Below are 47,359 nucleotides of genomic sequence, written 5' to 3'. Positions count from 1 at the left end.
AGCTGTTTTGCGTGCCGAGAGACGGTGAACGCAGGCTTCTGAGCAGATATCGATCCGGGGGGCGCTACCGGTACCAGAACGGCGCAACAGGTAATTACCCATCACGGCATCGGCCGCAGGCGTGTGGACGCAATCCTCACGAATGCTGGCCGGCATCAGCAGATGCACCGGATAGGGTAGCCGCGCAAGCGGCGCGCACGGCGAGAGCCCTGCGTGTTCGCGTAAGCGGACAGTCAAGACGCATTGCTTCCATGCTCAGGGCTGATCGGTTTGGCATCGCTAAAGGACCGGGAGAGTAGTGGCAGGACGGCTGGGTGGGCCGGCAAGCTGGGGGTGGTACCCGGGCGCACCGAATGGGACAGGCCCGAATCGGGGTCGGTGCTGTCCTGAAATGGGCTGTGTGCGAGATACACGGCTCCGCGGCTGCGTGCGCGCAGCGCTATGCGAGACGAACATGAGCAAGACAATCAACCTGCGCCCGATCCTGGAGCAGTACAACCTCCCCGAGAGATTCAAGGCGGAATTCGCCGTCCTGGCTGCCGAGCATCTTCACCTTCCCCACAGCGGAACCCGCGTGAGCGGACGTTCGCTATCGCAGATGTCTCAGCGGCAGCGGGTGCAGGCGCTGCTGGCGATGATGGTGGAGCTGCGGCGCGTCGGCGGCATGGCCGTGACTTCGCCCTATGCCATTCGGCAGAAGCACATCCGTTGGCTCGTCTGCCACTGGGTGGAGGAGCGGAAGCTGAATGTGGGGACGGTGGAACTGCGGCTCACGCACCTACGTGCCTTCATGTCCTGGATGGGCAAGGCAAACATGGTGGGTCGAATCGACGACTATGTGGTGCGGCCGGCGGGCTACGTCCGCAGCTACGTTGCGAAGGAAGACCGCTCTTGGGATGGGAATGGCATCGATGCCGCGGAACTGATCGCGGAGATCGCGAAGACGGATCTACATGTTGCGCTGCAGTTGAAGCTCGAAGCCGGATTCGGACTGCGCGCCAAGGAGAGTTGGCGCCTGCGAGCGGCGCTGGATGTTCTGCCGTCCGGCATGCTGCATGTGCATGACGGGACGAAAGGAGGCCGACCGCGCCGAGTGCCCATCGAGTTTGACTGGCAGTACGAACTGCTGGGCCAGGCGGCCAGCCTGTCCGAGGCAACCAATCCGGGCAAGGGCACGCTCATTCCCGCGACATACACTCAGAACCAATGGCGCCGCAGGTTCTATACCGTACTGGAGAAGCACGGGGTCACGAAAGACGGCGTTGGGGTGACGGCTCATGGTTTGCGCCATCAGTTCCTGCAGCAGATGTACCAGCGCCATAGTGGCCAGGCGGCTGCTGTGAAGGGTGCTGGGAAGGTAAAGGACGTCGAGGCGCACCGGGAGGCAATGCGGAAGGTGGTCGAAGCTGCAGGTCATAGTCGAGCCACCAAGGCGAATGCCTATCTGTCTACCTATTCGGTGCAGCAGTCGCTTGGCAAGCCAGAGCCGTCATTGGCTGATGTCCAGGCCGCATTGGCGGCGGCCGGTGGGAACAAGGTCGTCGCAGCAAGGGATCTGGGAATCTCGCGGGCAAAGCTCTATCGAATCCTCGCGAAGGTGGGGTCGTAGATCACGAGATTTGGGCCACGGAACCGAAAGTCTGAGCATGCTCAGCCTATTTCCCCGGTAACACGCCATATTTCTAGCGTGTTTTTACGGTCGGGAGATTCGAAATGACGGCAGGAACGACGGCGGATCTGGTCCGCCTTTCGTTGGAGATCCGAGTGGCTTGGGCGATAGCGGTGTTCTGAGTCGACGACAATTCCCCAGAGCAGTGTCCGCACCAATGCCATCCGCCGTTCCATTACTGTCGGGGCGTTTTCTGAGCGTGCTCATCACAAAAACCCGGAAAGCTCGCGGTTTTGTACCGTCATTCCGGGAGATTTGCCGATGTGGGCATGGTTGAATCGGAATTTCCAATACCAGTACGGAGAAATTTGCATGACCAAATCGGAACTAATCGACGCGATCGCCGCCGGTGTCGACGGCCTGTCCAAGACAAAGGCCGAGCAGGCCTTGAATGCCACGCTCAGTGCGATCATGGATGCCGTGGCCAAGGGCGAGACGCTCACCTTGGTTGGCTTTGGCTCTTTCAGCAAAGGCGAGCGAGCTGAGCGCACTGCGCGCAACCCGCGCACCGGCGAAGAAATCACTGTTCAGGCCGCCAAAACGGTGAAGTTCAAGGCCGGTCAGCGATTCAAGGATGCCGTAAACGGTGACGCCGGTGCACAGTGACCAGACGGGCGCGGCCTCGCCGCATTATGTGCCAGTCGCACAGCTGCTCGCCGGCACCACGGAGCTCCCCCAACGCATCGACGCAACGGTCGTGCGATATCGGGGCGTCACGTGTCATGTTTATGGCGTTCTCCATGGTCTGACCGGCGGTACCAACCGGCAATACAAGGCTCTGGTGGAGCAGGCCATCGAAGATGCCCCGGGCGAGCTAGTCTTTGGCGAGACGAAGTTCGGGAAGCTTTATCGAGGCATCCAGGTGGAGATGGACGACTGGACCGAGATTCCGCTGCGCGACGCCTTCCGGATGCAATTCAAGGCGGCGCTGACGCCGATGCGAATGTTCATGGTGGCCGCCGGCATGCGTCGTGAGCGCCGAACTGAGGTTGACCGCTTTGGAACGGGCGGTGTTCGTCGCCTGCAGGACATCGGCGGCTCCGCGGCCTTCCATGCCTTGTCGCCCGATGAACGTCGCAGGCTTGCCGGATTTCCCGATCCTTACTCGTACCTGGTGGAGAACTGCCGTCGCCGCGCGGGCGGTGGTGACCGCAACGGACCTGTGTTTCCCGACCCGGATTGGCGTTGGCTCGCGATGATCGAGCCGGAGCTCAACATTCCGTTGCGCAGCGTCTTTATGCTGGAGTTCGCCGTGGAGCGTGCTCGAGTACTCGGGGGCAGCGAGATCTCGATTTTTGTGGGCGAGATTCACAATTCGGACATGGCCTGGCTGGCGGGCTTCGACGAGACCCTGTTGGACCAGTCGGTCCTACGCACGGTGAACGACGTTCGGTCGCGCGCCATAGAACTCGCCCGTGCGCGAGGCCGGCCATCACGCCTCAGGTTCGCCCTCGCCGCCCTGGCGGGAGCCAGCATTCCAATGTCGATCTATTTTGGCTTTGGTATCTGGCTCTGGGCCAACCGGTAGACCAGAAAACCGGTATCAAGAACGCGAAAGGCACGTCTACGGGCGTGCCTTTCGTCCTTTTTGAAGGGAACATGTTCCTTCGACTACTTGTCCGGTGGGCTATCGTGCGTAGGCCAGAAGCAAGGTAGCCAGGGCGCCGGCGTCGCCTACGAGTCGATGGATCGAGCCTGCGGGAGATTTGTCTGCCAGTGATTCGCCCGACACCAGCCAAGAGAACTTCACGCGGCGCGAGGATTTTTCGCCGGGATGGGGTGTCGGCGCGGGTAGATCAATGGGCTGCGATCGCTGCGCACGAGTGAGCCCCGGGAAAGGATCGACGCCCGTGAAGTGCGCCAGTTCATCAATGCTGATCGCGCTGTAAGCTGGCGTCGCATCGTTGCGGACAACGTAGGCGGCGGCGCCGACACCGGGCACATAGATAGCCTTCCAGAGGAAGTCGGGAATCCGAACACGGCCATTGAGGGTCGCGCTGGTCTTCGAAAATGCCGGACCGGTGACAACCTGGATTGCGCCGTATTGCCGAGCCAGCCGGCGTGCCGACGTCTCGATATGGCTCCACGTGCGGCGGTTGGAGATGCTGTTCTGCGGAACGACGTTGGCCAGGGTGAAGCTCTCAGCTTGTGATGCCTTGTCTGCGAAGTCCCCACTTGGCGCAAGGTGCCCGCGGTCCATTCCGGATCGGCTGAAGTCCTGCAGGCGTGCGCGGTCGGCAGCCGGAAGGCGCTCCTCCTCGTAGAAATCGCTGTCGCGCGGCAGCGAGCGTGCGGCTTCTACGGCTTGCTTCGTGAGCCGCTCGGCCGACCAAAGCGCGGTGCGAGTCTGGGCGGAGTAGAGGACGGCGTAGGCACGGTAGCAGAGCAGTTGGGTCCTGCCTGCCGGTTGGCTAAGGGCTGGCTGGCCGGCGCCCAGTACGTGGGCGCATTCTGCGGGTTCTTTCGCACTGGCAGTGGCTGCGACGAGCGCGAGGGTGAGTGCAACTACGAGATGGCGAGTCATGGCTGAAGGTCCGAGATATTGACCATTTCAGCTTGCCATCCCAAACGCGAAGTCAAGGTTGCCAGTGATCCGGCACGCCATCGATGGCCTTGCCGATGAACTCGTGTAGATCCAGCAGAGGCCATTCCTTGTCGGCCAACGCCTCTTCGGCAATCTCAGCGCATAGCGCCGGCACTGGCTCGAAGCGGACCATTGGTGCTCCATCTATATAGATGATCTTCGCCCGCTTCAGCAGCTTCTGATAGCGCGCGGACTGAGACACCACTGTTTCAGGCGGGTCCACGTGCTTGAACTCGTACCCAGGCTGGGCGAGGGCAGCGGCCATAGCCGCGAATTTGGGGCCGTTCGCCTCCCAGTCGGTTGTTGTGGAGGCGACCAGGTTTAGGAAATACGGGATGTCCGAGACGGTCAGCGCGCGGCGGGCGGTCATGGATATGGCCTGCTCATCGGCGGGCCGGTGTTCGACGCGATTGTTCCAGATGGCGCTGAGCTGGGGGAAGGCCACGTCCTTGCCGGCGCCATCGAGCTGGATCGGAGGCGTCGACATGCCGCATTCCTCACAAACAATGACTGCCTGGAGCCGGCCGGCGATGTAGAGGGGGGCGCCGTCGCAATGGGCGCATTGGAGGAGGCCGCTGGGCATGGCGAGGATCCGGTGCTGAAAATCCCGGGATTATGCCTGTCCGCGGCCTGCGCCCGTCAGAATTGGCAGACGGGCTGTTCGATGATCGGCTCTTCCACGGCCAGATAGCCGCTCGTTGTGCTCAGAATCTCACGCGTCACGGTTCCCTGGAAGCCTTGCAGCATTTCCGCGTGGTCTCGCAGGGCTGCGCCGATCTGCCAGAACTCGTTGAGCCAATGGCCCGGAGGGCCCATCGGGCCGCCCATCTGGCCATTGAAGATTGCGCCGCGAATGGCGAGAACCGTCTCGGGTTCGGGATACTCTCGTTCTTCGTTGTCGTAGTGCTGCATTGGTACTGGAGGTTGAGTGTTAGGTCGGCGTCGGGGCAGCCTAGGCTAGGCGAGTGTCGGCCACCAGGGGCAATGCCTCGGGAAATGCGTGATACAGGACACCCTCAAGCAGCCGTCCAGCGGCTTTCTTGCCCGCACGATGAACCATTGCCCACCCATCTCGCGCGGTTGCGCCGGCGGGATACTCTGGGGCATTGAATCCACCCAGCACGACACGGCCGTCCATCGCAACCGCTGCCGTTTTGAAGCGCCCGGCGCCAAAGTCGCCAGAGCCTGGTGCCCACTGGCCGTGCTGCTTGTATAGGAACGGGACGCCGGCAGTCGCACATTGGTCGCGCAGGCTAAGTGACCATGCCGGATGCGTGATCCGAGCATCTGGGCCAGATTCGCCGCCGGCAATGATCCAGTCGATGGCGCCTGGGTCGTAGTCGTTGCCGGACGTGTGGAGCAGCTCGCCAGTCATCGTGGAGAACACGTCGACGTGCCCGAGCAGGGGCTCCATCGAGAGAAAGCGGATCTTCGTCGGCACGCGCAGCAGCTTCGGAATGTCGCGGTCGGCCTCGGTCTGGTTCACGATAGTTGCGCCCAGCCAGATATCGGCGGGCGCATTGCCAGCGATCCAGGTGGCCAGCCAAGGGACGAGCGGGTTATCGGCGCAGTCGTCGCGCTGCATGAGGGTGTTGAAGGCCGCGCCTAACCTCTTTGTGGCGTTACCGATGCGTTTGGTCAGCACGAGCTTGTCGAGGTTCGGCGTCTGCCGCCAGACTTCGAGCATTTCGATGAACCATTCGATCGGCACCTCGTTGTCGAAGACGTCGGCCAGGCTTGAGCAGAAGACGCGCTGCCGGCGGCCGTGAATCGCCGCGAAAGCGGCATGAGCGGCGTTCCAACGGAGCATCTTTCGCCAATTGGCAGGGGAGGTGCGGCGACGAGGCGCGCCAGGTCCCCAGTTTGAGGCATGTCCGCCGCCGAATCGCGCGTTGCGTGCCTCCGCGTAGCAGTGGTCGCAACCCGGACTTACTTTCTGACAGCCCTCCCAGAAATTGGCCGTGTGGTCGGCCCATTCGATATTTGTGTTCTCGCTCATTTCCTTCCTTGTTACATGTACTGAGCAACGATGGACGACGCCGTTGCGCTGCCAGATCGACGGATCTAGGTGGTCTCGGCAAATCGATTGGCGGCACGTCGCCCACGATTGGTCAATCCACGCCACTCTCGATCCTGCACGGCGAGTGGGTAGCTGTTTTCCTTGCTGCGCCCCGCTCTGAACCATTGCTTGCCATCCCAAGAAGCAACAAGAGTTTCGTCGGCGTTGACAACATTGCGGACGTCGTAGTTTCCAGGTCTGACTGGTTTCGCAGTGTTGGAGAACCACGGAGTGAGTGTGTTATGCATGACAGTTGTCATTAATATTTAGCTTGTGAAGGGTGTTCTTCGAAGAGATCCCGCGTGCGGGTGTCCCTGTCGGCACTGCTGGGCGAGGTAACATTGCTTGACGAGGCTTGCGGCGAATCCACCGGTCGGCTTGTACTGGAAGAAGTCCGCGCGCAGTGCGGACAACGCTTGAATCCGCGGGGGACTCGGTTGATCGGAATCCACCTGGCACGAGGCCGCACCCGTCTGGCCTTGTCTTTAGGCTTGTGGCCACACAACGAGGCGCCGGTCACTGGATGGCTGAGCGCCTTGAATTGGTTCGTGAGTGCTTTGCTGCAGACCCAATGGGCGCCTGTGGCGTCGTGATAGCCCTGCCCGCGATCCACTGGCTGACCGCACAGCCAGCAGGTGCCCGCGTCGACGTGTTCGGCAATGGTCTTGCCGAAGTAGCGATCGTTTTTTGCCATGCTCAGTTCGCAGTGCGCTGACCTGCCGCCGCGTGGTAAATGCCGGTGCCGCAGTACGCGCAACCGAGATGCTCACGTTCCTGGGCCTCCGCATCGTCGACCGGCGGTGGGCAACTCCGATGCGCGTTGGCACGCACAAGCAGCTCCACCAGGCGAAGGGCAACCAACTGCCGATCCTCGTCTTTGGGCTGGCCAAGTAGGTCCGCAGCTATTAGCGACGCTGTCTGTCTGACCAAGTGCAAAGGGGGATGGGACACTTCGGGCAACGAAGCGCCGTGCTGGGGCGCCGTAGGATGCCGCTTGGTCTTTTGATCGCTCACCGATGTGCCTCCGTTGATGCGTCGGCAATGCTGCGTTCTTGGACCTGCTCCAGAGTCCTTCCGCAGAACTCGCAACGCCCTTTGCCCCACGCACCGCCATCCCAGCGGTGGCGGGATCCGACACGCAGGCCTGTGCGTTTGCTTCGGCCACCGAAGAGAGCGCACGAGATCACGGTGGGGCGGCTTTGCGCCGTTTTCCTAGTCATTGCTGATCTCGCTGCCGTCCCGCACTACCCGATGCCCGTTCTCGTGGGGTACCTGCGGCGCCTCTCTGCGCTTCTGGCGGGCTGCGCAGGCCTGTACCGCCGATTCCAACGCGTCAATCGCCCTCCGTGCCTCGTCATCGGTCTCGAACTGCATGATGATGCCCACGCCATCGAAGTCGGCGGTTTGGTACGCCGGCATGCCAGGGATGGAATCCAACTCGTCCATGAGCAAGTCGAGGCGGGTATCGTCCTCATCATCTGGAAAGCAGGCGAACACACCATTCGGCTCGTCGTCGTCGGCTCCTACGGTCATACCGCTAAGGTCGAGTTTCGGTGCTCGATTGCTCAACATCTCGCGCTCATCTCGCTGCGACGAGGTTCGCTGCACCAGCGATGGTGAAAGTTTGGAGTCGGAATTCATAATGGTCTTTATGGCAAGTGGAGTGAAATTGGGTCCCTTCAGCCTATCGATCCTGGCTCGAAGTCAAGTCGGGCCGGCCTGCACGGTCGAGTTTCTTGCGGCAAGCCCAAATTCGATCGCGGCGGCGCGCAGTTGGTCGGCATCGAGTTTGTCCTGGGAGAGCGCATTGAGTACGGCTTGAGCGAACCCGTGCAGGGCGGCCAATTCCTCGCCTATCGGACCATGCGTATAGAGGTACAGGCCATTCTGCATGCGGCGAACGGCGGTCGTTTCGCTGGCCATACGATGGAGCAGAGCTTCCGCTGCGTCGTGACTGACACCCAGGTGCCGCTGCAGGAGGGCCACAGAGGCGGCGCGGTGCTGGTGGACGAGCTCCAGCGCCGTGCGAAACAGCGCATCCCGATCAGCGTGCATCGGCCTTCCGTGTGCTGGGCGGAAGCCGCAGGTGCTCAATAGACGTACTGACGGCGTCCCATTCGATGCAAGGTATGCCGTTCTCCCGGTAGTACTGCCGCTTGGATGCCATTCGGGCGTCGTACTCCGGGTTACCCGTCATGCCGAGGACCTCGATGACCACTTCGGGATCAACGTCGGTTAGAACAAAGTCCGGGTGCACGGCGGCGCGACCGACGTGGCGCAATGGCTTGCGAAAGGCGCGGCCGTGGCCGACCAGGTGATCCGCCATTGCCACCTCGTGCGACGAATCGCAGGGCAGGAACTGCCGGTTGGCCAGCATCGCGGCGATATCGACCACGGTCAGGTAGTTGGAGCGGGATTTTTCAACGAGCAGTACGACGATGCAGCGTTGATCGGCCTTGCCAATGCCGGCAAGGGCGCCGCCAAACGACGCCTGCAGGCGTGCGTAGATCTCGGCGGACATGAAAAATCGCTGCGTGCTCTGGCGCAGCACCACCTTGCCGCCGTATTGGGTCTGCCCATGGGATTCGAGCTCGCCGATCACAATGCCGCGATGGCTCCCAGCGGAAGTGTGGGTGAGTCGCGCCTGCCAGGTTTCGAACTCGGCCAGGATTTCCGTTTTGCGAGCCGGATCCCATCGTTGCATCACGTGCAGCAGATCGGCTGCAGGCTTGCCGTTGATGCGGCAAGCAGCCAGTTCCGTGGTCAGGTGCGACCAGCAGGCGTTCCAGCCTCGGGAGCCGGTCCCCGACCAGACGTTGAGCCCCGCTTGTTCCCACGCATACTCCAGGAACGCCAGCAGGCCTGCCGAGCGCCGTTGGGGCTTGCTGCTTTCCCCCTTGGGCGTCCGTTGCACGGTTTTGGTCGGGGTGCGCGAGCTGGCTGACAGCGTGGCGTCGAGCCGGATGTCGTGGTGGCCATCGCGCACGCGGAAGGCGTCGAGACTGTCTGCAGCGCCCCCTTTGGCAAGTGCCAGGCGGTGGAACGGACACGCGCCCGCATGGTGGTGTGCCTGGTCCGGCCAGCGAGCGAGGAGGAAGATGTCGCGGTGGCGGCGGATCACGAGCTTGGGCCGCGGCCGGCTGGCCGTGCAGCCACACTCGGCGAAGCCTTGCACGGTTCTCGCACGCTCCAGGTGGCGGGCATAGCGGCCCGGATCTTCCAGCACATCGTCGAGGGGGAACTCATTCCCGCCTATCCGCACGGTAATCATGGTGATGTTCTCCTAGACTCCGGCGTCCCGGAACATGGAATAGAGGTCGCGCCGGATCTCACTGACGTTGAGCACATGCTTGGCGCGGGTCATGGCAACGTAGAGGAGGCGCTTCTCTTCTGCGGTCATCGTCGTCTCGCCTTCCTCGCCGGTCTTGAACTTGAAGTCGCCTGCGAGATAGACCGAGTCGAACTCCAGCCCCTTTGCTCGGTGCGCGGTAGAGATGACGTAGTCCGCCTCGCTTTCTGGGCTCACGCGCGTCAGGATCAGCCGGAGGTAGTCCACCCCTTCACTGTCAATTAGCTTGACCAGCGGCTGCAGGTCGCGGCCGGCTAGGGACTCGGCGTATTCCTGGACTTCTTCCCAGGTCTCGAATAGTGCGAGGGAGGCGGGGTAGGCGATCCGCTCTCCGCGCATCAGGCGCTCGGCGCCGTCGGCGAAAGCGCGCAGTTCATCCAGCTTGGCGCGGACCGCAACGCGGTCGCCTCTTGCGATGCCTTGCGCGAGGTGTGTCAGGACCGTGGCGTTCTTGCGGCAGAGGATCGCGTTGTAGCGATGCTGCCCAAACTCCGAGTCGTGCTCGATCCGCGACGCGATGTGTTCCTGGCCACGAACCGGCGTGTCCTCGTCCATCAGGGACAGCATGCGGCTGGCCAACTGGGCTATGGCCGGCCCGAACCGGAAGGATTCCGTGAGGGCACGCTCGGGCGCCTTGATGAAGTCCATGGCGTTGACGGCGCCGCGCCATTCGTAGATCTGCTGGTATGGATCGCCCACGTAGATGACCTGGCACTGCTGGGCGCGGAGGACAGAGAGCATCAGGCCATCCGCATCCTGCGCTTCATCGAACAGGATGAAATCGGCACCAATACGCGGACGGCTTAGTTGCCAGAGTTTGAGGTAGACGTCGTGGGTGATCGCGCCGGCGGCGGCTGGGTCGATATATTCCTCCCAGAGGCGCTTCACGTAGGGAAGCAGCGAGGCGCGCAGCAACTCAGCTTCCTCGTCCGGGACGATCGATTCCACCGGGATATGCCAAGTCAGGGGTTCGGGCTGGGCAGACCGGCAGAACCGGGCCACGCCATCTGCGACCATCCGTGCCACCTTGCTGCCGCTAAGCTCCAGATCCTTGCCGATGGTCGTGGGCAACTTGAGCGGACCGAGACCATAGCGGACGGCGAGGTGATGCGAGGGCTCCAGCGGGTTGTCGATCTTGCGGCTGATCTCAGGACGCGTCGCAGCGCGCGCGACAGAATGGGCCGTGCGGCACCTCGTGTTCGTGGGGAACTTTCGCGCGGCTTCGGCTGCGATATCCTTGTTGAAGGCCATGTACAGCCCGCGACTGCGGCCCAGCGCCTGGGCGGCCAGCTTTAGCGTGGATGTCTTGCCTGCGCCGGCATAGGCTTTGACCTTGAGCGCGCCACCTGCCTCGACGGCGTCGACAACGGCAGCCTGTTCTTCGGTAGGGGTCATGGTGCACAGATCTCCAGTGTCGCTTGCTCTGGCAGCATGGCCAGGACGCGCCGGCGGATCGCAAGTGCGTGCTCGCGGGACGCCCTATCGCGCCGTTCGGCCTCGCCGCTGACGCCGTCGACGATGTATGCAAAGTAGAGGGCGGAGGTGGGGCCGGTCCACGCCAGCCATTTGGCGCGGATTTCCGCTCGCTGTTCCGGGGTCAGGGAGAAATAGACGGCGCGCTTCTCCCTCCAGATCCGGGCGTGCAGAGCGCGCGTTGTACGCGCAAGGTTGTCCGAGCGTCGCTGGCGACGCGCCAGTTCTTCGTCCGCTGTGTGCTGCTCGGCAGCCACGTGGTCCGCAAAGAGCGGGTACCTAGCGCGCTCGCGCAGCTGCTTACGCGCGAATGCTGCCTGGCGGCGGGTATTGAAGTCGATGGGGTCGTGGCGACCGAGTCGGGTAAATCGCATGGCGGCTAGGTATGGAATGGTCTAAGACCAAGATACCGGCGCCAAAGCGAAGTCAAGGCGGCCGGCGGGCGAAGTTCGCCGCCAACCATTCTCACGGCGATTCCTGCCGGGGTTAGGCCCGAAAGCTATAGAATTTGGTGCGCCTTTTACCGGAAAACCATGCACACGCCCATTAGCCGAGAGGTATCCCTCGGAAACCGTCCCCAGAGCGAGCCGCAGCTCATTGCGCCCGGAGAGCCGGAGTACGGCGAGATCGCCCGGCTGGACGCCTTCATTTTCAAGCGCTATCTCGAGCGCGTGTTCTGGCACCCGCGCCCCGAAGTGCTGCGCTTTGAGGTCCGTGCGGTTCCGTCGCCTGTCGGAAGCGTGTACGACGTCGTTGCGCTCGTGGGTCAGGGCGAAGGTGAGGTGTGGTTCTCTGAAGCGGCTGTGCCAGTACGCTGGGACTATGTGGCAATCACCGAGGCGACGGATGGCCTAGGACGCCTGCAGCGCGACAAGCTGAAGGCACAAGGCAAACTTCCTGAGGATTACAGACCATTCATAGGCGACGGGCCAATGCAGGACTACTCGAACCTGGAGAACCCGGAAGAACTTTCACAACGACGCTGGGCGGTGGTGAACCGTCTGCGCGAGGCGAACCGCCTTGCACGGCAGGCAGCTCGAAAGCTTGGGTAGAAGCGCAGCGAGATGCTTGTCCGGGCCGTCAAGGCGCGGTAAGATTCGCCCGATTCTCCGCGCTACTGCGCATCGACCTCGCCGGCGTACCGGCCATCTTCTTTTCCTTCACCCACTGGGGCTATGTCCCCGATGGGTCATGGCTCCATCTTCTTTGGAGCCACCATGTCCTTCGTTGATACCGCTGAAACGGCCGCCGCCACTGTTGCGCTGGTCGTGATTCTGTTCGTCGCGCTTTTCTTCATCGTCACGACGGGGAGCATCGGGCTGTTGTACCTGCAGTTGTCCACACTGATGATCGCCGCCCTGGCGGTTGCAGTCCTGTGGGTGCTGGCAAGGTTCTCATATCTCTCGGGCCAGCCGGCCTGATCATCGCCGCGCGCTGCCCATGGGGCACGCGCGGCCCTCCACACCCATCCGGGAAGCGTCCCGATGGGGCGTTTCCCGTATCCACGAAGGAAACGCTATGTTCCGTCCCAAGACAATCGACATCGAAGTCGGGCCAGTCCCCGCTGAAGAATCCTGCGCGCAAGTTGGCCAGGATGATTACAGCGAGCGTTCGCGCCGAGAGTGTGCGGTCTATATCCGACAGCTGCAGCGCATTTTCGGCCATCCCGAGCCCGCAATCCTTCGGTTCGAGCGCCGCGGCTTTGCGCATGAGCTTGGCCGCTACCACGAGGTGGTGGCCATCATGACCGAGAAAGGCGCAGACCTGTTCGACGAGTCGAAGCTGCCCTGCGAATGGGATCACATCGCTCGTGCAGAACTGACCTGGCTGCGGCTGCAGCGACGCTGGTGGGAGACCGTTCAGGCTCGCCCGTCCGCGATTTCGCTGGTGCCGGACATCTTCCAGCGCAACGAGATTCCGGACTTTCCGGATCATCCCGCTGCGATGTGGTGGGCCATGGGCTTTATGCCCATGCCGGCAGGCCGCGCAATCTCGATTCACTAGGAGCGCGCGCCATGAACCCGATTCAGAAGTGCACGGTCATCGTACACCTCTCCGGTGGCACGGTTCCGTACGTCGAGACCGACGGCCATGTGAACGTGGTGATCGTTGACCACGACATCGAAGGCGTCGACGAGACCGATCTCAAGACGCTCCCGGATGGCGGCAAGGCAACTGTCCGCCAGGAAGCGGCGGCCGATGTGAGCCGGCAGTCTGCGCAACACTGGCTGGACTTGGCCGTGTAGCCGGCGCGGCGTAGTTCCGGCAGTTCCATTCCATTCCCCTCGGGAGACCTTCCCGACGGGGCGGTCTCCCCATTATCGAGACCGTCATGTACAACCAAATCATCGAAAAGTTCATTGCCGCCCAGCAAGCGGCACGTCAGGCCTATCAGGACGCCGCTAACTTTGAGCGCGACATGCTCGCCGGCACCGGCACCGACGAACCGTTCTTCGCCGTAGGCGTGCGTTCGGCATACCGGCAAGAGAACGAACTGGAGAAGTTCTGCCAGTCCTTGGCCGGTAACATCGTCAGTCGGGCACGCAAGGAGTTTGCGCCCCCGGGCGCCCGGCTCGATATCGACAATAGCGCCGAGTACGAGCGTGCCGGCCTGGATATCCACGAAGCCCTGAAGAAGGGGGAAATCCCCGATCTCGACAAGCTCTGGGCGTCGCTCACGGCCTTCTACAAAGGTGATGGCGGGGCGGCAACGGCCTACCGCCAGGCCGCGTCGCGAATCGTGCGCAACTTTGGCCTGCATCGGAATGCCGAGGTAAAGCGCACGGCGGCCGGCGTGGTGCTCAAGAAGCCGGTCTATACCGAGACGTCCTACAGGTCGAGCCGACGCAGGGTGGGATATCACAGCACCCAGCCAACGGCAGATTGCCTGATGGGTCTCGCCACTTTCGCGGGCAAAGCGGGTAATGCGCTGCTCGCGAAGCAGCTAACGGGCATCAACCTGTACGAGCTGGAGTACGTCTCGCGCGAGAAGATCGCCATGCCTGGCCTGGACATCACCTTGTTCAACGACAAGTGGGAGTTCAAGTTCTGCAACGAGCTGGCGGAGGCGCTGATGCTGTTCATTGGCGAGTACGGCCAGGAAGCCATGCAGGAGCGGCACTGATGTACAACGCGCTTGTAGAAGCGTTCCGTGCAGCGCAGGTGGCCTCCGCTGACGCGATTGCACGGGTTAGCGCGCTGGCAGCGCAGGCGGGCGCCGAGGCCCTGGTCGTGCCGTTGCATGTTGACCATCCCGGCGAGTTTCGTCGTTTCCTACGCTGCCTGGTGGCAAGCCTGATCGATCGGGCGAGCAACGAGTTTGGCATCGCCGGGGCTCCGGTCAGCATCGATGAGACCCGCATCCCGGTCAACGGCTACCCGAACATCTGGGAAGCGATCCGTGCCGGAGAAACGCCGGATCTGGACCGGTACTGGCGGGTGCTCGCTGAGCGGTACGAGCACTGCGGGCGGGCGCTGGCATGCCGTCAGGTCGCCAAGACGCTCGCCGCTTCGCTGCAATTGGATTCGCCTAATGCCGTCCGGCGCTTTACTAAGGTCATGCGCTTGCGACTGAAGGCGCCGTCCTTGACCACTGTGGTGCGTCCAATGCGGCGCATAGCGGTGGAGGCGCACGCCGAAGTCCGCGCAGCATTGCTCGCGCTCGCGGCGTTTGCGCAAGACGCGGGTGAGCCCGCGCTGGCCGGATGCCTGCGGCAATTCGACCACGGTGAAGCGTTCGGTCCCCAGCAACGGCGGACCTTCCCCGGGCTGGATGTCCTGCAATACAACGAGTACTGGGAGCTGCGGTTCTCCGCAGCCCTTGGTGAGCGCCTCCTCGCGTTCGTCGACCAGCATCTATCCGAGCCAGTCGCCGCTTAAGCACCCTGGTCTCTTCTCCTTGCCCCGTCATCGACGGGGCTTCTTCTTTTCTGGAATCCTATATGACTCATTGGTACGAGCCCTTGCGGGCAATCGTTAGCCTCGGTTCGCAGGCGGACAAGATCGCCCACATGGGTGAATTGCACGCTGCGCGTCAGCGGCATCTTTCCCAGTTCTTCACGCCCGATGCGATTGCCCGCCTGATGTGGGGCGTCGTGGAGGGCTGGCGCCCCGGCCGTAAGGTCGCGGTGCTGGACAATTCCGTTGGGTCGGCGCGGCTCCTGCAGTTTGCCGATCCTGCGCTACACGCCATTTATGGCGTCGACGTGCATGAACCGGCGATCGCAGCCGTTCAGCAAGCCGTGGAGGCCGCTGGCTTTGAGGGCAGCTTCCGCCAGGCTGGGATGGAGGAGATCCAGCCGCGTCATTTCGATGTGGCCATCATCAATCCGCCGTTCTCGATCCACCTCGAATCGCCTCACCTGCAGGCTTTCGGTTGCACCACCTGGGGCCGGTTCGGGCCGAACACCAGCGCTCTCAGCCATGAGTACGCGCTGGCCCAGGCGCTTGAGGCGGCACAAGTTGTGGTGGCGCTGCTGCCGACGTCTTTTGTCGACCGGTTTGTGGGCGTCCTGGACCACCGGGATGCGCATAGTACGGCGGCGCGCCGCGTGGTCGGCATCTTCGATCTACCGGTGTCCGCTTTCCGGGAGGAGGGCGCCACGGTTCACACGTCCATTGCCGTATTCGGTCGCTACCGCATGGGAAGGGTCGTACGCCAATCCCATGGCGACTTCTCAGTGCCTCTGCCGACGCTGGATCTGAACGTAGACGATCGGCATTTCCATGAGCCGCGCCTGAACCATCAGGTTTTGGACGACGCCGGACCCGCGATCACGCGGCCAGTGACCTCGCAGAAACGGGTACGCATTGCCCATGACGGGCGGCGAATTGTCCTCGGGTTCGAGTGTGGTTTCGTCGAGGCGATGGTGCTCAACCGGGTGCTCGACAGTCGAATCGTGCCGATGGACGGCCAGCGGTTGCCCAACGGCATGCGCTACGCCGGCAGTGGACGCCTCGATCTCGAAGCCTATCTCGTGCAGCATGACCCGATGGCCGCGCTGGATGGCCTGCTTCGGCTGATTCGCGGTGCCGGCGGCGTGCCGCAACTGGCGCCGGGTTTCCTGGAACATTTCGGGAAGCGGATTCGGCGCAGCGCGCGCCAGGCCATCCCCCTGCGGCACACGGTCTGGACGACTGGTGTCAATGCGGCGGACGCGATCTCCGGCGTGGCCCTCAAAAGCCATGTTGTGGATCCGTTGAAATGGGGCAGCCCGGTGATCAAGGCTGGCGAGACGGTAGCATTCGCCCGCCAGCCTGACGGCCGTTATGCGTTTCAGGCAGGCGGCGCCGAGTTCGCGTTGACGCTCGACGAGCTCATGAGCAGGTTTGCCGTGAGCCGATCGGCGCAGACATGGGAGACCGTGCACGAAGGCCTCGCAGTCCGGTGGCCAGGCCAGGCACTCGCACTGCGACGGCGCATGCAGGCGCTCGGTATTGACCGTTGGCTGAACTGGGAATTCCAGCAGGATGATCTGGTGGAGTTGCTGCAAAAGCCGTGCGGCGCCGTAGCCGCCTGGGAACAGGGGTGCGGCAAGTCGCGGCTCGCCGCGGCGTTGATCCTGTTGTCCGGGGTCAAGCATGGGCTCATCGTTGTCGAGGCGCGGTTGGTGCCGGAAATGCGCGCGGAGCTGGCCCAGATCCTGCCGGCCGATGCCGTCAAGGTCATCGACTCGCCGGAAAGCCTGGGGGAATTGGGGCAGATCAATCTCATTGCCTACGAGCGCCTTCGCATGCCGGTTTGCCGCAATGCCTCCAAGCGCGTGACCTACGCCCATCGGTTGCGACGCCGTATCGGGCTTTTGGTCGCCGACGAAGGGGAGCGGTTGTCCAACCCGAACAGCGACCAGAGCCGCGCGCTCTGGCAGCTTTCGGCACGGCGTCGCTACATCCTGACCGGCAGTCCGATAGCCAACTACCCGCGTGACGTGTTCGGCTTAATTGCGTTCACCGGCGGCGATGGCACGGCGGCCCAGCCCTACGGGTACCGCCGTGGGTACCTGGACCGCCAGTGGCTGGCCACCGCGCAACATGCTCAACGTGGCGTGGACCGCTTCCGGGATGACTTCGTCGTTCTGGAATGGGTGACCTGGGAGTTTGCGGAAAGCTTGCAAGACGGCGCGAAACGGGAGGTGCCCAAGATCGGGAACCTGCCGCTATATCGCCAGATGCTGGCACCCCACGTCAAGCGTCGGCTGGTTTGCGAGCCCGACGTCGCCAGGTACATCCAGATTGATCCGCCGGCAGTCGAGGTGGTTGAGACGGACTGGGACCCGGCGCACCTATCCCTGTATTTGCGCACAGCCGACGAGTTCGCGGACTGGTATCGGGAAATCCGTCGAACCGACGGACGCTCGAACAACCTGATCGCGATTCTGGCGCGGATTCGTGCCGTGCACTTCGCGGCCAACTACCCGCAGCATGGGGTAGACGGCGTCGGGGTGCTGGGGCAATTGACCAGCAAGCAGCGGGCCGCGACTGACCGGTTGGAAGCGATCGCCGCGGAAGGGAAGCAGGCCATCCTGTTTGCCGAGAATCCCGGAGTGATCGATTTGATCGCCGGGCAATTGAAGGCCCGTGGCGTCGATACGGTGCCGTTCCATGGGGGCATTCCAATTACGAAGCGCGTCGCCGACAAGGACAAGCGGTTCGTGAATGGCACGGCCACGGGGCTGCTGTGCACGAAGGGCTCAGGCAGGGCAGGGTACAACCTTCCCAACGCCGACTACGTGCTGTTCTACGACCGCTCGTGGACGTGGCGCATCGAGTATCAGGCGATGCGTCGTGCTCTGCGATGGAACCGGAAAGGGCAGTTGAAGGTGATTTATTTCCACCTGCCGGGCAGCATCGATGTCTACCAGGACCAGATGGTGGCGCACAAGCGCGACGCCATGGAAGCCGGGTTGGATTGGGCGACACCGGAATTGGAAGACGAGGCATTCCTGCATATGGATACCCTTCTCGATGCTTTTGTTGAGGATCTGGCGGCGCTTCACGGCCGCGAGAACCGCGATCAACGTCAACTGCTCAAGGAGGCAGCATGAAAGCGAATGAATGCAGCATCGCTCTGGGCGAGGGTGTGGCAACGGTCAAACGGCGCGGCACGCGCGGAACGACCGTCGCCAAGATCCTTGGCACCTTGGAAGCCGATGGCGTCGAGATGATTTGTCTCGATCGCCTGGTTCACGGCATTTTCGAGACGGAGATGGGAGGCTGGCATGTCAGCGGGGCGATAACCACCATGCTGGCCAGACCTATCGGCCCGTTGCCAGAGAAAGACCCCCGAAATAGCTGAGCTTTCGGGGGATTCCCCCCCCATAAATCACCATAAGATGGTTTCCGTAGCGCCCCGCTACAGGAAGCTCTCTCAAGATGGACCCGTTCCTCCCCGCCCTCCTCGTGAGGGCGGTTTTTTTTTGTGAAGCGGTAGGGCGGGCTTTTCATCGATGCCCCGGCTCCGGCGGTTCCGGTGACTAAGGGTTATCCCCCATGAGCGGGGTGTTGGGCTGGGCCATTCCGCCGATATTCAGATGCCGCGAAATGAAGCGTGGCGGCCAACGAAACAAGGAGAAATACTCATGCGAAACCAGCGCACTTTGTCGTTCCCAGGGTCTCTTGCATTGGCATTGCTGACGTCGGCCGTACTGGCGGCATGCGGAGGCGGCGGCGATGGCGCGGAGCCCGCCACGCAAACCACCACCACTGCGCCGACCGGCCCGGTCACCCAGACGCCGGCCGAACCTGTGGCCAAGCCGACGAGCGTCGTAGCGCCGGCCTGCTCGAACTGTGCCGCCGTGGATGCGAATACCTATGCGGGTTCCGGCGTCGGTGTCTGGCAGAACATCAATGCCACCGCTGCCGCAGTGGACATGCCGATCAGCATTGACGGGCTTAAGGGCCAGGACGTGACGCTCGTGTTCACGAACCAGTCGGGCACCGCCCAGACCATGCCGACGATCCCGCTGACTTCCTCGTACTTCCCCACGGTTGCCGCGAGCGCCATCCAGTGGGATGACGGTACGAACGAGGTCAAGCGTCGTATCTCCGACTTCAACCGCGATGGATGGGCGGCGAAAGCTGGCGCCCGCGGCACGGCCCCAAGCAGTTCCTCGTTTGGCGCCACGCCGCTGCGCGCCGCCGCATACACGCCAGGCGATATCCGTACCTTCTATCACGAGGACAACACGCAGCGCACCGTAACACTTATCCGCACCGACGCTGCGTCTGATGGTACGACCGTGAATTTCTGGGTCGAGAGCACTGAGACAAGCCCGAGCAAGGTGAGCACGGCGATCGTCAACGCGCTGTACGCCGGATTTGTGCCGAGCGGCAAGATCTATGACATGTTGAAGCAGACCGGCGGCCCGGTCTGGGGGCCGCACGTGTACAGCGATCTCATCAGCGGTGCAGTCGCTCAGCCGATCGACATCGTGATCCTGAACTTTGACCACAATACCCAGCCTTTCGGCATGGTTGGCTATTTCTACGGCCGCAATGCGCTGACGGCGGCCGCCGAACCGCTTAGCAACCAGTCGGTATCGTTGTATCTGGACTCCGAGACGCTCTACCTCGGTGGCCCCGAAGGCATGAAGGCGATGTTGCTGACCATGGCGCACGAAGGTATGCACATGCAGAACTTTTACCGCCGTGGCGTGGTAAAGGGCCCCACCTATGCCTTCAGCACTTGGCTTGAAGAGGCATCGGCGATGATGATGGAGGACTTCGCGAGCCAGTCGATCGACCCGACCTACAACGCGATCCGGGACGTTCGCTTTCCGAACTACGTCAACTACAAGGCCGGCTCGTACAACTGCAGCCTGCTGACGTGGGATCCATTCGGCGCAGCCTGCGACAGCTACTCAGTGTCCGGCTCCCTCGGTGGGTTCCTGGATCGCCAGCTTGGGCTGGGCTTCTACAAGCATCTGCTGACCAACGTGAGCAGCACTGACTCGGTGGCGGTGCTGGATTCGTCAATCAAGGCGACTGTGCCTACGTCCAGCCTGGGCGAGCAACTGCGCCGCTTTGCTGCGACGTCTGGTGCGCTGATGAAGGCGCCAAGCCCGACCGGCTTTGGTTTCCCGGCCCGCGTGGAAGGTGGCTTCACGCTGCCGGTAATCGATCCACAGGCGCTGGTAGCAAGCCGCACGCTCACGCAGTCGGTACCGGCGACGCTGCAGCCCTACGCCAGCCTGCCGGTGGTGCGCAAGGCCGTGAGCGGTACGTATAGCGAGACCGTCAAGGTGCCGGCCGGATCCACGCTGTCGGTTGTGATCCAATAAAGCAGGTGGGGCGGCGGGGCCGCCCCCTTCGTTGCTTCCAGAGCTCCATGCAGAAAATCATACCTTCCTTGCTACTCTGTCTCGGGCTCGCGGCATGCGCCGGCGCGACGCCTGTCGCTCAACACCAAGTGCTGGTCGGCGAAATTCAGATCAAAGGCAACGAGCCATTCCCGACAGTCATGCTGGAGACGGCCGGCCATGACAGCTGGGAGTTGGTTGGAATGCCGCTGGACGAGGCCCGTTCCTTGATTGGCCGCCAGGTGACTGTGGACGGCGCCGTGATCAGGGCCCCCGGCCCCGGCGTATGGCTGCCATCGTTTCGTGTGGGCGGCAAGGCCCAGACTTCCGCACCGTGAGTGAACTGCCCAGCCGGGGCTTGCCAGCCTAGACAGCTGCAGCGCCCCGCCAATATCATGCGCAGATAACAATGCATAGGGGCAAGGAATGGCGGGTCAATCGGCAGCTGCGGAGGCACGGGTTGCAGTACTAGTGGACTGCGACAATACAACCCCTGAAATCCTCGAGTACGCCCTCCGGGTAGTGCCCCAGTTCGGGCGCGTAGTGCTCCGAAGAGGCTACGGCAACCATTCGACCCTGGCCAACAGGTGGCAAGAGGCGCTGGTTCGGCTCGCTTTCACGCCTTGCCTCCAGTACCAATATGCCGCCGGCAAGAACACGGCCGATATCGCCCTCGCGCTGGACGCGATGGAGGCCATGTTCGATTCCCGCGCCGACATCTTCTGCCTGGTTACCAGCGACTCGGATTTCGCATACCTCTGCCGCAAGCTGCGCGAGCGCGGTGCAACCGTTCACATCGTCGGGGAAGAAAAGACTCCCGACGCGCTGCGCAATGCCAGCGACCAGTTCTTTGAGTGGCAGGCACCCGACCCGGTCCCTGAAGCGGCAGACACCGCAAAGGCCAAAGTCGCCGCGGCGCCTCCCAAGCCGCCTGCAAAGCGGCGGCCCAAGGCCGTGATTCGAGCCGTCGAGCTGCTCGCCGGCGATACGCCGGATGGCTGGGTTGGACTAGGCGCTCTCGGGCAGTATCTCAAGCGCACCGATCCCGGCTTTTCCCCAAAGGTTTTTGGCCATGCCGCGCTCTCCGACATGGTCCGTACGTATCCAGACCTGGTGATGAACCAGCAGAGCGGTACGGGCTATTGGGTCAGCGTTAAGCCAAAGATGGAAGGGGCGGAAGCGTAGCGCTCCATCGATGTCCGGCACTGGCAAGGCGCTATCTTGTCCGGAGCCGGATTTTTAGGTATTCTCTGCGCACCTACCGCGTCCTAGACGCATCGACCCCGCACCTTCCGGTGCCAGCTTCTGCAGTACGGTGGCCGGCCAGCATAGTCTGGTAGTCCATCCTTCCATCCCATCGGGAACCACGTTCCCGGTGCGGCTACGGGTTCCCCTATTCTCGCGAGAACCCACAATGCAAAACCCTACCGTTGTTATTGGCAGCATCCGTCCTGGCCGCAACCCGCGCAAGTACTTCGATCCTGCCCAGATGGCTGAACTGACTGAATCCGTCCGCGTAGACGGTGTCATCCAGCCAATCCTGATTCGTCCCATCGAGGACGATGAGCACGGCCATGAGTACGAGGTGGTAGCCGGCGAACGCCGCTATCGGGCAGCGATGGCGGCCCACGGCGACAGGTACGAGATGCCTGTCAACATCCAAGTGATGACCGATGCCGAAGCCGATCGCAAGGCGCTGATCGAGAACATCCAGCGTGCCGACATGGCGCCTTCCGAGGAGGCCGTGCAAGCATCGAAGATTGTCGGCCAGTTGCAGGGCGACCGAGACGAAGCGGCCCGCCAGCTTGGCTGGTCCCGCTCGACGCTCGACAAACGCCTGGCGTTGATGAACTGCAGCGAATCCGTTCTGGAAGCGCTCAACACCCGTACTATCCAGCTCGGTCACGCCGAACTGCTGGCCACGCTCGCCAAGGACAAGCAGGACAAGCTTCTGCCGGTCATCATCTGCGAGAAGAAGCCCGTTGCAGAACTGAAGAAGACGATTGAGGCGGCCGCGTGCAGTCTCGAGTCCGCCATCTTCGACAAGACGGAATGCGCGGCATGCCCGCACAATTCTTCGTTGCAAACGGAGATGTTCGGCGAAGCCATTGCCACCGGAAATTGCACGAACCGTGCATGCTACGACGGGAAACTCGGCAAAAAGCTCGAAGGCATTGCCTATGGGCTGAAGGACGAGTACCCCATCGTGCGCATCATCCGCCCGGGCGACAACCATACCCGGATCCAATTGAAGGTCGAAGGCCCGACTGGCGTTGGCGATGAACAGGCGAAAGCCTGCCACGCCTGCCAGAACTTTGGCGCGGCCGTCAGTGGCCTGCCCGATTCCATGGGCAAGGTCTACAGCGGCCAGTGCTTTGATACCGTCTGCAACCAGCAAAAGGTTGCGGCGCGTATCAAGGCCGAAAAGGATGCCACCAAAGCGCCTGCAGCCAAACCGGCCGCAGGTGGCAAGGCGGCCCCTGCGAAGAAGGGCGACCAGTCCTCTACCGCGGCCGAGAAGCCCGTGACGTCGATCAGCGAGAGCGAAAAGGTGAAGGGGTACCGCACCGCGCTCTGGCGCAAGGCCCTCCGCAAGGAAGTCGCGCAGAACGCTGAGCAGGCGAACTCGTACCTCCTGGCGGTTGCCCTGAACGGGCTGGCGCGCAATATCGCCGGCGACGTGATGAGCAAGTTCTTCGAGAAGCTGACGGAGCAGAAGTCGTCATCGTCGTTGCAGGGTTGCCTGACGGCCATCCACGCGCTGGATGGCCAGAAGCGACAGCAGCTGACGATCGGCCTGACCGTGGCTGCCATCGATGGCGTGGAGGTGGGCAATCTCCGCGAACTGTGCCGGTATCACAAGTTGGATCTGCGCAACCACTGGAATCTCCAGCAAGCGCAGGATTTCCTGGAAATGCTCACCAAGTCCGAGATGAAGGTTCTCGCAGACGAGTTGGGTATCCGCAAGGTGCTAGGCGATGGTTTCGCCAAGCTGTTCAACAAATCGAAGCCTGAAGTCATCGCCGGCCTGCTGGCGGTTGACGGCTTCGATTACACCGGCAAGCTGCCCAAGGTTCTGGGCTACTGATCCGTTCAACTATCCATCTGCAGAGGGCGCCATTTGGCGCCCTCTGTCATTTCATTCCCCAAAAGGATTCACCATGTTCACCCAATTGATTCCGCTCGTTCGCGCGAGCGACAAGGTCGTGCTCACGCTGACGATGCAAGGCGACACGATGTCCGTCGTTGTGATGCCCGTCATCAAGGACGCTGCTGACCCCGCACTGACCCGGCCTTTGATCCTTTCGGCTACGCCGGCGGAACTGGATGCCGAGTTTGCGACGGCCGTCACCAGCGTGACCGAAGCCCATCGCTCGCTTGCCGAGCAGGCCGAGGCAACGAAGTCGATCCTCGATGCCGCCAAGTCCACGCAATCGTCCAAGGCGACGAAGGCACTGACCAAGGCCGCGTCGCCATCGACGTCTGATGCCACCAGCGATGCCGGTGACGATGACGAAGCAGAAAACGGTGGCGGAGCGCAACCGGAGGCGAAAGCCGAAACGAGCGCACCGGTTTCCACCGGTACCGACCTTGCTTCCCTGCTGTAAAGGAGACTGCCATGGCACTCGAAGTTACGCAGCTCACCCGTGAGTTTTCCTATAACGGCATGACGCTGCCTGATGTGGGCCCGCAGTTCTCGCCCGATCAGGTTCGCGATGTCTACTCCGCCCAATACCCCGAGTTGACCACCGCCGCGGTGGACGGCCCGGAAGTGAAGGGCGGTATCGCTCGCTACACGTTCGTCCGAGCCGCTGGCGCCAAGGGCGCGTATGCGCAAGTCTGACCTGATGAAGGCGCTGGCCGCGGGCCAGTTTGCTGATACCACTACGGAGCCGCCCCTCGGGGCGGTTTTTCTACATTCTGAGGAGATGAAAGGATGCTGTTCGATCCTCGATCGTTTGTTTCAGAGCACGATGAACGGCAGCCCGGATGGACGTATTCACGACAGCATCCCATTGCCAGACGCCGACCTGCCCATGATTTTCTGACATTGCCTTCCGTCGATCGTGCGGTGCCATCCACGGCACGTCTCAGTTTTGGTGATGAGATCGACATGAAAGAGCTGGTACTCGCGCAATTTCGGGCGGGTGTCATTGATGCCGAGCATGTGTCGAACCCCCTTGGGGCCGGCGATGCCTTCTCGCAGGCATTCAAGGCGTGGCTCAAGCCTCGCTTGCCAGAGACCAAGGCACTCCACTTCAATTTCGCCTTGATCGATCGTGGTGCGGCTGAAGAAGAGATTTCCGGGACCGGACTCGATCAAGAACTTTCCGGCCCCTTGTATCTGGCGATCATGCTTGAGCACGAGAATATTCTGGAGATCGGCGTCGATCGAGCGGATTCGCTTCGTGCCCTCGATCCCTCGTTGCTTTACACGGCGATGAGACTTCTTGCACAAGCATCGGCGAAGTCGCTTCATATTCGCGCCCCAGAAGACTTCCTCGAAATGTTCTGTCGCTGGAACTGGGGGTATGAACTCCAGAGTGACGACGTTGCCGCGCGCCAGTGGTTCAAGGACGAGCGTGACATGGATGGTGAAGATATCCTGCATCTGCTGCCGTCGGTTGTCCGCCCTCAGCTCGCGCCCGACGACACGCTACCCGAGTGGCAGTGGTCCGATAAGTCCCACAAGTTGCGAGAGCTCGATCAAAAGGGTCTCCGCGCATTGGCTAGCGCCACGAACGATTGGCATAGCAGCTTCTGTTCTGCCCTGGCCGACCTGCAGCACGCGCTGGCCGGTATGGGAAAGCGGTCTCTGCTCAAGGACTCGCAGTGGGCAGAGCCTGCCTATGCGGCCACCAGTTTGGCCTTTCAGGACTGCGACTACATCGGCGAACTGCTGGACGATCACTTCCAGTGCAGCTTCAACAGTGGTGATGCCACGATGTTTCAGTGTTTTATCCCGTTCGCCAATAGAACGGCAGCCATCCGAAAGCAATACCACTTGCTGGAGGAAACACTACACCTTATCGCGCTGCTGGACCGGGTGCTTGATCATTTTAGTGAATAGGAGGGCCTATGGCCGGAATCCTGACCGCATCGCGGTCCTACGACGTGGCCCTTCAAGGGGCCATTTTGCTTTACGGGCCCAGACCGGGAGAGTTCACCTACTCGACGGCTCACCGTATCCACACCGTTGGCGAGAGCAATCGCCCAGTCATTGGACCCGGCACGCCGCTCAACCGGCAGGCACTGATCCACGCGGTACGCCAAGTCGCCGAGGCCTCGCTCCCCAAGGGCGAGTTCTTGACGCCCAACGTCCTGTCGATCAGCCCAACCGCAGTGACCTGGTGGTGCGAAGGTGCCAAGCGCCGCGTGTTCTTTGATTGCGAAGAGCTGGGAAAGCGCAGTGCAGTAGTGGAGCATCCTGGCCTTGTGTTTCAGGCCGCAGCTGACGGGTTCCGTGTATTCGCCTTGCAAGGTGAGGCGAGACCAGTCCCTGAAAGCGTTCTCCACGAGCCCCCCTACTTCAACACGTGGGATCTAGGCGAGATCTGCATCGGCAGTGCGACTGTGCCCAAACGGCTTGACGTGGCATCCATAACAGGATGGGAAGAGGGCTTCTTCAATTCGGCTTTCACCCACCCAAATCATGGCGGCAAACGCGTCGATTACGTCAACGGCTTCTTTGCCTTCTGGCGGGACATGCTTGATGGGAAGTTTTCCGACTTTCCGAAGCAAGTCCTCATCCCTATGAACATCACGCTGGCCGATCTGATCGCCGGCAAATTGGAGAAATAGCATGCATCCCGCTGACGCTGCCTTGCAGCAGTCCTTTCCTTCCGTGATGGTGCCTCGCTTCGGTGCGCTGACCCCCATGGCACGGCCAGGCGAACGCTTGCTCATCGCGGCCAATGGTGTCTTCCTCGAAATCGTGAGGCCGTGGCTTCGCGTTGTCCGTCGTCTCGGTGTCTTTCAGTACCGCACGGCTATCCCTTATGGCGAGACGGCGGAGGTCACCGAACTGCACTGCGGTCGTGTCCCCGCGAAGCTGATCGGCGAGTTTGCTGAAATGGCTCGCATCGCGCATCCCAAGGAGACGGGCGGGTGGGTGGTTTGGAATGCCGCAACTGCGGCGTTTCGGCTGGTGCCTGTACGGATCCTGGAGCATAGTGGCGGTCATTTGAAGTACGACCGTCCTGCGCTTGCGGAGGGCGAAGTCCTGGTGGTCGACTGCCATTCGCATGGCCGTTATCCGGCCGGGTTTTCGCACACGGACAATGCTGATGACCAGCACGACGTGAAGTTCGCGTTTGTGATGGGGAACTGCGACGCCGCTGTACCATCGCTTGCGCTGCGTCTTTGCGCCAAGGGCATCTTCGAGAACGTAGAGAGGGTTCCGAGCGAATGGTATGGCGCTGTGCGCGAGGAGGTGCTGACATGACCTTCGAACATCGCATTCCTGTACCGATGACCCAACGGGCATGGCGAGTCGTGGTAGTTGGTGCCGGCGGTACCGGCAGCGCATTGCTACCGAACCTCGCGCGGCTGCATCACGCAATGCTGGAGCTCGGGCACCCTGGAGGCATCGACTGCACGGTATACGACGACGACACTGTCAGCGAGACCAACGTCGGTCGTCAGGGCTTCTATCCAGTTGATGTGGGCCAACCCAAGGCTACGTTGATCGTGAATCGGCTGAACAATCTGATGGGGACGCGCTGGGAAGCTCGGACGCGGCGGATTGGGGGCAGTGACCGGTTCTCATGCGACATAGTGATTGGTTGCGTCGACACGCGGACTGCCCGAAAGGCGATCCTCGGTGCGATGGAGCGTGGAACCGGAGGCTACTATCTTGACTGCGGCAACGAAGCGGATAGTGGCCAAGTGATTCTCGGTCAGGTGCGCGGCAACGCGAAAGAACGGCTTCCCCATGTAGGAGACCTGTTTCCGGAGCTGCTGGACCCGAAAGGGGACAAGGCTGACACTGCACCGTCGTGCTCCATGGCTGAGGCGCTACAGAAGCAGTCGCTGGTGATCAATCCGGTGATTGCAGTACAAGCGTACAACCTGCTCTGGACGTTGTTTCGTACCGGGACGCTGCAGTACTGCGGCGCATTCGTAAATCTGGCGACAGGGCGCACAAGCCCGCTGCCGCTGGATCCGGTTGCATGGGAGCGCTTCGGCTATAAGCTGGGTGCGCCCAAGGCCCGTGCCAAACGCAAACCGCGACAATCCGTTTGAACAGCCACTCCCTCGGGAGTGGCTTTTTTATTTTGTGCAGTCGTTGCGGGACGGCAGGCCTGGCTGCTACCATTGCGCCACACCTCGCGCCATAGGCGCATCGATCCGTGGCAATAGGCCACACACTTCATTATCCCGTTGGGGCACTTGCCCTGGCGGAGTGCTCCATCCTCTTCGGAGCACTACATGAGCATTTTCACCTCTCAAGTCCCGGCCCAGTCGGCTTTTCGTCGCGTTTCTGTGACGGGTCCCTGGCTGCCAGATGGCGTTGTCGTATCCGCATACTGGAACGGGAAGCCGTGGCACACATTGACGTCTCCAATGTTTAGTCGCGCAGATTTGCGGCGGCTCTGTGAGCTGTTGCCGGATCTGGCCTTCGATGAATCGCGCAACGCGGTTCGGCATGTCGAAGGGCGCCGTACTGACTGGTTTGATGCCGAGCCCCACGTTGTCGACGGCAAGCTTGTGGATCTCTACGCCGTTGGCTTCGGTTGGGGCTGGAAGCTCGCGCGTCACGATACCGTGCCGGCGACCCACGGGCAGTCGTTGCACGTGATGGTCCGCCCGGCAGCGCTTGAATGGATGCAAGCCTTGGCAGACAAGGATCACGTAGCACTTTGTGCGTTTGCGTCCTTCCTGTTGTCCGGCTACATCGAGCAGCGTTTGGGATGCGGTCATCGGCTGGACCTGTCGCGGTTCGACGCCGTGCTCGCCATTGCAAGCCGCCAGCTTCCTTTGCCGGGAGCAGTTCGGATTGCAGTGCAGTCCAGCGAATGGATCGCAGTGATCGACGCGCTGACGCATCTTGCCGATAGCGCCGGATTCAATGCGCTGCCCCAGCAAGCTCGGCGCGAACGTGTCGTCGAGGCGATGCTGGACCAGCTGGCCCGCGAAGTCGGCGGCGCCTGAGTTGTAACCCTCTTCTTCTTCACCCATTGCGGGGCACGTCCCGCAGGGGAGTGCTCCGCCAACCTACAGGAGCACTTTGATGCCTCAAATCACTCTTTCCCGCACGCAAGCCGCGTCGCTCGTCGCTTTCTGCGACGCCGCTGGTTCGAACGAGTTCTTCATCGCGAAGGACCACGGTGCGTATGTCGGCTTCAGCACGGGCCCCACGCCCGAACAGCAGTGCCTCTTTTATTTCAAGGGATGCAATCCCGCGAAGGACGCCGACTTTTACGAGAACGCGCGACACAGCTTCGGCGGCGATGACTTCGGTGAGCGCTTGCCGCTGGTCGACTTGCGCAAAGCGCTAGAGAACCCTCGTACACAGAAAGTCCGAATCACCGTGAGCGCAACGTCAATCCGCCTGCTCTCTTTTGTCTGACTCCCAATTGCGAATTGGGTCGCCTGACGTTATGTGGCGGCCCGGTTCCTTCTTCTTTTCCAACCATGAACGCTAGAAAATTCCTTCTCACAAATCTGCGTCTCGCCGTCGGATTCTGCGGCGTTGCTTTCGTGTCGCGCGCCTTCCGGTACTTCGAATACAAGGGCTACTATGTGGCGGATTGGCTTGCCATTCCACGCGACCTCATGGCCTGCGGGGAGCATTTCCTTGCCGCCATCGGCTTTCCGGCCCTGCTGGTTGCAGTCAGTTGGTTTCTCTGGGGCGTAGTTCGCTCGCGTACGGTCGCCGTTAGGCCTCAGAGGATGAGTCGTATCGATGATTATGCAGCGGCGACCTTGATGTTCGCGCAAGTCTTCGTGTACATGGGCTACGCGGCGTATTGGGAATTCGCCATGCATGGGGCGGTCGGCCCGGTTACGGGCAAGCTGGCCAACCAGTTTGCCTTCGACGTCTATGGATTGGCACAGTACATCGCCATCATGACTGCCAAGCGCGCCTTTCCATTGACGCGCCAGCTTGGGCGCGAGGTTGCCGTTCCGGGCTTCCGGTTCTTCGGTGCTGATGCGGGAGGCCTGCGCGGTGCGACGGTCGCTGACCTCGCACGTTACCACGCTCGCTATCCGCGGCTCGGACTGTATATCACCATGCATGACGATGGAAGTGGAGAGACGCTTCCGCGCCTAGTATTCATTTGGGGTGGCGAAGAGATTTTCAACCCGCTATGCAGTTCCCCGCTGTGGCTCCATGCAGACCCCGCCGCAGAGTACGGTATCCCTCTCTTCGATGCCCTGGCAATCGCACGCATCAACCGTTGCTGATTCCCTTAACCGCTGTTAAGATTTGTGCACCTACCGCGTCTCAGACGCATCGACACTTCCGGTTGTATAGCCGGACAGCTTTTTTCTTCTCCCACCTACGGGCCTTCCTGCCCGTGGGCATGTTGGCCCTTTTTTCATTTGAGGCCATCATGTTCAAGCGCATCGTTTCGCTTTTCCTTTGCTCGGTCATCTTCACTGGCTGCGCTGTCCAGCAGACGTCTCCGAACGCCTATCGCAGTTCGGAAGCTCAGCGCACTGGTGCCGTCGAAGTCGTCACTGTCGTCCGGGTCCGCCAGGTCACGATCGTCGACAGCGATGGCTACACCTCGGCCAATAGCGGCGTCCCCGGTATCGTTGGGGCGGTCGTGGGTGGCCTGCTCGGTGCCCGTGTCATTGGCGGCGGCAATGGACGTTACATTGCCGGCGCGATGTCCGGCACTGTGTCCGCTGTTGCTGCGCAAACTGTGGCCAGCCACATGAACCGCCGCAACGGCCTGGAAGTCATCGTCCGCAAGGAGAATGGCAGCCAGATCGCCGTCACGCAGGATGCCGATCAGCAGTTTGTCACGGGGCAGCAGCTTTACCTCGTGGCCTCTGGTGGCGGCTATCGTCTGACGCGCTAATCGGGTTCCAGTCGGATCCCCAAATCTCTTCACCTACCCTGCGCGGGCCCCCACGCGGGGCCTTCTGCGCGATTCCTGGAGCAGGATATGTCCGTCGCTGTGGAAGCCGTTCCCCTCAGCATTGCCCCCATTGATACACAAGGCAAGACGATTGCCGATGTCGTTACCGAGATCTATGGCCAGCTGCGTGCAGCAGACCTCGAGCCTGAGTGGATCGACGCGGCAAACTTTGGCGAAGACGAGAACGAAGCCTTGTATGGGCCCAACCCCTTACGTCCCTGGCCGGAGCTTGGTAGCCGCGACCGGTTCGCCGTATCGATCCATCGCGGCCAGTCGGAGGGCTGGATTGTGTACGTTGACCGTATTGGCCGTGCCGGCGAGGCACATAGCATGGTGGCCACGGTGCAGAAGCTAATCACAGCAAAGACGCTTTCGCAGCGTCATGGCTGGCAACTCGTCCACGCAATCACGAAGATGATTGACGTAGCCTGATCTCAATTGACAAGCCCGAGAGGGCTTGCCAAAGCCAATAGGCTTCGGTAAGCCGCTTTCACCCGCGTCATCGACGCATCGACCCCTGTCCGGCACGTCCGGACTACCAACCCAGCTGGGACACTCGTCCCATGGGGAAGGGATGTCCCATCCTTATCGAAGACATCCATGAAACTTCCCAAATCCTTTACTCGTCGGCACCAACCGATCAATTCCGCCGCCTCCCAGACAATTCGTCGCGACGCTTGCCGTGTTCTCCGCCGTTTCGCCGGCGACATGGCGCTCAGCCCGCGCGAATACACCATCCGTGAGCATCGCCAGCGTCGTCGTGAAGTCGACGTGTTCGCGTTGCAAACCGACTCGTTGCTGATCGAGATCCAGCATCCTGCTGGCGCCGAAGGTGGCGTGCTCATGTCCTACCGGACATGCCGCGGCCGCAATGACCTCACCGGTGGCCGTGACAACGCGATCAGCGTTAATTCACTGGCCAGTAAGCAAGGCTACGCCAACCTGGTCGCTACGCTTCGCGTAGTGGCCGGGCGGCGCGGCTAAGGGGCCCCTGATGTCGCGTATTGCAAAGGTCGTTTTTCGGGCCACGAACGGTGTCGAAGTCTCCAGCTCTGTCCGTTACGAGGGCGCACAGAATTTGGTTGCCGTGCCGGCGCGCATCGCAACACTTGTCGAACAGGTTGGCGCTAGCGGGGACGAACATGTGCTTCTGCTTGTGGAGCGTGGCTTCGAATACCCGCTCGTTCGCGACGGTACGGGTACGTACCGCGTCGACCGTTCGCAAGGCACACGTTCTGGCTTTCTTGAGGAACTGAAGTCATCGCTCTTCGCACCGACGAAGGATCAACGCCTGCAGCTTGGCCGCTATTGCCACACGCTGTCGATTTCGGCGGTTGTTGGTGCTGTCGGTTACGGTGCGGGCCTGCCTGGCTGGACCGCTACAGCAGTTGTGAACTGCGCAAGCCTTTTGGCGTTCGGTGTTGTACTATTCGCCGTAGGCGCTGTCCTCTCTAAAGGAGAAAAGTGATGTTTGGACCATTTGTACTGTTGCTGGGCTTGCTGATCGCGGCATACATGCTGTGGGCTGACCGCAACGGCCGTCGCATCCACAAGGACTAGCCAATCCCTTCTCAGGAGCCGATTCGTCGGCTCACCGCTTGAACGCACCCCTCGGGGTGCGTTTTTTGTTTTTCACCCCACACGGGCGCCGTCCCGTCGGGACGTCTCCCCACCAAAGGAGTATCCCGATGAACCGTACCGTCTATGGCGCAGGCCTGGCCAGTCATCCCGCTGGCGTGCTCCTGTGCGCCAGCGTCTATTCCACCAATCTTCGCCCCGCGATCTCGCTGGTCTGCGCTGACGACGAAATGCCCTATGGCGTGCTGTCGGTGAACCTGCCGGACGCCAATCTTGCCGACGACGAGATTCTCGTTACGGGCGATTGGAACCTGCCCACCGATCTCAAGGCTGCATTGCTTGAGGCCGGCAAGTTTGTGCAGACCGGCCGGTGGAATCAGGTCGGCTTTGACCGCGGCGACGTGTGGCGCATTGTCGACGCCGAAATTCTTGCGGAGGTTGCGGCGGCGCGCGTCGTTGCCAGTCACGGCAAAGCCGGGCGGCGCACCGCGGCCTTGGCTTGACCCGTCGCTTCACCTTTAACCCTTGCGGGCCCATCCCGCAAGGCGGTGGGTCTATGGGAGATATCCATGCCCATCACCATCGACGGAACCGGTCTCGCCGGCTCCCCTGGCCTTCTGCGCGTCGCGGTGGAGCTGTACGCGGTGAACGACCGCGCTGTGCTGTCGCTGATCGAAGCGACGACCGGCGACCTTTACGAGACCTTCACCAGCAACGTCCCCAGCGAAACGCTTGCGGACAATGAGGTGGTTGTCGGCCTGTGGCGCCTGCCAATGTCCACAGTGGTGGCATTGCTCGATTCGGATTGCTTCGATCCGATTCGCACGCTTGCCGTAGGCAACGCCCGCGGTGCCGTCTGGCGCATCACTTCCCCGGATCTGTTGCAGGCGATTCACGACGCCAGAGCGGCAGAGCCTGCATAAGCCATCCCTTCCAACCCTCTCGGGGCATGTCCCCGAAGGGGCATGCTCCGTATCGGAGCCTCTCATGTACGTGATTCACATCGGCCAGCGCGCCGAGCATCGCACGACGCTCGCCGGCGTGCTGCAGTACCTGAACGACGATCGCGACGGCAAGGCCGTGCCGCGCGTCGAAGACATCGCAGTGCGCCACGTGGAACGCGGCGCGATCCGTGTCGAACGCCTTACCGGCGGCAATTTTGCCGTGCGGCCGGCCGGTACCCGTCGGGCGATCCTTTCGATGATCCTCGATGAGGTCGATCAGTTCATCGTTCGTGTGGGCGGCAAGATCCTGCGTCCGCACGAGATGAGCCGGGCCGCGTGGGGCGCCGTGGTGGCCGCCGGCCGCCTGGCGTACTTTCCTGCTGAAGCCATCGACATGTCCCAGAACGATGCGGGACCGCTGTTCCAGACAGTGGACCTCTTCGAGGAGCAGGGGCCTTTCGACATTGCCGACTTCGTTTGCGGCGAGTTCATCCGCCGGTTTGGCTATGGCACGAATGGCCCCCTGTACCACCCCGCTGCGAGTCCAAACTGCCGTCACGAAGTCCATGTGGCCTACGCGCTGATGCGTGGCGAGAAGGTACGCGACTGCATCATCAACACCTATCGCGACAATCCGCACCATGCGCGTTCTGAGTTCTGGATGCGCCCGTTGATCGAAGTGCCAGCGCTGCGTGGGGCCTTGTCGCCCAGCGTGCTGCAAGCGCTCTGCCAGACAATGCGTGGCGAGAAGCTGGAGATCACGACGCACAACGCCGGTAAATTGATCGCCGCGCTACGGGATGTGCCAAGCGACGGGCATGCTGTACATGTCGATGATGCGCTGTTTGCAGCCGGCATCCTGATGCCGCGCACCATGCCGACGCCCAAGCCTCTGGAGGGAGAGAACGCCCAGCCAGCAACGAAGCTGGCGGCGCGAATCCGCACCCTGGTTTGCCAGCGGCAATATCAGGCATCGGTGGATAGGGCCACAGAAGAGCGCGAAGCCTTCAGTATCAGCCAGCGCGAGTTTGACCGGCGGACACGGGCGGCTGCAATCGGACGTGACGCGTATGGGTACGAGTGGCCCAACCGGGTAGCTCTGGCCGTCATGGAGCGCAACGTCGCGGCTGTACTGCAGATCTTCGACGGCCCGAAAGACTGGAACACCGAATCCAAGCGCGCACTGCGCGAGGAATACGGTGTCGATGTCTTGCAATGCACGGCTGCGGAGCGGCGCCGACGGTTGTTCGAGCTGTGCGGATTCTCTGAAGCCGAGCAGGCGGAGTGGGAAGCCCAGGAAGCCATCGACAAGGCGCGCAAGCGTGCAGATAGCGCGGTGGCCGAAGCGAAGTCGCGCGCCGAGGGCACAACCTACCGAATCGAAACCGGTCAGGCCATGAACGGGCGCGAGTATGTCGACTTCTGCATTACTGCTGGCTTCTCGAAGCTCATTGACGAGCGACGGGGCAGCGCGAAGCGCTATTGGATTCATGATCCGGTGAAGCGCATCTCGCGGCCGTTGCGCGCCAAGGACGGTACGTTGGACTATGCACGTGCGCGCCTGGCGCAATACGCCCCTGAGGCGATTATTTAATCGTCACCCCCCCAGCCGTCCTGGCTGGGGAGTTTTTTTCAAAACAGCTATCCAAATGCCGAGCTTTCGACGGCTACATCGTAGCGCTTTCGCGATAGCCTTGGCGGTACTGATGGAGCTCTGTTTGCACTGAAAGCCATTCAGTCCAAACCGAGCTTTACCCGCGTCTTCGACGCATCGACCCCAAGCGCCGGCATGCCGGCCATCTCTTGAAACCGCCCACAGGGACCGCTCCCTGATGGGACGGCTCTGTGGGCATCACCACGATTCCGATGTACCTCACCTTGCTGTAGCCACGCGGCGCGTTGTCATTCATCGCCGCCGGCGGCTGATGGCGAGCGTCTCTCTGGCGACCGTGCTTCCAGCCGGCCGTCGTCTTTTCCCTGTTCCATCCACTTTATTCCATTTGCGAACGAAAGCGCTCGCTCTCGTTCGCGTCATTCCATTCCAAGGAGCAATACCATGTCCCATCTCGTTCAAACCATGGCTTACGTCGGCGCAACCCCTTGGCACGGCCTGGGCAACCGGCTGGCAGAGCATCAGCCGCTCGAAGTCTGGGCCGAAGCCGCAGGCATGAACTGGCGCATCGAGGAGACCGACGTGATGTTCCGCGTTGGCACGCATGACCTCGATCCGATCAAGTCGTTCCCTGAGCAGAAGGTGCTGTACCGTTCCGACAACGGCAAGCCGCTGTCGACGGTGTCGCAGCGGTATCAGGTCGTCCAACCGGCCGAAATTTTGGAGTTCTATCGCGACCTGGTTCAGGTGGGCGGCTACCAACTGGAAACGGCTGGCGTGCTGAAGGAAGGCCGCAAGCTCTGGGCGCTCGCGCGCACGGGACAGTCGGCCACGCTCAAGGGCGGTGACGAGGTCCGCGGCTACCTGCTGCTGGCCACGGCCTGCGACGGCACGTTGGCCACCACGGCGCAGTTCACCTCGGTACGTGTGGTGTGCAACAACACGCTGCAGATCGCGTTGGGCCGCAACCGTGGCGCCGTCAAGGTGCCGCACCGCAGCCAGTTCGATCCGCGTGCTGTGAAGGAAGAGCTTGGCATTGCCATTTCGTCCTGGGATGGCTTCATGGCCAACATGCACGAGTTGGCCGACCGGAAGGTCAGCCAGGCCGAGACTGAGCGATTCTTCCAGCGCCTCTTCACATACTCGACTGCCAAGCCTTCGGACAATCCCAAGATGAATGAGCGCGGCCTGAAGGCGGTGCTCAATCTTTTCGAGGGAAATGGCCGTGGTGCAACGCTGGAATCGGCCGCAGGCACCGCCTGGGGACTCGTGAACAGCGTGACCGAGTACGTTGACCATCAGCAGCGTGCACGCAATCCGGGTAACCGTCTGGATTCGGCGTGGTTCGGAGCCGGCGCAATTCTCAAGCAGCGCGCTTGGGATGCGGCACTGGAGCTGGTCGACTGACGCGTCTCAGGACGCCCCACCTGGAGCGTTCCTTCCATTAAGCACTCCTCAAGCGAACCGCTTCGGTGCCGTTGAACGGTACTGGAGTGGTCGTTTTGAGGTCTTAAAGCCCCGGCTGAGCTGGGGCTTTTTTCATTTTGGGAACTCCATTGTCTGTCATTCACACCACAGCGAACCTCAATGAACAGGATTGTTCCATTTGCCAAGATAATCGCCGCACGCGAGAACCTTGCGCTTGGGAATCGGTATGTTCGACGTGGTTGCTTACGACTTGGAGGGACCAGGGAGCATGCCTTGGAATCCCATCCGCTTCTTCATATCAAAGTCGACCGGCTGCCGAGGCACGGACTTGCAGTTCGTGTTGAAGAGTGGTTGTCAAATGTTCCACTTCAAGAACAATTCGATTCGTTCGACGACTGGCTCAGAGTTACCGTGACACCTGCAAATGCCGCCATCGGCGGCGTTTGCATCGAGCAGGACTCACTCCAATTCGAACTACGTCATGGAAAGCGTTACAGCATAGAGGACGACACCAGGGGTACGCGCAAATTCGATTGCATTATCGACAGCCGTGTACCGCTCATAGCTTTCCTTGACTCGGTCGGACATCCAGGACCTTGGATTACGGTCAAGAGGCTCTTTACGGTCGAAGAGATCGTCAGTGGAGCGGCCCCTTGAATCTCAGGACATCCGGCACCTCTTACAATAAGAGGTAGTCTTGTGACTAGTTTCAAGCCTAGGCAAATCGTGGAAAGCATCGAAATTCTTACCGAACCTGAGCGGCGGCGGCGCCGTTCAGTCCAAGAAAAGCTCGCCATCGTTCAGGAAACGATGGAGCCGGGTGCCACGGTTTCGGCGGTTGCCCGACGGCATGGGCTCAATCCCAATCAGGTGTTCGCATGGCGCAAGCAATACCAGGAAGGAAGCCTGGCCGCTGTGAGCGCTGGCGAAGCTGTGGTCCCGGCCTCGCAGTTGGCTGCAGCGATGAAGGAGATCAGGGAACTGCAGCGGCTACTCGGAAAGAAAACGCAGGAAGCCGAGATCCTGAAGGAAGCCGTGGAGTACGGGCGCTCAAAAAACTGGATTGCGCGCTCGCCCTTACTGCCCGGGGACGACCAATGAAGACGGTCTGCGATGTCCTTGGCGTGGCGCGCTCTGCGGTGGCAGCGAAACAGGCCCGTTCGTCGGAATGGCGGGATGGCCGCCGCGCCCGCCAATACGACGACACGGCGCTGGTGGCTGAAATCCATGAGCTGGTTGCGGGCCTGCCGACATACGGCTACCGAAGGGTCTGGGCTTTGCTACGGCGCAGTCATGAGCTGAGCGGGGCCTCGCCCGTGAACGCAAAGCGTGTTTATCGTGTGATGCACGACCACCAGTTGCTGCTTCGCCGGCCTGGGCGACGACTCGATACACGTCGCCATGACGGTCGGGTCGCTGTCGACCGTAGCAATACCCGCTGGTGTTCAGACGGCTTTGAATTCCGTTGCGACGATGGTTCGCCGCTACGCGTCACCTTTGCGCTCGATTGCCATGACCGAGAAGCCATTAGTTGGGCGGCGACCACCGGCGGGCACAGTGGGGATATTGTTCGAGATGTCATGCTGGCGGCCGTCGAGCAGCGCTTTGGCGCCGTGCAGACCGAGCAAACCATCGAATGGCTCTCGGACAACGGCTCGGCGTACATCGACCATCGTACGCGCAGCTTCGCGCGGGAACTGGGCCTGGAGCCACTGACCACGCCGGTGCGTTCTCCGCAGAGCAACGGTATGGCCGAATCCTTCGTCAAGACCATGAAGCGCGATTACATCGCGTTCATGAACAAGCCCGACGTGCCGACCGCGCTCTCTCAGCTAACGGTCGCGTTCGAGCAATACAATGACTGGCATCCGCATAAAGCGTTGAAGTATCGTTCGCCTCGGGAGTTCCGACGCGCCGCAACATCATCAACTTAACGGTGTTCGGGTGTCCTGAGTTACAGGGTCAACTCCAGTCAGCATGAGGGAATTTTAGCAAGATAAAAAGGGGTCGACGCATTCGTGTGTCGGCCCCTTTTTTTGGCTGTTACCTTAGCTGTTACCTTAGAAAGACGCTGTTTTTGTGTCGGCTTTTCGGAATTTTACGATGAGCACGCTCAGATTTTGGACTCAATGGTCTCGCCGTCTGCCGGTGTCGACGAAGCGATCGTAGCTTCGGTCGCATCCGTGCAAAGCGTCGACGAGACGCGGCTGATAGTGCCGTCGAGAGACGCGGAGACTCCTAAGCGTATCGTGCCAGCGTACATGATGCGGCCTTTTACCTTGCCGTTGATTTGTAGCGATGTCCTTGCTGCGACGTCGCCCTCAACAGTGCCGTCAATAACCACGTGCTCGCCCTGCACCATACCTCGGACTAGCCCCTCGGCTCCGACGTGTACGAGTCCCCGCGATGCGCGTAGGTCCCCATCAATGAGCCCGAAACAACTGATACCGTGATCTGCAACGATATCTCCGTGGATGCTGAGCCCTGGTCGGATGAGGCTGAAATTCGCTGGTTGGGTCATTGGCCGATAGTCTCAGAAAAGGGTGATCTCATTGCCTTGCTGCTTGGTCGGTGCTTTCACAGGCTGATGAGATGGCACAGCTTGCTGGTCGGGGTGGGGCGGGCTCGTGACCTGTGGCTTCTTCGCCGGAAGCTTTACCTCAGGCCGCTGCTCGGCAGGCTGCTCCTGCGGTGCCGTTGCTCGGACGCCCGTGGCCGGCGCCTGCGGCTCAAGCACGATCGGCGCAGAGGCTAAATCCGCCGGCTTTGCAGGCACAACTGCGGAAGCTGCCGGCCACTGGTGGTCCGACACTGTTACGTCAGTACGGTCCTGTGGCGCAGCCGCCTGCTCGCGAATTTCCATCGGTTTGCGCTTCTGTGAGGATCCCATCCAGCTCCCAATGCCGTAGGCAGTAGCCGCCAAGACGAGAAGAAGCCCGACCATCAGGGCTTTACGCTGAAACGCGGCGAAGTTCAGCCGAGTTTCGCTGGAGGTGTTCGGTTGATCGGGGGCGGGGAGGGCGTGAGCCCCAGGCGTCATGGAGATAGCGCCGGAAGGCTGAACGTCGATGGTAAGGGGCGGCTCAGCGTATTGACTATGTAGCTTCTGAAGTTCTTGAATGTCCATGATTCCTGCCTATTCGTTGATAACCTCACGCCCCATCCGACAGCTTGCCGTCTGGAGAAAATTTGTCGTTATCGGGGATGCAGAGCCGATGGATGGCTCGAATGTGCCGCGCCGCGCCAAGAATGGCGTCGTCCTTCTCTTTGTCGTTGATGGTTTGCGCAACGTAGGCGCCGAGGGCTCGGTGGACAAGGCGATCGTGCTGGTTCAGCAATCGGATAAGCCGTCCAGCAAGCGGATGGGTAACAACGATTTGCCGATCACTGAACTTCATACTGATGTACCGACGAGGCTTGTCCTCGATCCAATTCAACTTCTTGTCCATCCATTGCTGAGCTTCGCGGAAGGCTTCGTCCAGCGCGAGCGTTTTTGCCTTGCTAGAAACTGAGAACTTGGCTGCGCAAAAGTTGTAGTCGCTACGCAGGAAGTTCCGTACGAAGTCTGTGCAATAGGCGATTTCTGTGCCGCTATCCGTTTGAGGAACGATTTTTGAGACGCGCGTCTCGCTAAGCATTCGCCGGATAGGCTTCGGCCCCGAGTGCGAGGCTTGCGAAGGTAGTGGGTCGCCGGATGAAACGGTGGGTACCGGGCGCGGTTCACCATCTGGCAGGTGGTGGGAGGGTTCGGCCATGTTCCATGTGTAATAGGATCTCTCTCAGTAACAAATTGTGAGCGAGGATTGACCATGACCGCTCCGAGAAAGCTATACGAAATTCGCGAGCTTTCTGACTTTTATAAGAACGCCGCTGTGTCAGAATTCACTCACACCTCGCGTCTCTGACGCATCGACCTCGACTCCACGCGAGTCCATCTGTTGAATCAAGTCGTGCTTCTGTGCACGCGCCGACTGGTTGGCTACCAGTGTGGATACTTCTTGTGCTAAGTGTTTTCGCCGAACACTTCCCCTCATCAGCTCGTAATACGCGTTCTCGCTGTGCCTCTTCATGAGCGCACGCTGGGCACCGTTCGAGCCTGGGACCATGTGGAGCTCTCTCAAAGGCCCCTCCTAGGCAGAACGGCAGACGTCGAGCCGATCCGTGAACCTGCGGCCGAACCTGTGGGTTCGCGAAAAGGGTTGTTGTGCAGCGTGACCATGCTGCACGAGGGCGACTTTACGTCCTCAACATAGAGCAGCGCGCAAAAGTGCGCCGCTCCCTCGATGCCACGCCCCCGGAAGGGGCGTGGCGTTGCAGGTTCCTGACTCAAAAGCTCGCTGCCGGCGCAAACCGGGGCGAGCTTTTTTTGTTTCTGGTGAGAGACCTCGATTCCAGGAGCAACTCATGCACCACCAGAACGCCGAGATTTCCGCCGCGATCGCGGCAACGCTGAATCTGCGCCGTCCGCAGTACAAGGACATGCCGCAGGCGTGGCGTACCCTTTGTGAGGCGGCATATGTCGCCAGTCTTCCGGAATCCGCACAAGCGGACTTCCTCAATCGCGTAACGACCCAGCGCGGGGCCGACACAGCCCTGCGCCTTCGGGAGCATGCTGCGTCTATCCGGGCGCAGGTCGTTCAGTTCCTTCAGAAAAGGAGATCGAACGCATGCATGCACCCATCACATACAGCGAGCCCGGCGGACGCCGAAGCCTGCTAGAAGAGCGGCCCATGCGGCCGCCTGTCATTGGCAAGATCCGACCAGGTATCAAGGTCCTGACCAAGGCTGCGCGCGACAGGCCCGAAGCCGTGAGGATTCACGATGCCGGGCTGGCCCGGGGCGAGAGCTTCGAGCGTATTTCTGCCGACATCACCAGGGCGACTGGCATCAAGACGCCCATGGTTCCCAAGAACGTACCGTGGTTCACCTGCCGGGGCTCTGACTTCGCCAATCCGGCGCTGGCCGAAGACATCGTGCAGCGCTACGGCGAGGACCGCAATGATGGTCACGGACATCGTCTCTGGCGTTTCCCTGTGGTCTTCGCGTTCGACGATTGGCTAAGCAACATGCCTAACCAGCTCGTGGCCTGGACGAAAAGCGGCAGGGAGTACTTCTCGGAGTATGGGCCTGACGGCAGGCGCTATTGCAAGATGTACGCGACCCCCGCTCGTGATGCTCGGGCCAACCGAGCGAAGCGCATGTGGGGCGGCCGCACCATCATCCTGCGACAGGACGACCACATCCAGGACGGCATCTGCGATCCTCAGGAATGTCCTCAATATCAGGGTGGGAATTGCAACCTCTCGGCCAGTTTCTACTTTGCGGTACCGTCGGCCATTGGCCTCGGTCTCATCGAAATGCCAACGACCTCCATTTACGTTCTGCAAAAGGCCCACGCGGCCATGCAGACGGTAGCGCTGGCACGTGGCAGGCTGGTCGGCGTCAAGTTCTGGATGTCTAAGCAAGAAATCGAGATCAGCCGAATAGATGCCGAGAGCGGGAAGCCGGTGCGCCAGATGCAATGGCTCATCACTCTGGATGCCGAAATCGATATCGCTGCGCTGCTCGATGGTTCGGACCGTCGCCCGCCGGCATTGGAGATGGCAGAACAGGCTGTCTCCATGCTGGAAGGCGAAAGGGAGATCTCGCCACCAGAGCACGGCCAGTCCGATGACTCTACGCTTGAAGCTGAGCAGCCCGGACTATCGGCAACCGGCGTTGGTCAGGCCGATACCTCCGCACCTGCATCCAACACGGACGCGGGTGGCCAGGACCTGGAAAGCGAATACCTGGATCTTGTGAAGCGCCTTGGGCTCAACAGCGAGGATGGCACTCGCCAGCTGAAGGCCTTCGCAACGGCGACCTTCGGGCGCGGTTGGTCCAAGCGCGATCAGGATGTGCGACGGTTCTTGGATGAACTGCGCACTGCCTTGGGTAACCCGATGGCTTTCCGCGAGCAGGTGGCGGCCATCGCTTCCGACGTCGCGACGTAACATCGCCAGCCTTTGTGCCGGCAGTTGAGGGAAGCCTACGGGCTTCCCTTTTTCTTTCTTGCCGCATGCCGGCACATTCCCTTGGAGGTCCCATGATGCTCAACGATGGCGCAAGCCTGCTTGCAGCGCATTTCTCTGATTTGCACTATTCACCTGGCCATTTGGCCGAAGCGGATCGATGTTTTGGTTTTGCGGTGGAGGACGCGATCGCAAGTCGCTGCCATGTTGCCGTGGTGTCGGGTGACTCGACGGACCACCGGCTCGATGCCCACACGCCCGCGCTCTCCGCGCTGGCGCGGCGGATCCATCAGTTGTCGGCCCGCATGCCGGTGTTGATGTTGCAGGGAACATTCAGTCATGAGCCGCCCGGCACATTGGATCTGTTTCGACTGATCGGAGCAAGCTGCCCCGTGTACGTCGCGGATCGGATTCACCAGGTCGCGCTCATTGGCGAGGCGTTCTTTCCGAGCAATGGCGCGATTTTCAGCCAGCCGGAAATGGACGCTCTGCTGACGCAGCACGGCCTGCCGGACGTCGTATTTACCTGCGTGCCCACGGTCAACAAGGCCGTGTTGGCGGCTGCGGCCGGCGTGGCAAGCGCGGCGACGGCAATTGGTGATCACCTGGCTAACTATCTGGCAGCTGCGGGCGCTGTGAATCGTCAATGGCGGTCACAGGGCATTCGTACGATCGGTGTTTCGCACGGTACCGTCAACGGTTGCCAGACGGAGCACGGCGTGCCGATGGCTGGACTCGACCACGAGTTCACCATTGGTGCACTGTTCGACGCCGACTGCGATGCGTTCATGCTCGGCCACATTCATCGTGCCCAGCAGTGGGAACGTGAGGGCAGGGTGGTTGCCTATCCGGGCTCAATCGGACGGTTCCACTATGGCGAGATCGGGGCGAAAGGTTATCTGCAGTGGCAGGTTTCACCGGGGCAGGCGGTAGCTACCCAAGTGAAGACGCCGGCAAGCGAGACCGTATGCATCGACTTCGACGGGCCGCCTGACATGGCAAAGCTCGCGGAGATGGCCACCGACGCTGCGCACAAGTACGTGCGCGTGCGCTGGACGGTCAACGAGGAGCATCGTCAACTAGTGGATCGCGAGGCCATCCAGGCGCTGTTTGGTGCCAGTGCGGAGGTCAAGCTTGAAGCACGCGTGCTGCCGGCTGTCCGCAGTCGCGCCGAAGGCATCAGCCGGGCGGCAACCTTGCCCGAGAAGCTTGGGCGCTGGTGCGAATTGACCGGCGTAGACGCGAATCCGTTGCTGGACAGTCTGTCGATGCTCGAAAACCTCGATGCACAGGCGATTGCCGATCAAGTGCTCGCAGGCCTTGCTGAAAAGCCCATCCTTGTTACGCAGGAGGTGCGCGCTGTAGAAGCTGCGGCGCTCCCGTTCATTGCCAAACTGGGGGAGTTGGAGCTGGATGAAACTGTTTCCGTACCCGAGTCGATACCTGCCGTGCCGGCAACGGAACCGGCAGCACCCATCGCGACGGCCCCGGCGCCAATGAACTGGATGACCGACGATCTTTTTGCGTAGCGATACGCCAATCCTTAGAACGTGCAGAGCCATGTTCCGACAGCCCTTGAGGCTGTCGAAAACTGGTTTTACCCGCGTCCCTGACGCATCGACCCCGCAGTATCCATTTATTTTCTATTTACCCAGACGGGTGCTTCCCGTCCGGGGCGCACTCCGTCCTACGCCTGGAGTGCCACATGATTCTCTACCACGCTGGTCCCGACTGGCTCTTTGTTGAAGAGACCTTTATCAACCGCTCGGACATGGCCAAACGCCTTTGCGAGCAACATGGCTTTACGCAGTGCATGATGTATGAACCGTTCGGCCCCGGCCGCGGCGCTGTGATCGCCAAGCGCGACCACATGCTGGTGATGGCGTTGGGTGAGGCGGGTGGCAACACCTTCTTCGCCGTGGCGCCGTCCAAGGAACTGCAGGACTTGATCTGGTCGTTCTCCAACGGCCTGGCGTCTCAATGGAGCGAACTGGAATTGCGAGCCCTCACCGGCCAGCAGGACTGGGACGCTGTGATGAAGCTGGCGAGCCAGCAGTTTTCCGCTGCACGCCGCTCGGTCGAACGGGCGATTGCCGGCAAGGCAGAGCACGACGCACCTTCGCTGCCTGATGTTCCGCAATGGGACGAAAGCGTCATGGAAGTGCCGTCCGACTATCTCCATTCCTTCAACGGCTCGGAGGTGTCCGAATGCGCCCACTGAAGCTGACGCTGTCCGGATTCCATGGAATCCGCGACGGCATGCATAGGGATAGCGTCACCGTCGACCTGTCGGCGATGCCAGGCGGTCTGATCGCCCTTGTCGGTCCCAACGGGGCGGGCAAGACAACGATCATGGACAACCTGCATCCGTTTCCGATCATGCCGAGCCACGCGAGCAAGATGTCGGCCGACGCTTTCTCGTACTGGGACCATCTCTGCGCCCCGCGCGCGGAGAAGGATCTGGAATGGGAGCACGGCGGCAGGACATACCGCTCAGCGTTCGCGTTCCGTAACCCTGGTAAGAGCCGCAAGGCCGAGTACTACTTGTTTGAGAAGGGCGCCGACGGTGACTGGAAGCCGGTACAACTGGCTGACGGCACGCTGTCGGACGGCAAGGCGGAGACCTACAACCGCTGCCTCGAAGCCGTCTTGGGGTCTCCCGAGGCGTTTTTCACCAGCGTGTTTTCTGCCCAGAACCGGCGGCCGCTCGCAAGCTATCAGCCTGGTGAGATCAAGAGGCTGCTCGCCGAGCTGCTCGGGATCGATCACTTGCGAGATCTCTCTGCGAAAGCTGGCGAGGTCGCCAAGCTGCTCACCCGCTCGCTGGACACCCTGCAGCGCGATGTGCTGACCCTCACGGGGAAGCGCGATCGCGCGGCGGTGGTGGCCCAGGAGATCTCGCAACTTGGCGAAAGCCTTGACGCTCAACGGGAGGCTCGCGACGTGGAAACGGCTAAGGGCGCGAAGCTGCTGCAGGAGCGCGCGACGCTTGCTGCAAAGCAGGCTGCCAATGCCGGTACCGAAGCGCGGTTGCGGGAACTGAGCCAGCGCAAGGGTGAGTTGACCCAGCGTGCCGCATCGTTGACCAGCGATGAACAGACCGCTGGCGGACGTGCTGCGGCGCGACGGCGTGATCTGGATCGGCAAGCGGCAAGCCATCGTGCAGTGTTGGCGGAGGCCTCAACCATTGAGGCGGCTGCCGGCGAAAGGGATGCCGCGCAACTGGCCATTGGCCAGAGGCAGGCAGAACTTGCCAGTCAGCGCATAGTCGTGGAGAGGCTCGATGCCCTGCAGGTCCAGCACGCGGCGCTCAGTTCCGAGCTCACGGGCCTGGAGCAGCAAGGTGTTGCCGGCGCGAAGCTTGTTGAGTCGTTGAAACTGCAAGCTGACGTCATCGAGACCGTTCCATGTCGCGATGATCCCATGCACACGACCTGTCCGTTGCTGGCTCAAGCTCGCAATGCCAAGGCAAATCTTGGAGAGCAGGTTGTATCGGTCAAAGCACTGCGTGAAAGCTATCGCAAGAAGCTGGATCAGGTGCAATTGATGCAAACCGGGGTTGCGGAGCGTGCCACGGCGCGCGCTGCACTTGCTGCACTGCAGGCTCAGCTTGATCGCGATCAGCAACTGCTGCAGCGATTCACGGCGTTGGCCGCCAAGAAGCCCTTGCTGGACGCTGCGCGCGAAGGACTGGCGCAGGCCGAACGCGATCTGGCTGCGTTGAGCGAGGAGGATGCATCACGCATTGAGCGCCACAAGCGCGATATCGCGGACGTGCAATCCCAACTCGAAGCGGTGCATCGGGAACTGGCGACGCTGGCCACGGAGGACGTGACCGGCATGCTGGCCCAGATGGATCGCCAGATTGCACTCAGCCGGGAGGCTGTCACTGCGACTGCCGGCCGGATCGAAGCGTTGATTCGGCAGGAGAGCATGTTGGTGGCCGAGCGTGAGCGTCTGGATGCTGAGCTTGCCGGCATGCCGGTGATTGAGGCCAAGGCACAAGCGCTGTCCGACCAGATTGCGCAATGGAAGCTGCTTGCGAAAGGCCTGGGCAACGATGGCGTCATCGCGTTGTCCATCGATGACGCGGGCCCGGCCATCACGCAGATCGTCAATGACTTGCTGCTGGCCTGCTATGGACCGCGATTCACCATCGCGATTCAGACGCAGACAGCGCTGGCCAGCGGCGAGATGCGCGAGGGCTTTTCCATCAACGTGATCGATGCCGATAACGACACCACGAAGGAGTTCGGTGTGATGTCGGGTGGGCAAAAGGTCTGGATCAATGAGTGCCTGACGCGCGGAATCGCCCTCTATCGGGCGCAGTATGCGCAGCAGCCTTTCCAGACGCTGTTCACCGATGAGGCGGACGGTCCGTTGGATCCGGAGCGCAAGCGCGCCTTCATGAAGATGAAGCGCGAGGTGCTGCGGGTCGGCGGTTATCAGAGGGAGTACTTCATCTCGCAGACCCCTGACCTGGTCGACGACGCCGACGGCGTCATCGATGTCGTTGCGCTGGCGTTGCAGTAGCGCCCGGCGCCATTCACTAACCATATGCCCGTTTCCCGAAAGGGAGCGGGCATTTTTCTTGGATCTAGATATATGCCCTTAACAGTTGTCCTACAAGTCTGCGATGCAGCAGTCCCGCGCGGAACTTCGGCCGACCGTGCTGCGCGCGTCCTTCGGCTGCTTGCAGATGAAGTTGTTAGCCAGATTCCTCAGTTGGAAGACGGCACCAGCGTTCGCGTATCGAAGCAGAACGGGTTGGTCCTTGGCGTCGCAACCTACACCGTTGACTGATGTCCTGAGGATTGTCTACCTCTGACGGAGGGATAAGGTCCTCGCAGATTCTTCCGATAGTTGAGGCACGTGTTGCCTCCCAACTCCTACTCTTCCGTATGCCAAAGGTATTCGTCACGGCCGAAGAGGCCGAAAAGCTCTTGCCGCGTCGGCGGCGAATTCACACCTTCATTCGCATCTTCGGATGGCAGGGCGACAACGTTGAACGTGATGCGCTGCTCGAGGTCTTCAAGGCTGCGAAAAGCGTCGAGGTTTCGCAGGACGCTGCGTGCTTCGATCATTACCTCGCGGTAAAGATCGACGGCATGGTGACCTACATCGAAACCAATCTCAAGGCCCTGGCCAAGTTTGGCCTGTTGCCGCCGCACCGCAAGGTGGCTTGAACTACCGCCGGACCAATTGTCCGTCTTCTGCATTCCAATGCCCGCTGATCCCCTTAACAGGCTGCTGAAATACCGG

General features: G+C 61.3%; 56 protein-coding genes. 41 read left to right on the top strand and 15 right to left on the bottom strand.

Features of this window, described 5'->3' with window-relative positions; all coding sequences use genetic code 11:
- A partial coding sequence (locus D769_RS32525; RefSeq protein WP_206536997.1) for a hypothetical protein occupies positions 1 to 237 on the bottom strand: 237 nt, incomplete at its 3' end.
- A gap of 217 nt (positions 238 to 454) precedes the next feature.
- Between D769_RS32525 and D769_RS12270 the strand changes: the two genes are divergently transcribed.
- The 3 genes from D769_RS12270 to D769_RS12260 all read left to right on the top strand — a co-directional run bounded on the left by D769_RS12270 (position 455) and on the right by D769_RS12260 (position 3,197).
- The gene (locus D769_RS12270; RefSeq protein ID WP_008645425.1) at positions 455 to 1,609 is read left to right on the top strand and encodes an integrase domain-containing protein; all 1,155 of its coding nucleotides are present in this window, start codon (positions 455 to 457) and stop codon (positions 1,607 to 1,609) included.
- A 372-nt stretch (positions 1,610 to 1,981) separates the two neighbouring features.
- Entirely contained in the window at positions 1,982 to 2,275 is a 294-nt protein-coding gene (locus D769_RS12265; protein WP_008645423.1) for an HU family DNA-binding protein, read from the top strand.
- Positions 2,256 to 3,197 carry a hypothetical protein gene (locus D769_RS12260; protein WP_008645421.1) on the top strand — a complete coding sequence of 314 codons (942 nt, stop codon included), beginning with the start codon at positions 2,256 to 2,258 and terminating at the stop codon, positions 3,195 to 3,197. Before D769_RS12265 ends, D769_RS12260 begins: the two co-directional genes overlap by 20 nt.
- A gap of 99 nt (positions 3,198 to 3,296) precedes the next feature.
- Here the strand turns inward: D769_RS12260 and D769_RS12255 are convergent, their stop codons facing one another.
- The 5 genes from D769_RS12255 to D769_RS31825 all read right to left on the bottom strand — a co-directional run bounded on the left by D769_RS12255 (position 3,297) and on the right by D769_RS31825 (position 6,560).
- Positions 3,297 to 4,193, bottom strand: coding sequence for a DNA/RNA non-specific endonuclease (locus tag D769_RS12255; RefSeq protein WP_008645420.1), 897 nt, complete (start codon positions 4,191 to 4,193; stop codon positions 3,297 to 3,299).
- Between the two features lie 52 nt (positions 4,194 to 4,245).
- Complete coding sequence (locus D769_RS12250; RefSeq protein ID WP_241227857.1) at positions 4,246 to 4,740, bottom strand: hypothetical protein; 495 nt, start codon at positions 4,738 to 4,740, stop codon at positions 4,246 to 4,248.
- 152 nt (positions 4,741 to 4,892) lie between these two features.
- The gene (locus D769_RS12245) at positions 4,893 to 5,165 is read right to left on the bottom strand and encodes a hypothetical protein (RefSeq protein WP_008645418.1); all 273 of its coding nucleotides are present in this window, start codon (positions 5,163 to 5,165) and stop codon (positions 4,893 to 4,895) included.
- 40 nt (positions 5,166 to 5,205) lie between these two features.
- Positions 5,206 to 6,252, bottom strand: a complete 1,047-nt coding sequence (locus tag D769_RS12240; protein ID WP_040011004.1) for a phage Gp37/Gp68 family protein — start codon at positions 6,250 to 6,252, stop codon at positions 5,206 to 5,208.
- Positions 6,253 to 6,317: 65 nt separating this feature from the next.
- Positions 6,318 to 6,560, bottom strand: a complete 243-nt coding sequence (locus D769_RS31825) for a hypothetical protein (RefSeq protein ID WP_152414981.1) — start codon at positions 6,558 to 6,560, stop codon at positions 6,318 to 6,320.
- A 275-nt stretch (positions 6,561 to 6,835) separates the two neighbouring features.
- On the opposite strand from D769_RS31825, the gene D769_RS31820 reads away from it, so the two are divergent.
- Both D769_RS31820 and D769_RS32920 read left to right on the top strand, forming a co-directional pair.
- Entirely contained in the window at positions 6,836 to 7,027 is a 192-nt protein-coding gene (locus D769_RS31820; RefSeq protein ID WP_152414980.1) for a hypothetical protein, read from the top strand.
- Between the two features lie 47 nt (positions 7,028 to 7,074).
- Complete coding sequence (locus D769_RS32920; protein ID WP_277423003.1) at positions 7,075 to 7,206, top strand: hypothetical protein; 132 nt, start codon at positions 7,075 to 7,077, stop codon at positions 7,204 to 7,206.
- Positions 7,207 to 7,524: 318 nt separating this feature from the next.
- On the opposite strand, the gene D769_RS12235 is transcribed toward D769_RS32920, so the two are convergent.
- From D769_RS12235 to D769_RS12215, 5 genes are all read right to left on the bottom strand, one after another.
- On the bottom strand, positions 7,525 to 7,953 hold the full coding sequence (locus D769_RS12235; protein WP_152414979.1) for a hypothetical protein: 429 nt from the start codon (positions 7,951 to 7,953) through the stop codon (positions 7,525 to 7,527).
- Between the two features lie 63 nt (positions 7,954 to 8,016).
- On the bottom strand, positions 8,017 to 8,367 hold the full coding sequence (locus D769_RS12230) for a DNA translocase FtsK (protein WP_008645415.1): 351 nt from the start codon (positions 8,365 to 8,367) through the stop codon (positions 8,017 to 8,019).
- Positions 8,357 to 9,583 (bottom strand): DUF1173 family protein, encoded by a 1,227-nt coding sequence (locus tag D769_RS12225; protein ID WP_008645414.1) that lies wholly within the window; start codon positions 9,581 to 9,583, stop codon positions 8,357 to 8,359. Before D769_RS12225 ends, D769_RS12230 begins: the two co-directional genes overlap by 11 nt.
- A gap of 12 nt (positions 9,584 to 9,595) precedes the next feature.
- The gene (locus D769_RS12220; protein WP_008645412.1) at positions 9,596 to 11,056 is read right to left on the bottom strand and encodes a 3'-5' exonuclease; all 1,461 of its coding nucleotides are present in this window, start codon (positions 11,054 to 11,056) and stop codon (positions 9,596 to 9,598) included.
- Positions 11,053 to 11,508, bottom strand: coding sequence for a hypothetical protein (locus D769_RS12215; protein WP_008645411.1), 456 nt, complete (start codon positions 11,506 to 11,508; stop codon positions 11,053 to 11,055). Before D769_RS12215 ends, D769_RS12220 begins: the two co-directional genes overlap by 4 nt.
- A gap of 159 nt (positions 11,509 to 11,667) precedes the next feature.
- Here D769_RS12215 and D769_RS12210 point away from each other — a divergent pair, with 159 nt between their 5' ends.
- From D769_RS12210 to D769_RS12050, 31 genes are all read left to right on the top strand, one after another.
- Entirely contained in the window at positions 11,668 to 12,186 is a 519-nt protein-coding gene (locus D769_RS12210; RefSeq protein ID WP_008645410.1) for a hypothetical protein, read from the top strand.
- A 165-nt stretch (positions 12,187 to 12,351) separates the two neighbouring features.
- Positions 12,352 to 12,555, top strand: coding sequence for a hypothetical protein (locus tag D769_RS12205; protein ID WP_241227856.1), 204 nt, complete (start codon positions 12,352 to 12,354; stop codon positions 12,553 to 12,555).
- Positions 12,556 to 12,652: 97 nt separating this feature from the next.
- Positions 12,653 to 13,138 carry a hypothetical protein gene (locus D769_RS12200; protein WP_008645408.1) on the top strand — a complete coding sequence of 162 codons (486 nt, stop codon included), beginning with the start codon at positions 12,653 to 12,655 and terminating at the stop codon, positions 13,136 to 13,138.
- 11 nt (positions 13,139 to 13,149) lie between these two features.
- Entirely contained in the window at positions 13,150 to 13,380 is a 231-nt protein-coding gene (locus D769_RS12195) for a hypothetical protein (protein WP_008645407.1), read from the top strand.
- Positions 13,381 to 13,466: 86 nt separating this feature from the next.
- Positions 13,467 to 14,258: a hypothetical protein gene (locus D769_RS12190; protein WP_008645406.1), complete on the top strand. Its 792-nt coding sequence runs from the start codon at positions 13,467 to 13,469 to the stop codon at positions 14,256 to 14,258.
- Positions 14,258 to 15,013, top strand: coding sequence for a hypothetical protein (locus D769_RS12185; RefSeq protein WP_008645405.1), 756 nt, complete (start codon positions 14,258 to 14,260; stop codon positions 15,011 to 15,013). The genes D769_RS12190 and D769_RS12185 overlap by 1 nt, the downstream gene beginning before the upstream one ends.
- A gap of 62 nt (positions 15,014 to 15,075) precedes the next feature.
- A complete protein-coding gene (locus D769_RS12180) occupies positions 15,076 to 18,177 on the top strand; it encodes a DEAD/DEAH box helicase (RefSeq protein ID WP_008645404.1) in 3,102 nt (1,033 codons plus the stop codon).
- On the top strand, positions 18,174 to 18,428 hold the full coding sequence (locus D769_RS12175) for a hypothetical protein (RefSeq protein WP_008645403.1): 255 nt from the start codon (positions 18,174 to 18,176) through the stop codon (positions 18,426 to 18,428). The genes D769_RS12180 and D769_RS12175 overlap by 4 nt, the downstream gene beginning before the upstream one ends.
- Before the next feature lie 283 nt (positions 18,429 to 18,711).
- Positions 18,712 to 20,412, top strand: a complete 1,701-nt coding sequence (locus tag D769_RS12170) for a hemagglutinin-related protein (protein WP_008645401.1) — start codon at positions 18,712 to 18,714, stop codon at positions 20,410 to 20,412.
- Positions 20,413 to 20,459: 47 nt separating this feature from the next.
- A complete protein-coding gene (locus D769_RS12165; RefSeq protein WP_040011002.1) occupies positions 20,460 to 20,768 on the top strand; it encodes a hypothetical protein in 309 nt (102 codons plus the stop codon).
- Between the two features lie 88 nt (positions 20,769 to 20,856).
- Positions 20,857 to 21,615: an NYN domain-containing protein gene (locus tag D769_RS12160; RefSeq protein ID WP_008645399.1), complete on the top strand. Its 759-nt coding sequence runs from the start codon at positions 20,857 to 20,859 to the stop codon at positions 21,613 to 21,615.
- 229 nt (positions 21,616 to 21,844) lie between these two features.
- Positions 21,845 to 23,518: a PRTRC system ParB family protein gene (locus D769_RS12155; protein ID WP_008645398.1), complete on the top strand. Its 1,674-nt coding sequence runs from the start codon at positions 21,845 to 21,847 to the stop codon at positions 23,516 to 23,518.
- A 73-nt stretch (positions 23,519 to 23,591) separates the two neighbouring features.
- On the top strand, positions 23,592 to 24,038 hold the full coding sequence (locus tag D769_RS12150; protein ID WP_008645397.1) for a PRTRC system protein E: 447 nt from the start codon (positions 23,592 to 23,594) through the stop codon (positions 24,036 to 24,038).
- An 11-nt stretch (positions 24,039 to 24,049) separates the two neighbouring features.
- A complete protein-coding gene (locus D769_RS12145; RefSeq protein ID WP_008645396.1) occupies positions 24,050 to 24,274 on the top strand; it encodes a PRTRC system protein C in 225 nt (74 codons plus the stop codon).
- A gap of 93 nt (positions 24,275 to 24,367) precedes the next feature.
- Positions 24,368 to 25,501, top strand: coding sequence for a PRTRC system protein F (locus D769_RS12135; protein ID WP_081596788.1), 1,134 nt, complete (start codon positions 24,368 to 24,370; stop codon positions 25,499 to 25,501).
- 8 nt (positions 25,502 to 25,509) lie between these two features.
- Positions 25,510 to 26,232 carry a PRTRC system protein B gene (locus D769_RS12130; RefSeq protein WP_008645393.1) on the top strand — a complete coding sequence of 241 codons (723 nt, stop codon included), beginning with the start codon at positions 25,510 to 25,512 and terminating at the stop codon, positions 26,230 to 26,232.
- Position 26,233: 1 nt separating this feature from the next.
- Entirely contained in the window at positions 26,234 to 26,875 is a 642-nt protein-coding gene (locus tag D769_RS12125) for a PRTRC system protein A (RefSeq protein ID WP_008645391.1), read from the top strand.
- Complete coding sequence (locus tag D769_RS12120; protein ID WP_008645390.1) at positions 26,872 to 27,675, top strand: PRTRC system ThiF family protein; 804 nt, start codon at positions 26,872 to 26,874, stop codon at positions 27,673 to 27,675. The genes D769_RS12125 and D769_RS12120 overlap by 4 nt, the downstream gene beginning before the upstream one ends.
- Before the next feature lie 186 nt (positions 27,676 to 27,861).
- Complete coding sequence (locus tag D769_RS12115; RefSeq protein ID WP_152414978.1) at positions 27,862 to 28,584, top strand: hypothetical protein; 723 nt, start codon at positions 27,862 to 27,864, stop codon at positions 28,582 to 28,584.
- A 79-nt stretch (positions 28,585 to 28,663) separates the two neighbouring features.
- Complete coding sequence (locus D769_RS30655; protein WP_008645388.1) at positions 28,664 to 29,002, top strand: DUF3085 domain-containing protein; 339 nt, start codon at positions 28,664 to 28,666, stop codon at positions 29,000 to 29,002.
- Between the two features lie 65 nt (positions 29,003 to 29,067).
- Positions 29,068 to 29,841: a hypothetical protein gene (locus D769_RS12105; RefSeq protein ID WP_040011001.1), complete on the top strand. Its 774-nt coding sequence runs from the start codon at positions 29,068 to 29,070 to the stop codon at positions 29,839 to 29,841.
- 149 nt (positions 29,842 to 29,990) lie between these two features.
- A complete protein-coding gene (locus tag D769_RS12100) occupies positions 29,991 to 30,464 on the top strand; it encodes a glycine zipper 2TM domain-containing protein (RefSeq protein WP_040011000.1) in 474 nt (157 codons plus the stop codon).
- Between the two features lie 87 nt (positions 30,465 to 30,551).
- Positions 30,552 to 30,956: a hypothetical protein gene (locus tag D769_RS12095; RefSeq protein ID WP_008645385.1), complete on the top strand. Its 405-nt coding sequence runs from the start codon at positions 30,552 to 30,554 to the stop codon at positions 30,954 to 30,956.
- Between the two features lie 168 nt (positions 30,957 to 31,124).
- On the top strand, positions 31,125 to 31,508 hold the full coding sequence (locus D769_RS12090; protein ID WP_040010999.1) for a hypothetical protein: 384 nt from the start codon (positions 31,125 to 31,127) through the stop codon (positions 31,506 to 31,508).
- Positions 31,509 to 31,518: 10 nt separating this feature from the next.
- On the top strand, positions 31,519 to 31,992 hold the full coding sequence (locus tag D769_RS12085) for a hypothetical protein (RefSeq protein ID WP_008645381.1): 474 nt from the start codon (positions 31,519 to 31,521) through the stop codon (positions 31,990 to 31,992).
- 220 nt (positions 31,993 to 32,212) lie between these two features.
- Positions 32,213 to 32,605 carry a hypothetical protein gene (locus D769_RS12080; protein WP_008645380.1) on the top strand — a complete coding sequence of 131 codons (393 nt, stop codon included), beginning with the start codon at positions 32,213 to 32,215 and terminating at the stop codon, positions 32,603 to 32,605.
- 66 nt (positions 32,606 to 32,671) lie between these two features.
- Positions 32,672 to 33,025 carry a hypothetical protein gene (locus D769_RS12075; protein WP_008645379.1) on the top strand — a complete coding sequence of 118 codons (354 nt, stop codon included), beginning with the start codon at positions 32,672 to 32,674 and terminating at the stop codon, positions 33,023 to 33,025.
- 64 nt (positions 33,026 to 33,089) lie between these two features.
- The gene (locus D769_RS12070; RefSeq protein WP_008645378.1) at positions 33,090 to 34,640 is read left to right on the top strand and encodes a hypothetical protein; all 1,551 of its coding nucleotides are present in this window, start codon (positions 33,090 to 33,092) and stop codon (positions 34,638 to 34,640) included.
- Positions 34,641 to 35,102: 462 nt separating this feature from the next.
- Positions 35,103 to 36,065, top strand: coding sequence for a DUF932 domain-containing protein (locus D769_RS12065; RefSeq protein ID WP_008645377.1), 963 nt, complete (start codon positions 35,103 to 35,105; stop codon positions 36,063 to 36,065).
- Positions 36,066 to 36,359: 294 nt separating this feature from the next.
- Positions 36,360 to 36,743, top strand: coding sequence for a hypothetical protein (locus tag D769_RS32310; protein ID WP_193750041.1), 384 nt, complete (start codon positions 36,360 to 36,362; stop codon positions 36,741 to 36,743).
- Between the two features lie 78 nt (positions 36,744 to 36,821).
- Positions 36,822 to 38,020, top strand: a protein-coding gene (locus D769_RS12050; protein WP_085959070.1) for an IS3-like element IS1087B family transposase whose coding sequence is annotated in 2 segments (ribosomal slippage) — positions 36,822 to 37,137 and positions 37,137 to 38,020 — 1,200 coding nt in all. Because the reading frame shifts where the segments join, the coding sequence is not laid out codon by codon here.
- A 179-nt stretch (positions 38,021 to 38,199) separates the two neighbouring features.
- Here the strand turns inward: D769_RS12050 and D769_RS12045 are convergent.
- The 3 genes from D769_RS12045 to D769_RS12035 are packed head-to-tail and all read right to left on the bottom strand — an operon-like array spanning position 38,200 to position 39,841.
- Positions 38,200 to 38,607 carry a polymer-forming cytoskeletal protein gene (locus tag D769_RS12045; RefSeq protein ID WP_052018081.1) on the bottom strand — a complete coding sequence of 136 codons (408 nt, stop codon included), beginning with the start codon at positions 38,605 to 38,607 and terminating at the stop codon, positions 38,200 to 38,202.
- Positions 38,608 to 38,619: 12 nt separating this feature from the next.
- The gene (locus tag D769_RS12040) at positions 38,620 to 39,213 is read right to left on the bottom strand and encodes a hypothetical protein (RefSeq protein ID WP_008645370.1); all 594 of its coding nucleotides are present in this window, start codon (positions 39,211 to 39,213) and stop codon (positions 38,620 to 38,622) included.
- A gap of 25 nt (positions 39,214 to 39,238) precedes the next feature.
- On the bottom strand, positions 39,239 to 39,841 hold the full coding sequence (locus D769_RS12035; protein WP_152414976.1) for a hypothetical protein: 603 nt from the start codon (positions 39,839 to 39,841) through the stop codon (positions 39,239 to 39,241).
- A gap of 649 nt (positions 39,842 to 40,490) precedes the next feature.
- Between D769_RS12035 and D769_RS12025 the strand changes: the two genes are divergently transcribed.
- The 5 genes from D769_RS12025 to D769_RS12005 all read left to right on the top strand — a co-directional run bounded on the left by D769_RS12025 (position 40,491) and on the right by D769_RS12005 (position 46,630).
- Positions 40,491 to 40,805, top strand: coding sequence for a hypothetical protein (locus tag D769_RS12025; RefSeq protein WP_008645367.1), 315 nt, complete (start codon positions 40,491 to 40,493; stop codon positions 40,803 to 40,805).
- Complete coding sequence (locus D769_RS12020; RefSeq protein ID WP_040010998.1) at positions 40,754 to 42,079, top strand: hypothetical protein; 1,326 nt, start codon at positions 40,754 to 40,756, stop codon at positions 42,077 to 42,079. Before D769_RS12025 ends, D769_RS12020 begins: the two co-directional genes overlap by 52 nt.
- Before the next feature lie 95 nt (positions 42,080 to 42,174).
- Positions 42,175 to 43,626 (top strand): metallophosphatase family protein, encoded by a 1,452-nt coding sequence (locus D769_RS12015; protein WP_193750042.1) that lies wholly within the window; start codon positions 42,175 to 42,177, stop codon positions 43,624 to 43,626.
- A 176-nt stretch (positions 43,627 to 43,802) separates the two neighbouring features.
- Positions 43,803 to 44,318 carry a hypothetical protein gene (locus D769_RS12010; RefSeq protein ID WP_008645364.1) on the top strand — a complete coding sequence of 172 codons (516 nt, stop codon included), beginning with the start codon at positions 43,803 to 43,805 and terminating at the stop codon, positions 44,316 to 44,318.
- Positions 44,306 to 46,630, top strand: a complete 2,325-nt coding sequence (locus D769_RS12005) for an AAA family ATPase (protein ID WP_008645363.1) — start codon at positions 44,306 to 44,308, stop codon at positions 46,628 to 46,630. The genes D769_RS12010 and D769_RS12005 overlap by 13 nt, the downstream gene beginning before the upstream one ends.
- A gap of 356 nt (positions 46,631 to 46,986) precedes the next feature.
- Here the strand turns inward: D769_RS12005 and D769_RS32305 are convergent.
- Positions 46,987 to 47,359: hypothetical protein (locus D769_RS32305; protein WP_206536996.1), on the bottom strand; the 373-nt coding region annotated here is incomplete at its 5' end.

The sequence above is a fragment of the Cupriavidus sp. HMR-1 genome (assembly GCF_000319775.1).
Classification (GTDB): Bacteria; Pseudomonadota; Gammaproteobacteria; order Burkholderiales; family Burkholderiaceae; genus Cupriavidus; species Cupriavidus metallidurans.
This window is presented reverse-complemented; position numbering and strand designations above follow the sequence as displayed.

Bases quoted from the DNA above. Each gene is read 5' to 3' on its own strand.
- D769_RS12020 (WP_040010998.1), top strand. From the start codon at position 40,754: ATGCATGCACCCATCACATACAGCGAGCCCGGCGGACGCCGAAGCCTG.
- D769_RS30655 (WP_008645388.1), top strand. From the start codon at position 28,664: ATGCCTCAAATCACTCTTTCCCGCACGCAAGCCGCGTCGCTCGTCGCT.
- D769_RS12135 (WP_081596788.1), top strand. From the start codon at position 24,368: ATGCTGTTCGATCCTCGATCGTTTGTTTCAGAGCACGATGAACGGCAG.
- D769_RS12170 (WP_008645401.1), top strand. From the start codon at position 18,712: ATGCGAAACCAGCGCACTTTGTCGTTCCCAGGGTCTCTTGCATTGGCA.
- D769_RS12180 (WP_008645404.1), top strand. From the start codon at position 15,076: ATGACTCATTGGTACGAGCCCTTGCGGGCAATCGTTAGCCTCGGTTCG.
- D769_RS12115 (WP_152414978.1), top strand. From the start codon at position 27,862: ATGAGCATTTTCACCTCTCAAGTCCCGGCCCAGTCGGCTTTTCGTCGC.
- D769_RS12025 (WP_008645367.1), top strand. From the start codon at position 40,491: ATGCACCACCAGAACGCCGAGATTTCCGCCGCGATCGCGGCAACGCTG.
- D769_RS12035 (WP_152414976.1), bottom strand. From the start codon at position 39,841: ATGGCCGAACCCTCCCACCACCTGCCAGATGGTGAACCGCGCCCGGTA.
- D769_RS12200 (WP_008645408.1), top strand. From the start codon at position 12,653: ATGTTCCGTCCCAAGACAATCGACATCGAAGTCGGGCCAGTCCCCGCT.
- D769_RS12125 (WP_008645391.1), top strand. From the start codon at position 26,234: ATGCATCCCGCTGACGCTGCCTTGCAGCAGTCCTTTCCTTCCGTGATG.
- D769_RS12015 (WP_193750042.1), top strand. From the start codon at position 42,175: ATGCTCAACGATGGCGCAAGCCTGCTTGCAGCGCATTTCTCTGATTTG.
- D769_RS12120 (WP_008645390.1), top strand. From the start codon at position 26,872: ATGACCTTCGAACATCGCATTCCTGTACCGATGACCCAACGGGCATGG.
- D769_RS12215 (WP_008645411.1), bottom strand. From the start codon at position 11,508: ATGCGATTTACCCGACTCGGTCGCCACGACCCCATCGACTTCAATACC.
- D769_RS12040 (WP_008645370.1), bottom strand. From the start codon at position 39,213: ATGGACATTCAAGAACTTCAGAAGCTACATAGTCAATACGCTGAGCCG.
- D769_RS12160 (WP_008645399.1), top strand. From the start codon at position 20,857: ATGGCGGGTCAATCGGCAGCTGCGGAGGCACGGGTTGCAGTACTAGTG.
- D769_RS12105 (WP_040011001.1), top strand. From the start codon at position 29,068: ATGAACGCTAGAAAATTCCTTCTCACAAATCTGCGTCTCGCCGTCGGA.
- D769_RS31825 (WP_152414981.1), bottom strand. From the start codon at position 6,560: ATGCATAACACACTCACTCCGTGGTTCTCCAACACTGCGAAACCAGTC.
- D769_RS12090 (WP_040010999.1), top strand. From the start codon at position 31,125: ATGAAACTTCCCAAATCCTTTACTCGTCGGCACCAACCGATCAATTCC.
- D769_RS12100 (WP_040011000.1), top strand. From the start codon at position 29,991: ATGTTCAAGCGCATCGTTTCGCTTTTCCTTTGCTCGGTCATCTTCACT.
- D769_RS31820 (WP_152414980.1), top strand. From the start codon at position 6,836: ATGGCTGAGCGCCTTGAATTGGTTCGTGAGTGCTTTGCTGCAGACCCA.
- D769_RS12195 (WP_008645407.1), top strand. From the start codon at position 13,150: ATGAACCCGATTCAGAAGTGCACGGTCATCGTACACCTCTCCGGTGGC.
- D769_RS12155 (WP_008645398.1), top strand. From the start codon at position 21,845: ATGCAAAACCCTACCGTTGTTATTGGCAGCATCCGTCCTGGCCGCAAC.
- D769_RS12010 (WP_008645364.1), top strand. From the start codon at position 43,803: ATGATTCTCTACCACGCTGGTCCCGACTGGCTCTTTGTTGAAGAGACC.
- D769_RS12235 (WP_152414979.1), bottom strand. From the start codon at position 7,953: ATGAATTCCGACTCCAAACTTTCACCATCGCTGGTGCAGCGAACCTCG.
- D769_RS12070 (WP_008645378.1), top strand. From the start codon at position 33,090: ATGTACGTGATTCACATCGGCCAGCGCGCCGAGCATCGCACGACGCTC.
- D769_RS12245 (WP_008645418.1), bottom strand. From the start codon at position 5,165: ATGCAGCACTACGACAACGAAGAACGAGAGTATCCCGAACCCGAGACG.
- D769_RS12065 (WP_008645377.1), top strand. From the start codon at position 35,103: ATGTCCCATCTCGTTCAAACCATGGCTTACGTCGGCGCAACCCCTTGG.
- D769_RS12145 (WP_008645396.1), top strand. From the start codon at position 24,050: ATGGCACTCGAAGTTACGCAGCTCACCCGTGAGTTTTCCTATAACGGC.
- D769_RS12220 (WP_008645412.1), bottom strand. From the start codon at position 11,056: ATGACCCCTACCGAAGAACAGGCTGCCGTTGTCGACGCCGTCGAGGCA.
- D769_RS12205 (WP_241227856.1), top strand. From the start codon at position 12,352: ATGTCCTTCGTTGATACCGCTGAAACGGCCGCCGCCACTGTTGCGCTG.
- D769_RS12225 (WP_008645414.1), bottom strand. From the start codon at position 9,583: ATGATTACCGTGCGGATAGGCGGGAATGAGTTCCCCCTCGACGATGTG.
- D769_RS12250 (WP_241227857.1), bottom strand. From the start codon at position 4,740: ATGTCGACGCCTCCGATCCAGCTCGATGGCGCCGGCAAGGACGTGGCC.
- D769_RS12085 (WP_008645381.1), top strand. From the start codon at position 31,519: ATGTCGCGTATTGCAAAGGTCGTTTTTCGGGCCACGAACGGTGTCGAA.
- D769_RS12045 (WP_052018081.1), bottom strand. From the start codon at position 38,607: ATGACCCAACCAGCGAATTTCAGCCTCATCCGACCAGGGCTCAGCATC.
- D769_RS12175 (WP_008645403.1), top strand. From the start codon at position 18,174: ATGAAAGCGAATGAATGCAGCATCGCTCTGGGCGAGGGTGTGGCAACG.
- D769_RS32920 (WP_277423003.1), top strand. From the start codon at position 7,075: ATGCTCACGTTCCTGGGCCTCCGCATCGTCGACCGGCGGTGGGCAACT.
- D769_RS12075 (WP_008645379.1), top strand. From the start codon at position 32,672: ATGCCCATCACCATCGACGGAACCGGTCTCGCCGGCTCCCCTGGCCTT.
- D769_RS12255 (WP_008645420.1), bottom strand. From the start codon at position 4,193: ATGACTCGCCATCTCGTAGTTGCACTCACCCTCGCGCTCGTCGCAGCC.
- D769_RS12240 (WP_040011004.1), bottom strand. From the start codon at position 6,252: ATGAGCGAGAACACAAATATCGAATGGGCCGACCACACGGCCAATTTC.
- D769_RS12210 (WP_008645410.1), top strand. From the start codon at position 11,668: ATGCACACGCCCATTAGCCGAGAGGTATCCCTCGGAAACCGTCCCCAG.
- D769_RS12185 (WP_008645405.1), top strand. From the start codon at position 14,258: ATGTACAACGCGCTTGTAGAAGCGTTCCGTGCAGCGCAGGTGGCCTCC.
- D769_RS12095 (WP_008645385.1), top strand. From the start codon at position 30,552: ATGTCCGTCGCTGTGGAAGCCGTTCCCCTCAGCATTGCCCCCATTGAT.
- D769_RS12080 (WP_008645380.1), top strand. From the start codon at position 32,213: ATGAACCGTACCGTCTATGGCGCAGGCCTGGCCAGTCATCCCGCTGGC.
- D769_RS12265 (WP_008645423.1), top strand. From the start codon at position 1,982: ATGACCAAATCGGAACTAATCGACGCGATCGCCGCCGGTGTCGACGGC.
- D769_RS12270 (WP_008645425.1), top strand. From the start codon at position 455: ATGAGCAAGACAATCAACCTGCGCCCGATCCTGGAGCAGTACAACCTC.
- D769_RS12005 (WP_008645363.1), top strand. From the start codon at position 44,306: ATGCGCCCACTGAAGCTGACGCTGTCCGGATTCCATGGAATCCGCGAC.
- D769_RS12230 (WP_008645415.1), bottom strand. From the start codon at position 8,367: ATGCACGCTGATCGGGATGCGCTGTTTCGCACGGCGCTGGAGCTCGTC.
- D769_RS12165 (WP_040011002.1), top strand. From the start codon at position 20,460: ATGCAGAAAATCATACCTTCCTTGCTACTCTGTCTCGGGCTCGCGGCA.
- D769_RS12130 (WP_008645393.1), top strand. From the start codon at position 25,510: ATGGCCGGAATCCTGACCGCATCGCGGTCCTACGACGTGGCCCTTCAA.
- D769_RS12150 (WP_008645397.1), top strand. From the start codon at position 23,592: ATGTTCACCCAATTGATTCCGCTCGTTCGCGCGAGCGACAAGGTCGTG.
- D769_RS12190 (WP_008645406.1), top strand. From the start codon at position 13,467: ATGTACAACCAAATCATCGAAAAGTTCATTGCCGCCCAGCAAGCGGCA.